Genomic DNA, 57046 nt, shown 5'->3' with positions numbered 1-57046 from the left:
GCGTCAGGCTGTCGTTGGCCCAGGTCATGCTGCCGTCGCAGTCTTCGAAGGCCAGTTCGCTGACCTTGCCCGAAGACAATTCCTTCACGTACAGGGTGTAGATCTCTTCGCCGTTGGTGTCCAGGCTGTAGGCTAGGCGCTTGTGGTCCGGGCTGATGCTGAAGGCGCCAAGGGAGAAAAAGCCGCCATTGGCCAGGACGTTGGGGTCCAGCAGCAGTTCTTCGGCGTGTTCATCGATCTGCTGGCTGTCATCGGCCGGGCGTGGGCAGCGGTAATGGCGTGCGTATTCGTCACCGGCGGTGGTGCGCGTGTAATACAGGTATGGCCCCCAGGGCGAGGGCAGTGACAGGTCGGTTTCGAGGATGCGCCCCTTAATCTCTTGAAACAGAGTTTCGCGCAGCTCTTTTTGATCTTCAAGCTGCGCCTCCTGCCAGGCGTTTTCGGCCTTGAGGTAGTCGAGCACCTCGCTGCTGTCGCGTTCCTGCAACCAGGCATACGGGTCCTGGCCTGGGGCGCTGCGGGCAATCGGGGCAGCAGTGATGTGGGTCGATGGAGGCATGGATCACTCTCTGTCTGGCAGTGGGCCGACGGCATTGCAGCCGTGGCACGGAAAAGCCGTTATCATACGGGCCTGTTTGCCTACCTTGCCATGGACACCATGACCGAGAACGACTATCTGACCGCTTGGGGCCTCTACGCCTTCGCCGCTTTGGGCTGCCTGTTGGTGTGGTTTCGCCTGACCCGCTGGATCTGGCGCTGGCTGCGCGAACCGCTGCGGTTGCTGATGGCGGTGCTGCTGTTGAGCCCGACCATTGTCGATCCGGTCAAGGAGCAGTTTGCCCCTGCCGTGGCCATCACCGCCCTGGATCTGCTGCTCAAAGTGGGTAATAACGCCTGGCGGGCGATTTCCGATTTGCTCATGTACGCGATGATCGCCTTTGGCCTGTACCTGGTCTTTGTGCTGATTCGCTGGCCCATCGAGCGTGCTGCCAAGGCCCGTCGCGAAGAGAAGGCCGCCGCTGCGGCAGCGGTCGCGGCCGAGCCTGAGGACGACGAGCCCTATGGCCGTCCGCCGGCCCCTGTCGAAGGCATGCGGGTCGAACCGCGCCTTTAACGTTGTCTGCCCTGCATCGAGAGTCCTGGCATGTGTGAATTATTGGGCATGAGTGCCAACGTACCGACCGATATCGTGTTCAGCTTCACCGGGCTGATGCAGCGTGGTGGGCGCACCGGTCCGCATCGCGATGGCTGGGGCATTGCCTTCTACGAGGGCCGTGGCCTGCGGCTGTTCCAGGACCCGGCCGCCAGCAGTGAGTCGGAAGTCGCGCTGCTGGTGCAGCGTTATCCGATCAAGAGTGAAGTGGTGATTGGCCATATCCGCCAGGCCAACGTGGGCAAGGTGAGCCTGTCCAATACCCATCCGTTCGTGCGTGAGCTGTGGGGGCGCAACTGGTGTTTCGCGCATAACGGCCAATTGGCAGACTTCACGCCCCAGGCCACGTTCTACCGACCGGTGGGGGATACCGACAGCGAAGCGGCATTCTGCGACCTGCTCAACCGTATCCGCGAGGCGTTTCCCGAGCCGGTGGATATCGAACAGGTGCTGCCTGACCTGATCGCCGCCTGTGCCGAATACCGCAGCAAGGGTGTGTTCAACTGCCTGCTCAGTGATGGTGATTGGCTGTTTTGCTACTGCTCGACCAAACTGGCACAGATTACCCGTCGTGCGCCTTTTGGCCCCGCGCGCCTGAAAGATGTCGACGTGATCGTCGATTTTCAGGCTGAAACGACTCCCAACGATGTGGTGACGGTGATTGCCACCGAACCCTTGACCGAAAACGAGACCTGGACCCGCTACGAGCCCGGCCAGTGGAGCCTGTGGCGGCGCGGCGAATGCGTCAGCCAGGGCACAACCGAATAAGGACGTCGACTATGTTGCTCAGCTATCTGCGACTGGTGTTGTTTGCCATCGGCTTGTTGGTCGGGGTGCAAGTCCCGGGGTTCATCAACGACTACGCCAAGCGCGTCGAAGCCCATTTGATCGAAGCCCAGACCGGCCTGCGCGGTTTTGAAAGCACCGCTCAGCAGTTCTTCAATGGCGACTTACAGGCCCTGGTGGCGCATTACCGTGTCAGCGAGGATCCGGTGTTCCGCAGCGATGCCAACAGCCTCGGCAGCTTGCTCGATCGCCAGGTGGCATTGGACAAGCAGTTCCAGGCCATGCAGGGGCCGTGGTACATCCGCGCCTTGCAGGTGGCGGTGGCCGCCGACCCGGATATCCGCAAGGAGACCTGGAATGGCTACAGCTACCAGATCCTCCTGACCCCCGAAGCCATGGGCTGGGGCCTGGGCGGGGCGATGCTGTTGTCGTTCGGCCTGGAATGCCTGTTCCGCCTGATCGACTGGGTGGTGCTGGGCGGCAAGCGTTTGCGCCAGAGCCGGCCGATTGAAGAGCGGGACCTCAAGGGCCTTTAAGTACGCCGAAAATCCAACTGTGGAGCTGGGCTTGTGTAGGAGCTGGCTTGCCAGCGATAGCGGTATTTCAGTCGCCGGATACATTGACTGATCCACCGCTATCGCGAGCAAGCCCGCTCCCACAGGTTTAATCGGGTTTCTTCAGTGAGAGTGGTTGACTGAGCACCATGCGCTCTTCACCCACTTCCTCGGCATATCGCGCCACGACGCTCTGGCACAACGCAACCATCTCCTCCACCAACTCCACTCCCACCCGCCACGACACCACCACCTGCAGGTTCGGCAAACGCTGCGCCATGGGAAGCACTATCAACTCGCCGCGCGCCAATTCCTCGCTGACCAGCACCGGTGGCAACGCGCCAATACCGAAACCATCGCGCAGCAAGCGAGTGATGGCCGACACCGAGTTCACACAGTTCATGCGCGGTGCCGCTACGCCATGGGCCTGCATCAGGCTCAATACGTCCTGGTGTGGATGAGAGTTTTTCGAGTAGGTGATGATCCGTTCCTGGGCCAGCTCGGCGAGGGAGGCGTAGTCACGGTTATAGATCGAATGGCTGGCGACGATCCAGCCCATGGGGTGGCTGGCCAGATCCAGGCTGCGCACTGATTCCTGGCGCAGCAGGTCGGTTTGCAGGATCAGGTCGAGAAAGCCTTTTTGCAACTGATCGCAGAGGTTCAGCGCGGTATCGGCCACCAGTTCGATTTCCACCAGCGGAAAATGGTCCATCAACTCGGTCACCAGCGGGCTGAGCCAGGTGTGGATCACGGTGTCCATCGCGCCGATACGGATCCGTCCGACCTTACTGCTGGTGGTTTCCAGCGACTGCTTGAGCCCCTGCATGGTGACCATCATCTGCTCGGCATAATCGAGCACCTTCACCCCGTCCGGGGTCAGGCTCACACCTCGTGAGTCACGCAGGAACAGCTTCACCCCCAGCTCGCTTTCCAGCACCGCAATGCGGCTGGAGATCGAGGCCTGGGTGGTGAACAGCTTCTCTGCCGTCAGCCGGAAGCTCTTGAGCCGGGCCACCCAGACGAAGGTTTCGAGGAACTTCAAATTCATGGGATCAACTTTTTCTTATGCATGGATCGGTTTTTATTAGTTGGACGCAACAGGGGCTGCGCGCCAAAAATCGGGCTGTCTCACGATAAGCGTCGTCGGGGCTCAGGACAACATCATTGCGGGATCTTGGTAAAAGATCCCACACTACAAAAAAATAAAGCCTACAGGAGTCCTCACCGTGAGCCGCCTGCTACTGAATTGCGACATCGGCGAAAGCTTTGGCGCCTGGACCATGGGTCTGGATGCCGAAGTCATGCCATTCATTGATTGCGCCAATATTGCCTGCGGTTTCCATGCTGGCGATCCGAGCATCATGCGCAAGACTGTCGCCCTGGCACTGCAGCATGGCGTGCAAATCGGTGCGCACCCGGCCTATCAGGACCTGGCAGGCTTTGGCCGCCGCTCCATGGCGTATGCGCCCCAGGAACTCCAGGACCTGCTGCATTACCAGATCGGTGCCCTCGACGGTATTTGCCGGGCCCAGGGCGGTCGTGTCAGCTACGTCAAACCCCATGGCGCGATGTACAACGACATGATGGCCAAGCCTGCGCAATTGCGCGCGGTGATCCAGGCCGTGGCAGCGTACGACGCCAGCCTGCCGTTGATGCTGATGGCCACCCGTGACAATCGTGCTGCCCAGGCCCTGGGTGATGAGTACGGCGTGACCCTGTGGTTCGAAGCCTTTGCCGACCGTGCCTACGACAATGCCGGGCATCTGGTCTCGCGCCAGTTGCCGGGAGCTGTGCATCACGATGCGCAGGTCATCCTCCAGCAAGCCCTGACCATTGCCCGTGGCGAAACCCTGGTCGCCAGCGATGGCAGCCCGCTGCTGTTGCAGGCCAACACCCTTTGCGTGCATGGCGATAACGCCAGCTCGGTGGCGGCGGTGCAGCGTATTCGCCAGGCGTTGAGGCCACAATGAAGCCACGGATTGAAGTAGTGGCCATCGATTGTTTGATGGTGCGCCTGTTTGAGGTGATCGCTGAAGACAACATGCCCTGGATGCTCGCCGCTACGCGTCGGTTGCGTGAAGGGTTTGGCGCAGCGCTGGTGGATTTGGTGCCGTCCTACACGACCCTGATGGTGCATTACGACCTGCTGGCGTTGAGTCCGACACAGGCCCGTGAATTGATCGATCAGGCTCTGACGGACTTGCAGCCACAGGCCCAGGGTAGTGGGCAGTGTCATGTATTGCCGGTGTGGTACGACCTGAGCGTCGGCCCTGAACTGGCCTTGCTCGCACGGCGTAGCGGGCTTGAGGTCAACGAGGTGATCCGCCGCCACAGCCAGCATCAATACCAGGTCTTCGCCCTCGGGTTTGCCCCGGGTTTTGCCTTTATGGGGCTGGTGGAAGAACAGCTTGCCGCGCCACGTCTAGGCACCCCGCGCAAACGGGTGGCGCCAGGCAGTGTCGGCATCGCCGAGCGGCAGACCGCAGCCTATCCGGTGGAATCCCCTGGCGGCTGGAACCTGATTGGCCGCACCCCGGCCAAATTGTTCGACCGTGAGCGCGATGGCTACAGCTTGGTGCAGCCGGGCGACAGCGTGCGTTTCGAAGCCATTGGACGTGCTGAATTTATCAACCTGGGTGGCGATGACACGCCCTTGGAGGCCCAGGCATGAGCCGCTTGTTGATCGAGGCCAGCACCGCGTTATGCCTGTTGCAGGATGCCGGGCGCTTTGGTGTGCGGCATCTGGGCGTGACCCAGGGTGGCGCGCTGGATTGGGTGTCGATGTCCTGGGCCAATTGGCTGCTGGGCAATCCATTGGATGTGCCGGTGGTGGAAATCACCTTGGGCGGTTTTACCGTACTGGCCGAGGACTATTGCGTGCTGGCCCTGGCCGGTGCTGACCTGGGGGCGTACATCGATGAGCGTGCCATCAGCCCTGGGCGTAGTTTCATTCTGCAAAAAGGCCAGCGTTTGCGTTTCACCCAACCCCACAGTGGAGCGCGGGCTTACCTGGCGGCGCCAGGTGGTTTTGATGCACCCAAGGTGCTGGGCAGTTGTGCCAGCGTCGCACGTGAAGCCTTGGGCGGGCTGGATGGTTTTGGCCGCGCCCTGGCTGAAGGCGCATCCCTGGTGTATTCCGGCACGGGCACTCATTTACGGGAGTTGCCTGTTGAGCGGTTGCCCCCAGCGGCGTCCCTGGAGGTGATCCTTGGCGCGCAGATCGGCCAGTTCAGTGGCCAGAGTCTGTTCGATGTGTTCAATACCGAATGGACCCTGGACAGCCGTGCCGACCGCATGGGTATGCGCTTGCTGGGCACGCCGTTGCAGCATCAGGGGCCGTCGTTGATCTCTGAAGGCATTCCCTTGGGTGCGATTCAGGTGCCGCCCGATGGGCAGCCGATTGTCTTGCTCAATGACCGGCAGACGATTGGTGGCTACCCGCGATTGGGCGCGTTGACACCGTTGTCATTGGCGCGCCTGGCGCAGTGCTTGCCGGGGGAGAAGGTGCGGTTGGCGCCGGTGATGCAAGAGACGGCGCACCGTGAGCATCTGAGCTATTTGCAGCGATTTACGAACCGCTAAAGGCATTGCAGGTAAGCCAGTTCCCACATTTAAACTGCGCTCACACAGTAAAGTATGTGAATGCATTCCATGTGGGAGCTGGCTTGCCTGCGATAGCGTCAGTGAATTCACCGCCTATTTAGAGAGAAAACGCATCCCCTCTTCAAGCCCCCGCAAGGTCAGCGGATACATCTGGTCCTCGATCAAATCGCGCACGATATTGGTCGACGAGGTATAGCCCCAGGTATCTTTCGGGTACGGGTTAATCCAGATCAGCTTCTTGTACTTCTCCATGAACCGCTGCATCCATACATACCCCGGCTCCTCGTTCCAGTGCTCCACGCTGCCCCCGGCCTGGGTGATTTCGTAGGGGGCCATGGCCGCGTCGCCGATGAAGATCACCTTGTAGTCGGCGCCGTACTTGTGCAGCAAATCCTGGGTCGAGGTGCGCTCGGAGGTGCGGCGCATGTTGTTCTTCCACACCGACTCATAAACAAAGTTGTGGAAGTAGAAGTACTCCAGGTGCTTGAACTCGGTCTTGCAGGCCGAGAACAGTTCCTCGCAGATCTTCACATGGGCATCCATCGAGCCGCCGATGTCGAACAGCAACAGCAACTTGACCGTGTTGCGCCGTTCCGGACGCATCTGGATATTCAGCAGGCCGGCATCGCGGGCGGTGTGGTCGATGGTGCCGTCGATATCCAGCTCTTCGGCCGCACCCTGACGCGCGAATTTGCGCAAGCGGCGCAGCGCGACCTTGATATTGCGTGTGCCCAGCTCCACCGAATCATCGAGGTTCTTGTACTCGCGCTGGTCCCAGACCTTGACCGCCTTGCCCTGGCGCTGGCCGGCATCGCCCACGCGGATGCCCTCGGGGTTGAAACCGCCGGAACCGAACGGGCTGGTGCCGCCGGTGCCGATCCACTTGTTGCCGCCGGCGTGGCGTTCCTTTTGTTCTTCCAGGCGTTTCTTGAACTCTTCGATCAGCTTGTCCAGGCCGCCCAGGGACTGGATCTGCGCGCGTTCTTCAGCGCTCAGCGAGCGTTCGAACTCCTTGCGCAGCCAGTCTTCGGGAATCAGGGCCTGCAAGTGATCGTCGAGTTTTTCCAGGCCATTGAAGTAGGCGCCGAAGGCTCGGTCGAACTTGTCGAAATGACGCTCGTCCTTCACCAGGATCGCCCGGGACAAGTAGTAAAACTCGTCCATGTCGGCGAAGGTCACCCGCTGTTTCAGGGCGTTGATCAGGTCCAGCAGTTCACGCACCGAAACCGGTACCTTGGCTGCACGCATTTCATTGAACAGGTTGAGCAACATGGCAGAAGCCCTTATCGAGTGCCGCGACGGCTCATGAACGCCAGGCGTTCAAGCAGTTGCACATCCTGCTCGTTTTTCACCAGGGCGCCGGCCAGTGGCGGGATGGCCTTGGTCGGATCACGCTCGCGCAGCACTGCTTCGCCGATATTGTCGGCCATCAGCAGCTTGAGCCAGTCCACCAGTTCGGAGGTGGAGGGTTTTTTCTTCAGGCCCGGCACCTTGCGCACGTCGAAGAACACGTCCAGCGCTTCGCTGACCAGGTCTTTCTTGATGTCCGGGTAATGCACGTCGACGATTTTCTGCAGGGTGGTGCGGTCGGGGAAGGCGATGTAGTGGAAGAAGCAGCGACGCAGGAACGCATCCGGCAGCTCTTTCTCGTTGTTGGAGGTAATGATGATGATCGGGCGTTTCTTGGCCTTGATGGTCTCGTCGATTTCGTAGACGTAGAACTCCATCTTGTCGAGTTCTTGCAACAGGTCGTTGGGGAACTCGATATCGGCCTTGTCGATCTCGTCGATCAGCAGGATCACCCGCTCCTCGGACTCGAAAGCCTCCCACAGCTTGCCCTTCTTCAGGTAGTTGCGCACGTCATGGACCTTGTCCACGCCCAACTGCGAGTCGCGCAGGCGGCTGACCGCATCGTATTCATACAGGCCTTGATGTGCCTTGGTGGTGGACTTGATGTGCCAGGTGATCAAGCGTGCGCCGAACGATTCGGCCAGTTGCTCGGCGAGCATGGTCTTGCCGGTGCCCGGCTCGCCCTTGACCAGCAGCGGGCGCTCCAGCGTGATGGCGGCGTTGACGGCCAGTTTCAGGTCATCGGTGGCAACGTAGGCCTGGGTGCCTTCGAACTTCATCTATCAATCCTCGAACGTGACGCCGGTAGTCAGCATGGCTGCGACTATACCGCGCAGCCCCGGCGACTGTGAACGCAGACGGGTTATTCAGTCTCTGAATGACCAGTCACGCCAGGGTTAATCGGCATTGGTTTTTCTTCCCGGTGTATAGGCGGTTGACTGCGCAGGAGCCGGCAACGTTCCTCGACTGGACGCCTTGGAGTACGAGGCATACCCTTGTTGCCTTCTTGAACACCGCCTAAAGGACCCCGCCATGAGCCGCATTTTTGCAGACAACGCGCACTCCATCGGTAACACGCCCCTGGTTCAGATCAACCGTATCGCGCCGCGTGGCGTGACCATCCTGGCCAAGATCGAAGGGCGTAACCCTGGGTATTCGGTGAAGTGCCGGATTGGCGCGAACATGATCTGGGACGCGGAAAGCAGCGGCCGACTCAAGCCGGGCATGACCATCGTCGAGCCGACTTCGGGCAACACCGGGATTGGCCTGGCCTTTGTTGCCGCTGCCCGTGGCTACAAGTTGCTGCTGACCATGCCGGCGTCCATGAGCATCGAACGGCGCAAGGTGCTCAAGGCACTGGGGGCCGAACTGGTGCTGACCGAGCCGGCCAAGGGCATGAAAGGCGCCATCGAGAAAGCCGGCGAAATCCTTGCCAGCGACCCGGCGACCTACTTTATGCCGGCCCAGTTCGACAACCCGGCCAACCCGGCCATCCATGAAAAAACCACCGGCCCGGAAATCTGGAATGACACCGATGGCGCTGTGGATGTGCTGGTAGCAGGTGTCGGCACGGGGGGGACCATCACAGGTGTTTCGCGCTATATCAAGAACACGGCGGGCAAGCCGATCCTCTCGGTGGCGGTGGAGCCGATCAGCTCGCCGGTGATTACCCAGGCGCTGGCCGGTGAGGAAATCAAGCCCAGCCCCCACAAAATCCAGGGCATTGGCGCGGGTTTTGTGCCGAAGAACCTCGATCTGTCGATGGTCGACCGGGTGGAGTTGGTCAGTGACGATGAATCCAAGGCCATGGCCCTGCGGTTGATGCAGGAAGAAGGCATCCTGTGCGGGATTTCCTGTGGTGCGGCGATGGCAGTAGCGGTGCGCCTGGCCGAGACACCGGAAATGCAGGGCAAGACCATCGTGGTGATCCTGCCGGACTCCGGCGAGCGTTACCTGTCGAGCATGCTCTTCAGCGATCTGTTCACCGATCAGGAAACCCAGGCCTGACCCTGTAGGAGCGAGCTTGCTCGCGAAGACCCTGAAGGCGCCGCGTCTAATCAGAAGGCACGCGTACCGTTTTCATTCTTCGCCTGAATGCCCCTTGCAAACACGCTCGCTCCTACAGAAAACGGGTTGATCCAAATCAGCCCGTTTTTAAGCCCCTTATGCATAATTGATTACTCGCCGCGCCCCCCTTAAAACGGATTGTTGTCTATCGCGGGTTTTTCCTCCGGCCTGGAATGTTTATCATGGCCGGCTGCTATGTCTGGTTTCCCGCTGCCGGGAGGCTATTTCCAGGAGTTGCTGCATGACCTTTTCTTTGGCCGCCAAGCTGTCGGTGCTGCTGCTGTTTATCGGCAGTACGCTTTACGTGCATCTGCGCGGCAAGGCGCGTTTGCCGGTGCTGCGCCAGTTCGTCAACCATTCGGCGCTGTTCGCCCCGTATAACGCCTTGATGTACATCTTCTCGGGCGTGCCGTCCAAGCCTTACCTGGACCGCAGCAAGTTCCCGGAACTGGATGTGCTCAAGGACAACTGGGAAGTGATCCGCGACGAGGCCATGCATCTGTTTGACGAAGGCTATATCCGCGCCGCCGAGAAGAACAACGACGCCGGTTTTGGCTCGTTCTTCAAGAAGGGCTGGAAGCGCTTCTACCTCAAGTGGTACGACAAACCGCTGCCATCGGCTGAGTTGCTGTGCCCGAAAACCGTGGCCCTGGTCAGCAGTATCCCCAACGTCAAGGGCGCTATGTTTGCGCTGTTGCCGGGTGGCAGCCACCTTAACCCGCATCGCGACCCGTTTGCCGGGTCCCTGCGTTATCACCTGGGGTTGTCGACACCCAACTCCGACGACTGCCGCATTTTCGTCGATGGCCAGATCTATGCCTGGCGCGATGGTGAAGATGTGATGTTCGACGAAACCTACGTGCACTGGGTGAAGAACGAAACCGAGAAAACCCGGGTGATTCTGTTCTGTGACATCGAGCGGCCTTTGAGCAACCGGTTGATGACTCGTATCAACCGTTGGGTCAGTGCCCAGTTGGGCCGCGCAACCGCACCACAGAACCTGGATGACGAGCGTGTGGGCGGGATCAACCAGGCCTATGCCTGGAGCAAGGGCTTCAGCGATCGTTTCAGTGGTGTGGTCAAGCAGTGGAAGCGCAAGCACCCCAAAGCCTATCGCGTCATGCGGCCGGTGCTGGCAGTGGTGGTGTTGGTGGCGCTGGGTTATTGGTTGTTTGGCTGATACTGGCATCCGAAATAAAAAAACGCTCTTTATCAGAGCGTTTTTTTATGTGCCGGATTACATGCGTCCTGCCAGCACGCCTTGCGGCTCGTCAACGCCCTCAAGTAGCGCCTGGATAATGCGCGGGTCAACTTCAGCAGGTCGCCCGTTGTTCCGGTCAGGGGCACGGTGTGCTTTTTTGCTCTTGCCTGATTTGGTTTTGATGAGACCTTTCATGGTGTCTCCAAAGTGATCATTAATTGAGCGATTTGCATGATGCTAGGTTCAGGTTATGTCCTTTGCAAGCCTGCCCGACGCATCGAATGCAAAACCGAGCTTTTCGTAGGTAGGGACCGCTCCCTGCATCGGTTCCTGTATTTCAATGGTCTTGCTGCCGACTATCTGCGCGTAGTGTTCAACGGCCATTAACGCGAGAGGGGCGATGTACCCGCGTAATGAATGTGTGCCTCCTGGCGTTGCTTCCAGTCGTACAACTCGCATCCGCATACGGCTGTGGTTCGGGTTAGCGAAACACAACCCGCAGAGTTCAAGATCCAACCAGATCGCTAAGTCGAAATACATCAGCTCTTTCGCTTTCCACTGTACGACGTCATCCCATGAAAAGTGGCTGGATTCCCAAGTGTGATAAGCGTTCAGTGCTGCCGTATCGATGGCTTCGAGCCTGACTCCCTGTAGGTCGATGCCTGTGTGCTTGGTTTGCCTTGTGGATGGCGGCAGCCGGGCAAGTGTTGCGTTGGCAATGTTCCTAGTTTTGGATCTGTTTAGTTGATACCTGAGAAAGGTGTGTGGTCGTGGCATCGATGCTCTTGAGTAATAATGGGTGGGTTTTTCGAGCCTAGGCACTGATCAGCCGCCTGTCCTTACTGGCCTTTTGGCAAAGCCATTGCAAAGCGTGTCACCGGCTGGTTATAGTCGACGCCAGGTGTTTCACGACACCTTTAAATCCCTTCAAAAAAGATCAGCCCATGCCTGCTTCCCAACGCATAGCGGTAGTCGATTCAGCGGTCAACGCTGCGGTCGTGCCGTGTGGGAGCCAGCAGCCTGCGCAGATCAGTCATTACCCCCCACCTGTCAGTAGCACGCCGGTGTACGCAGTCGTATCACCGCCGGGTGTTGGCATTTCGGGCTGATCAGCAGATCGCTGTTGCCCGTTGCCCGCCTGTACCGAACCTACTGAATTTCAGCCTTGGCTGAGTTGGCTTTTTGCCTGACTACAGGTGTTCATCATGTCTGTTCTTTCGAAACAATCCGTGGCCGCGGCGGCCTCGACGAGCCTGTTTGTCCTGCTGTGGAGCAGCGGGGCGATTTTTTCCAAGCTGGGCCTGGCCCATGCGTCACCCTTTGCTTTCCTGCTGATCCGCTTTGCCATTGCCCTGGCGGGTCTGGTGGTGCTGGTGCCGGTCCTCAGGCTCAAGTTGCCACGCCCGGGTAAACCGCTGTGGTATGCGGCGGCCACCGGGTTGGTGTTGTTGGGCGCCTATCAGATTTTTTATCTGTTGGCCCTGGACCTGAAGGTCACCCCCGGCGTGATGGCAACCATCATGGGCGTGCAACCGATCCTCACCGTGGTGCTGATGGAGCGCCAGCGCTCGTGGCGCCGGATGTTCGGCCTGGCGCTGGGGTTGGCGGGCCTGATCATGGTGGTGTACCAGGGCATCGGTCTGGCCGGCATGTCCCTGGCCGGGATGCTTTTCGGCTTGCTGGCGCTGGCGAGCATGACCCTGGGCTCGATCATGCAAAAGCGCATCACCGATAACCCACTGGGCACCTTGCCGGTGCAATACCTGGCGGGTTTGTTGTTGTGTGCGGTGTTTGTGCCGTTCCAGCCTTTTCATTTCGAGCACAACAGCGGCTTCTACCTGCCGGTGCTGTGGATGGGGCTGGTGGTGTCACTGTTGGCGACGCTGTTGCTGTACCGCCTGATTGCACGGGGCAACCTGGTGAATGTCACCAGTTTGTTCTACCTGGTGCCGGCCGTCACCGCTGTGATGGATTACCTGATCTTTGGTAATCGGCTGGCGTTGCTGAGTGTGATGGGGATGGGGTTGATCATCATCGGTCTGGTGTTCGTCTTCCGTAAAGCCTGATACCCCGCGTAGGAGCCGGCAAGCCGGCTCCTACGCGGTTTTGATCAGTTTCCCAGGGCGTAGCACCAGCCACAGCGCCCCCGCGATCAACAGCCCGCCATACAGATGGGCCATGGACAACGGCTCATCCAGCAGCAACGCCCCCCACAACACCCCAAACGGCGGAATCATGAAGGTGACGGTCATCGACTTGACCGGCCCGATGGCCGTCAGCAGGCGGAAGTACAGGATGTAGGCAAATGCCGTACACAGCAGCCCCAAACCGAGCAGCGACAACCACACATTCCAGCCGCCCCAACTGGCGGGCGGATGACTGAGGGCGCTCCAGCCAAACCACGGTAATAGAAACAAGGTGGCGCCGAGCATGCTGCCCAATGCCGAAAGACGGCTGTCCAGGCCACCCTGTTGATCCAGCCAGCGCCGCGCCAGGAAACCGGCGAAGCCATAGCAGGTGGTTGCCAGTAGGCAGGCGAGGGCGCCCATCAGCAGTTCCAGGTCAAAGGCCACCGGCCCGGCCCGCGTGAGGATGCCCACGCCGAACAGGCCCAGGCCTACCCCGGCAATCTTCGACAGCGTCAGCCGCTCATGGAAAAACAGCCCGCCAATCAATACGCCCATCAACGGCGTCGTCGCGTTGAAAATCGCTGAATAACCTGCGGGTAATACCTGGGCCGCCACCGAATACATGGTCGCGGGAATCCCCGAGTTGATCACCCCCAGCAGCAGGACCGTCTTGAATTTGCCCTGGAAGTCCCAGCGCACCCGCAGCATGGCCAGGATCACCAGCAAGCCGGCGGCGGCAATTGACACGCGGAAGAATGCTGTAGGGATCGTGCCGATCTCGGGGGCGATAATGCGCATGAACAGAAAACTCGCGCCCCAGATGGCGGCCAGTACCAGCAGGTACAGGGTGTCGACAGGTCTCACAGACAGCTCCTTTTTAATCAGGGCGAGAGTGTTGCCCAGGGACCTGTCCGACACAATCTTTTACTTGTTCCTACAGAGTAAAGCGCGTCACCAGGCCATAGAGGTCTGCCGCCAGACGCGACAATTGTTTGAGTCGCCCTTATCCGTGGCACATCGTCCTGCAAAAATTGTACTTCTCCTGTTTGCGCACACTGGCTAATCTCAGGTCTTCCGAATGCCCGCAGAGGTCTCCGACATGCCGCAGCAAACGCCTGCCATCGACACCGCGCAGTCCATCGCACAGATGATCCTTGATGGCTTCGACGATTACCGCGAGCACTTTCGCCAGATCACCGACGGCGCTCGCGAGCGTTTTGAAAAGGCCCAGTGGCAAGAGGCGCAAACCGCCTCGGCGGCGCGGATCAACCTGTATGAAGAGAAGGTCGGTGAAGTCACCACGCGCCTGCGGGCAACCTTTGACGAGGAGGCGCTGCTGGATATCCAGTCCTGGCCCCTGGTCAAGAGCGCCTATATCAGCCTGATCGACCTGCGGTTTGACGATGAACTGTCCGAGACCTGGTACAACTCGATTTTTTGCGGGCTGTTCAGTCATGACCTGATCAGCGACGGCTGCATGTTCATCCACACCACCCGCCCCAGCCTGCGCCGGGCCCGCGCCGCGCAAACCCGCACCTACAAGCCCCAGGGCCAACTGGCGGGCATGCTGGAGCAGATTTTCAGCGACTACCGCTTCAGCGAGCCCTACGCCGACCTGCCCGCTGACCTGCAGCGCCTCGAAGCGCAGTTGCGCGAGAACTTGCCGGATTGGGTGTGCAAGGACCCGGACCTCAACGTCGAACTGTTTTCCTCGGTGCTCTATCGCAACAAGGGCGCGTACCTCGTGGGCCGCCTCTACACCCGCGATGAACAATGGCCGCTGGTCATCCCACTGCTGCACCGCGAAGGCCAGGGCATTCGCATCGACGCGTTGATCACCGACGAAGCCGATGTGTCGATCATCTTCTCGTTCACCCGTTCCTATTTCATGGTGGATGTGCCGGTGCCAGCGGAGTTCATCGGCTTTCTCAAGCGCATCCTGCCGGGCAAGCACATCGCCGAGCTGTACACCTCCATTGGCTTCTACAAGCACGGCAAGTCGGAGTTCTATCGTGCGCTGATCAACCACCTGGCCAGCACCGACGACCAGTTCATCATGGCGCCGGGCGTGCGCGGGATGGTCATGAGCGTGTTCACCCTGCCCGGGTTCAACACCGTGTTCAAGATCATCAAGGACCGTTTCTCGCCGTCGAAAAACGTCAACCGTGCCACGGTGATCGAGAAGTACCGCCTGGTCAAAAGTGTCGACCGGGTCGGGCGCATGGCCGACACCCAGGAGTTCGCCGACTTCCGTTTCCCCTTGAGCAAGTTCGAGCCCGAATGTCTGGCCGAGTTGCTGGAAGTGGCCGCTGGCACGGTCGAGGTGGAAGGCGACACAGTATTGATTCGCCACTGCTGGACCGAACGGCGCATGACCCCGCTCAACCTCTACCTGGAGAACGCCAACGAAGCCCAGGTACGCGAAGCCCTGGAAGACTACGGCCTGGCGATCAAGCAACTGGCGGCGGCCAATATCTTTCCCGGCGACATGCTGCTGAAAAACTTTGGCGTCACCCGCCATGGTCGCGTGGTGTTCTACGACTATGACGAGATCTGCTTTCTGACCGAGGCCAACTTCCGCCATATCCCGGCCCCGCGCACCCCGGAGGATGAAATGGCCTCCGAGCCCTGGTACTCCATCGGCCCGCTGGACGTGTTCCCCGAAGAATTCCCACCGTTCCTGTTCGCCGATGCCGGGCAGCGACGCTTGTTTGATGAGTTGCACGGCGAGTTGTACAACGCCGACTACTGGAAAGGCCTGCAAGAGGCGATTCGGGCGGGGAAGGTGATTGATGTATTCCCGTATCGCAGGAAGGAGCAGCTATAAGCGGCAAGCTTCAAGCGGCAAGTAAACGCGCAACGGCTCTTACTTGCCGCTTGAAGCTTGCCGCTAGCCACTGCTTTTCTGCCACAATTGCCGGCCGTGCATTAATAGACGACCTCCAAAGTACCTGATGACTGACCAAGCGCCCGCTATCGACCAACTCCTGAAAAACCTCGATCACGCCATGCTCGCTGACCGCCACCGCTTGCGTCGGCAGTTGCTTGAGCTGCGCAAGAAGCCCGATGAGGAGAAGCTGGCGCAATGGGTGGTGCGTATGCAGGCGTCCTGTGCCCAGGTGACGGCGCGTGGTGCCAGCGTGCCGCAGATTCGCTATGACGACAGCCTGCCCATCGCCGCCAAGCGCGACGAAATCAAGGCGGCACTGCAAAAGCATCAGGTGCTGATCATTGCGGGCGAGACCGGCTCGGGTAAAACCACGCAGTTGCCGAAGATCTGCCTGGAAATCGGTCGCGGCCAGTACGGCTTGATCGGCCATACCCAGCCCCGGCGTATTGCGGCACGCAGTGTGGCGAGCCGGGTTGCCGAAGAACTGGCGACGCCTTTGGGCGCGCTGGTCGGCTATCAGGTGCGGTTCGAGGACCAGAGCGATTCCAACACCCTGATCAAGCTGATGACCGACGGCATCCTGCTGGCCGAGACCCAGAATGATCGCTACCTCGAACGCTACGACACGATCATCGTCGACGAGGCCCACGAACGCAGCCTGAACATCGACTTTTTGCTGGGTTACCTGAAAACCCTGCTGCCACGTCGTCCGGACCTGAAAGTCATCATCACGTCGGCCACCATCGACCTGGAGCGCTTTTCCAAGCACTTCGACGATGCGCCGATTGTCGAGGTCTCGGGGCGTACGTTCCCGGTGGAAACCTGGTACCGCCCGCTAACCCTGGAGCAGGACGAGGAAGGTAACCGCGTCGAAGACGACTTGACCGTGGACCAGGCGATCCTCGCCACCCTCGATGAAATCGCCGCTTTTGAACGCAGCGAGCGCAAGAGCCCGGGCGATGTGCTGGTGTTCCTGCCTGGTGAGCGCGAGATTCGCGATGCCGCCGATATGCTGCGCAAGGCCCAGCTCAAGCACACGGAAATCCTGCCGTTGTACGCGCGCCTGTCGCCGGCCGAACAGCAGCGCATTTTCCAGTCCCATCCGGGGCGGCGCGTGGTGCTGGCGACCAACGTTGCCGAGACCTCGCTGACGGTGCCGGGCATCCGCTACGTGATCGATAGCGGTACCGCACGCATCAGCCGCTACAGCTACCGCGCCAAGGTCCAGCGCCTGCCGATCGAGGCGATTTCCCAGGCCAGCGCCAACCAGCGTAAAGGCCGTTGCGGCCGGGTCGAGCCGGGCATTTGCGTGCGCCTGTACAGTGAAGAAGATTTTATCGGGCGCCCGGAATTTACCGACCCGGAGATCCTGCGCACCAACCTGGCGGCGGTCATCCTGCAGATGCTGCACCTGCGCCTGGGCGAAATCACCGACTTCCCGTTTATCGAGCCACCGGATGGCAAGGCCATCAGCGATGGCTTCAACTTGCTGCAAGAACTTTCGGCGGTTGATCGCAACAGCCAGCTGACGCCCCTGGGTCGGCAACTGGCGCGTCTGCCAGTGGACCCGCGCATGGGCCGCATGTTGCTGGAGGCGGCCAAGCTCGGCAGTTTGCAGGAAGTGTTGATCGTCGCCAGTGCCATGTCGATCCAGGACCCGCGCGAGCGTCCGCCGGAGCGCCAGCAGGCCGCCGACCAGGCCCACGCGCAATGGAAGGATCCGGACTCGGACTTCGCCGGGCTGGTCAACCTGTGGCGCGGCTTTGAAGAGCAGCGCCAGGAGTTGACCGCCAGCCCGTTGCGCAACTGGTGTCGCAAGAACTTCCTCAACTACCTGCGCCTGCGCGAGTGGCGCGATTCCCATCGCCAGTTGAGCCTGATCTGTCGCGACATGCAGCTGACGGTCAACAAGGAACCGGCGGATTTCCCGAAACTGCACAAGGCGGTGCTGTCCGGCCTGCTCAGCCAGATCGGCCAGAAAACCGAAGACGGCGACTATCTCGGTGCTCGTCAGCGGCGCTTCTGGATCCACCCCTCATCGGGGATCGGCAAGAAGCGCCCGCAGTGGCTGATGACTGCCGAGCTGGTGGAAACCACCAAGTTGTATGCGCGCATGGTGGCCAAGATCGATGCCGACTGGATCGAACCGCTGGCCGGGCATTTGATCAAGAAAAACCACTTCGAACCCCATTGGGAAAAGAAGCGCGGCCAGGTCGTGGCCTTTGAACAGATCACTCTGTTTGGCCTGATTGTGGTGGGGCGCCGGCCAGTGCATTACGGGCCGGTGGACCCGGTGGTGTCGCGCGAGCTGTTTATTCGTGAAGGCCTGGTGCGTGGCGAGATCCAGTCCCGGGCCAAGTGCCTGGTGGCCAATCAGCAGTTGCTGGAGCAATTGGACGAACTGGAAGCCAAGGCCCGGCGCCGCGATATCCTGGCCGACGAAGAAACCCTGTACGCCTTCTATGACGCACGCCTGCCGGCGGAGATCCACCAGACGGCGACGTTTGACAGTTGGTACAAAATCACCAGCCAGAAAGACCCGCAACTGCTGATCATGCGCGAAGAAGACGTGCTGGCCCGTGAGGCCAGTGAAGTCACCGCTGCGCATTATCCGGATACATTGCACCTGGGTGACCTGGCCCTGGCCTTGAGTTATCACTTTGAACCCAACCACCCCCGCGACGGCGTGACCTTGCGCGTGCCGGCGCCGCTGTTGCCGGCTTTGCCCGCTGAGCGCCTGGAATGGCTGGTGCCCGGGCTGATCGAGGCCAAGTGCATTGCCCTGGTGCGCAACCTGCCCAAGGCCCTGCGCAAGAACTTCGTGCCGGTGCCGGATTTCGTCAAGGCTGCGCTGCAACGTATCGAATTTGCCCAGGGCTCGCTGCCCCAGGCGCTGGGGCGCGAACTGCTGCGCATGACCGGGGCGCGGGTCAGCGATGAAGCCTGGAGCGAAGCCGCGCAGCAGGTGGAAAACCACCTGAAGATGAACCTTGAAGTGGTTGACGCCCAGGGCAAGTTCCTCGGTGAGGGCCGCGACCTGGCAGCGCTGACCGCACGTTTTGTCGAAGCCAGCCAGGCCGCCCTGGCGGTGCCACAGACTGCCAAAAGCCAGCAGCCGGTGGAGGCCAAGGTCTTCGCCGCCGTGGCCGAGACCACCCAGCAGAAGATTGCCGGGTTGTCGATGACGGTGTATCCGGCATTGGTGGAGGAAAACGGTACGGTCAAGGAAGGACGTTTCTCTACTGCTGCCGAAGCCGAGTTCCAGCATCGACGAGCCTTGCAGCGTTTGTTGATGCAGCAATTGGCCGAGCCGGCAAAATTCCTGCGCGGCAAACTGCCGGGTCTGACCGAGCTGGGGCTGATGTATCGCGAGCTGGGACGTATCGACGCCCTGGTGGAAGACATCCTGCTGGCCAGTCTCGACACCTGTGTGCTGGAGGGCGAGGCCAGCCTGCCCAGGGATGGCGCGGGCCTGGCAGCCCTGGCCGAGCGCAAACGCGGCAGTTGGACCGAACATGCCGAACGCCTGGCGCGCTTGACCCTGGAAGTATTGAAGCTGTGGCATGGCCTGCAAAAGCGTTTCAAGGGCAAGATCGACCTGGCCCAGGCCGTGGCACTCAACGATATCAAGCAGCAACTGAGCAATCTGGTGTACCCGGGCTTTGTGCGCGAAACCCCGGCGCAGTGGTTCAAGGAACTGCCGCGCTATCTCAAGGCCATCGAGCTGCGCCTGGAGAAACTGCCCAGCCAGGTGCAGAAGGACCGGGTCTGGAGCGGCGAGTTGAGTGGCCTGTGGAGCCAGTACCAGACACGCCTGAACAAACACACCCAGGAAGGCAAGCGCGACCCGCAGCTGGAACTCTACCGCTGGTGGCTGGAGGAGTACCGGGTGTCGTTGTTTGCCCAGCAGTTGGGCACCAAGGTACCGATTTCCGACAAGCGCTTGAGCAAACAGTGGAGCCAGGTCGAGCCTTGACCTGCAATACCGGGGGCAGGTGCGCGCGTGACAGGCGCCAAACCCCCCGGTTTATGGCAAACTTCGCCGCTATAAATGCCAGGATCGTCTAGATTGGCTGTATCAGCCTCGACGCGCCGGGAAAAGCGTTTCCCCGTTTGATGTCCGCGCGGCGGACTAGAACGACTTACGGTTTGGTACGACGGTACCAATCCCTTCTGCCTGAACAGATTTAGAGGAACGACCGTGCATAACGTCGTCATCAGCGGCACAGGCCTGTATACCCCGGCCAACAGCATCTCCAACGAAGAGCTGGTGCAGTCTTTCAATGCTTACGTTCAACAGTTCAATGCCGACAACGCCGTGGCCATCGAGCAGGGTGACGTTCAGGCGTTGACCGAATCCAGCGCCGCCTTTATCGAAAAGGCTTCGGGTATCAAGAGCCGCTTTGTCATGGACAAGGAAGGCATCCTGGACCCCAAGCGCATGACCCCACGCTTGCCCGAGCGCTCCAATGACGAGTGGTCGATCCTCTGCCAGATGGCCGTGGGCGCCGCCGAGCAAGCCTTGCAGCGTGCCGGCAAGACGGCCGCCGATATCGACGGGGTGATCGTTGCCTGCTCCAACCTGCAACGGGCCTATCCGGCCATCGCCATCGAAGTCCAGGAAGCCCTGGGCATCCAGGGGTTCGGTTTTGACATGAACGTGGCCTGTTCTTCGGCCACTTTCGGCATCCAGAACGCCTGCAACAGCATCCAACTGGGCCAGGCCCGGGCGATCCTGATGGTCAACCCGGAGATTTGCACCGGCCACCTGAACTTCCGTGACCGTGACAGCCATTTCATCTTTGGCGATGCGGCCACGGCAGTGATTCTGGAGCGCGCCGACCTGGCCACGTCCGAGTATCAGTTCGACATCGTCAGCACCAAGTTGCTGACCAAATTCTCCAATACCATCCGCAATAATTTCGGCTTTCTCAACCGCGCGGCGGAAGAGGGGATTGGCGCACCAGACAAGCTTTTCGTGCAAGAAGGCCGCAAAGTCTTCCGTGATGTCTGCCCGATGGTTGCCGAGCTGATCGGCCAGCACCTGGTTGAAAACCAGTTGAGCATCACGGACGTGAAGCGCTTCTGGCTGCACCAGGCCAACCTGAGCATGAACCACCTGATCGTCAAGAAATTGCTGGGCCGTGAGGCCGAGATCGAAGAGGCACCGGTGATCCTCGACACCTACGCCAACACCAGTTCGGCGGGTTCGGTGATCGCGTTCCACACCTATCAGGACGACCTGCCCAAGGGCGCGCTGGCGGTACTCAGCTCGTTTGGCGCCGGGTATTCGATTGGTAGCGTGATCCTGCGCAAGCGCTAGGAACTAGCGCCTACAGGCAATTGCGGTCATATCCTGCACAATGAGGTTCTGAATGGCAGCAGCCGACGACGCGCACCTGCTTGAACGCCTGCTCAAGGGCGAACAGCGGGCCTACAAGGAATTGGTCACCACCTATCAGAGTGCGATGCGTGCGGTGGCCTACGCTATCGTTGGCCAGCGCCATGCCGACGAAGTGGTCCAGGACGCCTGGCTCTCAGTGGTGCGCAGCCTTGCCAGGTTTGAGGGGCGCTCCAGCCTCAAGACCTGGCTGCTGACCATCACCGCCAATTCGGCCAAGGGGCGCTACAAGCAGAACCGGCGAGAGGTGTTGCTGGACGACCTGCCGTCGCCCCACGGGACCATTGGTGATGAGCGCTTTGCTGCCGGTGACGGTCATTGGCTGGTCGCGCCGTTCGCCTGGCATGAAGACACGCCCGAAGCACTGTTGACCGAAAACGAGCTGCGCGAGTGCCTGGAGCACACGTTGCTGAGTCTTTCCGAGCTGCAAAGCAGCGTGCTGCTGTTACGCGAGCGTCAGGGACTGGAGTTGGAGGAAATTTGTAATCTTCTGGAGATCTCGCTCTCCAATGTGCGAGTACTGCTGCATCGGGCGCGGCTTAAAGTCTTCGCTACGGTGGAGCATTTCGAGGAAACCGGCGAATGTTGACCTGCAAAGAACAAGTGGCGCGCTCCAGCGATTTTCTCGATGGGCAACTGACCTTTCGTGAGCGCCTGCTTATGCGCCATCACTTGTTGTTCTGTGCCAATTGCCGGCGTTTCATCCGCCAGATGCGTCTGATGCAGGCTACGTTGCGCATCTTGCCTGAGCCAGAAGTGAGCGATGCCCAAGCGTTGGCCGAACGCCTGGCCGCGGAGCTTAAACGCAACTCCTGATCCCTGAACTGTCCGTAGCACCCCAAGCCTGCGATGTCCCCGTCGCGGGCTTTTTTGCGTCCCTGAAACGCTTTTGGGTGGAAAACATTGCAGGTTTGTAAGTTTTTTTCACCTTTTTTTCACCTGGCATTTTTCGTACTTTTCCAGCTCAAGCCCGCGCCGGCCATGGCGTTGCGCTTATGTCTCCTGGTTGTAAGAAAGTTCCCCTGTAATAAAATATTTATCTTCTGGCAACTTGTCTGAAATATCCCCTCGCCAAGATCCCCTCCCAACACCAGCGGGCCAGAACCCGTGTGTTTTCCAACGCTAAAGACCACCAATTAGGGGAATTCTTCGATGATCCGTAAGCACTTCGCCGGTTTCGCGGCCAGCGCCCTGGCCCTGGCCGTTACCGCCCAGGCTTTCGCTGGTACTGTCACTACTGACGGCGCCGATATCGTTGTCAAAACCAAGGGCGGCCTTGAGGTTGCTACGACCGACCAGAACTTCAGCTTCAAGCTGGGTGGTCGCTTGCAAGCCGATTACGGCACATTTGACGGCTTCTACACCAAGAACGGTGACTCGGGCGACGCCGCTTATTTCCGTCGCGCCTTCCTGGAACTGGGTGGCACCGTCTACAAGGATTTCAAATACCAGCTCAACTACGACTTCTCCCACAACTCGGGTAACTCCGACGACGGTTACTTCGACGAAGCGTCCATGTCCTACGTGGGCTTCAAGCCGGTAACCATCCGCGTCGGTCGTTTTGACCCGGATTTCGGCCTGGAAAAAGCCACCAGCTCCAAGTGGATCACCGCCATGGAGCGTAACTCGGCCTACGAGGTTGCAGACTGGGTCAACACCCACGAAAACGGCATGGGCATCCAGGTCAGCGGCACTGCGGCTGATCTGTTCTACGGCTCCGCCAGCCTGGCCTCCAAGGACATCAACGACGAAGACGGCAAGGGCGTGAAGCAATTCAACGGCCGTATCGTGCTGGCACCGATGAACAAAGGCGGCAACGTCCTGCACTTCGGCTTGAACGTAGCGGCGCGTGACTTGAACGACGCGGCCTTCGACTCCCGCATCCGCCCGCGTCTTGGCGCTCGTGGCGTGGCTACCACCGGTGGTAACGATGCCGGTACCAACGGCAACCGCGCTACCTTCGGCGGCGGTGTGGGCCTTAACGCCAGCAACCTGACAGCAGTGGGCGCCTACGACACCGATACCGTGTTCGGTGGTGAATTTGCCTTCGCCAGCGGTCCATTCTCGGTACAGGCTGAAGCCCTGAGCCGCAAGATGAAAGCTGACAGCAACGCCTACCAGGACGTGAAAACCAGCGGCTTCTACGGCCAACTGGCGTACACCCTGACCGGCGAATCCCGTGCCTACAAGCTCGATGGCGGCAAGTTCGACGCGATCAAGCCCGAGAACAAGCAATACGGCGCCTGGGAAGTGTTCTACCGCTACGACAACATCAAGGTTGATGACAAGAACATCGTCGTCAGCAGCGCTACCCGCGAAACCGGCGACGCCAAGGCCAACGTGAACACCCTGGGTGTGAACTGGTACGCCAACGAAGCAGTCAAGCTGTCCCTGAACTACAGCAAGGTCAGCACCGACAAGATCACCAACGCCAATGGCGATGACAGCGGTGATTCGATCGTCGGCCGTGTGCAGTACGTGTTCTAAGCAACGGTAATACCGCACCAACGCGCTCTTTCTTCATCCGTTAAAGCGCGATCCTCTTTTTCACCCCGCCGATTGGCGGGGTTTTTTTTTGCTCCCCGCGCAGGCAGCGGGTTCTGTCAGAATGGCCCGAATATCGTGAGCGAGCGTTTACCGTCGGGGAATGGCATGCCGTTGAAACGTTTGAATAGCCTGTCCGAGATAGCGCCTGATGAGTGGAACGCGTTGGTCCCCGAGGATCAGCCGTTTCTGCGCCATGGGTTCCTCAGTGCACTGGAGGACAGTGCCAGCCTTGGCCGGCACTCTGGCTGGCAGCCGGAACACTTGCTGCATTACGAGGGTGAACGGCTGGTCGCGGCGCTGCCCAGCTACCGCAAATGGCACTCCTATGGCGAATACGTGTTCGACCATGGCTGGGCGGATGCTTGTGAACGCGCGGGTATCGATTATTACCCCAAGCTGCTGACTGCAGTGCCCTTCAGCCCGGTCAGCGGGCCGCGCCTGTTGGTGGCCAGTGGCGCGGACGGCTTTGAGCTGCTCAAGAGCCTGCCCGGCTACCTGGAGATCGAAGGGCTTTCCAGCGCCCATATCAACTTCACTGACGCCATGGCCGATGCCGCGCTGGGCCAGCAACCCGGTTGGCTTGCGCGCCTGGGTTGCCAGTTTCATTGGCAGAACCGGGGCTATCGCGATTTCCAGGACTTCCTCGATGCCTTGAGTTCGCGCAAGCGCAAACAGATGCGCAAGGAGCGCGAGCAAGTGGCGGGGCAGGGGATCGAGTTCGAGTGGCTGCAAGGCCATGAGTTGAGCGAGGCTCAGTGGGATTTTGTCTACGCCTGTTACGCCAACACCTATGCCGTGCGTCGGCAGTCGCCGTACCTGAGCCGGGCGTTTTTCAGCCTGTTGGCCGAACGCATGCCGCAGGCGATCCGGGTGGTGCTGGCCAAGCAAGGGACGCGGCCGGTGGCCATGGCGTTCAGCCTGGTCGGTGGCGATAGCCTATATGGGCGCTATTGGGGTTGCCTGGGCGAGTTCGACCGATTGCATTTCGAAACCTGTTTCTATCAAGGCATGGATTACGCGATTGCCAATGGGCTGCAACGTTTCGATGCCGGTGCCCAGGGCGAGCATAAGTTGATTCGTGGGTTTGAACCGGTGATTACCCGTTCCTGGCATTACTTGCGCCATCCTGGCTTGAAAACCGCCGTGGCAGACTTCCTGGAGCGCGAGCGCGTGGGGATTCTGGCGTATGCCGAAGAAGCGCGTGCGGCGTTGCCGTATCGGCAGGAATAACGCTCAGGGAATTCAACCTGTTCCCCTGTAGGAGCGAGCTTGCTCGCGAAGAACCTGAGGGCGCCGCGTTTATCCAGAATGAACGCGGTGTACTTGAGTTCTTCGCGAGCAAGCTCGCTCCTACAGGGGGGGTCAATACTGTTGGATCAGGCGTTTTCTTCCTTACCCAACCAGCGATAGGTGATGCCACCGATCACCGCGCCAAGGATCGGCGCCAGCCAGAACAGCCACAGTTGCTGGATTGCCCAACCGCCGACAATCAGCGCAGGCCCCGTGCTGCGGGCCGGGTTGACCGAGGTGTTGGTGACCGGGATGGAGATCAGGTGGATCAGCGTCAGCCCCAGGCCAATGGCGATGGGTGCCAGGCCCGCCGGTGCACGACGGTCAGTGGCGCCGAGGATGATCAGCACGAACATTGCGGTCATCACCAGTTCAGTGACAAACCCAGCCGCCATCGAATACCCACCCGGCGAATGTTCACCATAGCCATTGGACGCCAGCCCAGAAGCCAGTTCAAAACCCGGTTTGCCACTGGCAATGAAGTACAGCAGGGCCGCTGCGACCATGCCACCAATGACTTGCGAGACGATATACGCTGGCATCTCTTTGGCCGGAAACCGGCCGCCGACCACCAGGCCCACGGTGACTGCCGGGTTGAGGTGACAGCCACTGATATGGCCAATGGCAAACGCCATGGTCAACACGGTAAGCCCGAATGCCAGCGATACACCCAGCAGGCCGATTCCGACATCGGGAAACGCTGCGGCCAGAACCGCACTCCCGCAGCCACCCAACACCAGCCAAAACGTACCTAACCCTTCTGTAACGGAACGTTTGAACAGAGACATGAATGCGTCCTTCTAAATCAACTGATCGGTGATGCTTCCTTGCTGTCTGATGTCAGGGTCCTCCTGGACCCTGATTGCAGTACAGCAGGATTGTGATGTAACACCAGTGAGACGGAGAAAACTGTCAGATTTGTTCGGAATTGGTGGTGTTGCCTGTAGCCTCAAATCAGTCGATGCCGACGAACCCTCCGGTCTGGTGTTGCCACAATCGCGAGTAGAGCCCGCCGTGTGCCAGCAACTGGGCATGGCTGCCACTCTCGGCGATCTGGCCTTTTTCCAGGACTACCAACCTGTCCATTCGCGCAATCGTGGACAGGCGGTGGGCGATGGCAATCACCGTCTTGCCTTGCATCAGGGTTTCCAAGCTCTCCTGGATCGCCGCTTCCACTTCCGAGTCCAGGGCCGAGGTGGCCTCGTCCATGATCAGGATCGGAGCGTCCTTGAGCAGGACCCGGGCGATGGCGATGCGCTGGCGTTGCCCGCCGGACAGTTTCACCCCGCGCTCGCCGACATGGGCATCCAGGCCGGTACGGCCCTCGGCGTCCGACAACAGCGGGATAAATTCATCGGCGCGCGCCTTGCGTATGGCGTCCCAGAGTTCCTGATCGGTGGCGTCGGGCTTGCCATACAGCAGGTTGTCGCGGATCGAACGGTGCAGCAGCGAGGTGTCCTGGGTAATCATGCCGATGCGTTCGCGCAGGCTTTCCTGGGCCACTTCGGCAATGTTCTGGCCGTCGATCAGGATGCGTCCGCCTTGCAGGTCATAGAGGCGCAGCAGCAGGTTGACCAGGGTTGACTTGCCGGCACCGGACGGGCCGATCAGGCCGATTTTTTCCCCCGGTTTGATCACCAGGTTCAGGCCGCCGATGATGCCGCTGCTTTTGCCATAGTGGAAATCCACCTGTTCAAAGCGCACTTCGCCGTGGGGCACGCTCAGGCGCGGGGCGTTTTCGCGGTCGGTCACTGCCAGCGGCTGGGCGATGGTTTTCAGGCCGTCCTGGACCATGCCGATATTCTCGAAAATACCGTTGACCACCCACATGATCCAGCCGGACATGTTGACGATGCGGATCACCAGGCCAGTGGCCAGGGCAATGGCGCCCACCGAGATCAGCGACTGGGTCCACAGCCACAGGGCCAGGCCGGTGGTGGTGACGATCAACAGGCCGTTCATGCTGGTGATGACCACGTCCATGCTGGTGACCACACGGCTGGCCAACTGGGTTTTTTCGGTTTGTTCGATGATCGCTTCCTTGGCGTACTCCTGCTCGGACTGGGTGTGGGCGAACAGCTTCAAGGTGGTGATGTTGGTGTAGCCATCGACGATGCGGCCCATCAGCTTGGAGCGCGCTTCGGAGGAAATCACCGAGCGCTCCTTGACCCGTGGCACGAAGTAGCGCAACGCCAGGCTGTAGGCGACGATCCAGGTGACCAGCGGGATCATCAGGCGCCAGTCGGCCTCGGCAAACAGCACCAGTGAGCTGATGGCGTAGATTGCCACGTGCCAGATGGCATCCACGGCGGCCACTGCCGAGTCGCGCAATGAGTTGCCGGTCTGCATGATGCGCTGGGCAATGCGCCCGGCAAAATCGTTCTGGAAGAAGTTCAGGCTCTGCTTGAGCACATAGCTATGGTTCTGCCAGCGGATCAGGCTGGTCATGCCAGGGCTGATGGTCTGGTGGACGAGCAGGTCGTGCAAGGCACCGAAGATCGGGCGCAGCAGCAGGGCCACCACGGCCATCCAGATCAGTTCGGTGGCGTGGATCTGGAAGAAATTGGCCGGCGGCGTGCCCTGGGCCAGGTCGATGATGCGGCTCAGGTAGCTGAACAGCGCCACTTCGATCAGCGCGCCGATCAGGCCCACCACCAGCAGTGCGGCGAAGCACGGCCACACCTGGCGCAGGTAATAGAGGTAGAAGGGCAGGACTTTATCGGGAGGGGCCGCGCTGGGAGCGTCGCGGAAAATATCGATCAGTTGTTCAAAGCGACGATAGAGCATTGGGTCTGACGCCCGCCGGGCGGGCTCTCCTTGTTAAATACGCGCGCGGCCTTGTGGGCAGCGCGCGAGACTCCCTGTCGATCAGTCGATGATTTTGGCCGACTTGATAAGCACAGGGTCGATGGGCACGTTTTGCATGCCTTGCTTGGTGGTGGTCTGCGAGTTGACGATCTGGTCTACCACGTCCATGCCGCTGACGACCTTGGCGAAGACTGCATAGCCAGCATCGCGGCCCGGATCAAGGAAGGCATTGTCGGCCACGTTGATGAAGAACTGGCTGGTCGCCGAGTTGGGGTTGGAGGTACGGGCCATCGACAGGCTGCCGCGTACGTTATGCAGGCCGTTGCTGGCTTCGTTGCGGATCGGGTCCTTGGTGTCTTTCTGGACCATCTGCGGGGTAAAACCACCGCCCTGGACCATGAAGCCTGGAATCACACGGTGGAAGATGGTGTTGGTGTAGAAACCACTCTTCACGTACTCCAGGAAGTTCTTGCTGGAGATTGGCGCCTTGACCGGGTCCAGCTCGATTTCGATTTTGCCAAAGCTGGTGTCCAGCACGACATGCGGAGCCTTGGCGTCAGCCGCCATCAGGTTGGCAGCAAACAGCACAGAACCGGCAAAGAGGGCGATTTTTTTCAGCATGGGTCAGTGATCCTGAGTAGTGGTTGGAACGGTCTTGAGAAAGTCGAGCAGGGTTGTATTGAACGTTTCGGGCTGGTCCAGCGGTGTGGCGTGGCGCGAATCCTCGATCACCACCAACCGCGCATCAGGCAGCAGTCTTACATAGATTTCTTTCTGCGCCACTGGGGTGTAGTCGTGGTCGGCGCTGATGACCAGGGTTGGACAGGTGATTCGCGAAAGTCGTTCCTGCACGCCCCAGCCCACAATCGCATCGAAGCTTTCGAGGTAAGCACGTTTGTCGTTTTTTGCCCAGCGTTCAGCCATCTTGCGCCGCAGGTCGGCCTGGCCGGGTTTGGGAAACAGCCGGTCGCCGAGCGCCTTGCCGATGGTGTTCAAACTGAGCAGGCGTGCCAGGCTCCAACGCTTGGCCCATTGCCAATAGTCGTCGGCACTGCGCACCTTGACCTCGGGCGCGCTGTTGACGATGCACAGGCTCTTGAGCATCTGCGGTTGGTCGACCGCCAGTTGAAAGGCAATCATCCCGCCCATCGACAGGCCGACCACATGGGCGGCGGGCAGTTGCAGGTGTTCGATCAGCGCCACCAGGTCGGCGGTAAAGCCGGCGATGCTGTAGCGCTCGCGGGGCTTGTCGGAGCGGCCGTGACCGCGCACATCCATCACAACCAGGCGGTAATACCGGGACAATACCGGTATTTGCAGTTCCCAATCCTGGCAACTGGAGCCCAGGCCGTGGATCAGGATCAGCGGCTCGCCGTGGCCATATTCCTCGTAATGCAGGGTGCAACCTTCATGTTCGAAATAGGCCATGGGTGAACTCTGTGTCAGGCTTGCCGAGGGGCGGCAAAGGGTGCGTCCAGCGGTGCGGTATCAAAGGTGCGCAGCAGTTCGACGAGAATCTGCGTCGCCGGGCCCAGGGGCTTGTCCTTGTTCGAATACAGATAGAACGTCGGGTGCCGGCTGCCACCTTGCTCCAGGGGCAGTTGCTTGAGCACGCCTTCCTTGAGCTCGCGCTCGATCAGGTGGCGGGGCAGCCAGGCAAACCCCAGGCCGCTGCCGACAAAGGTGGCGGCGGTGGCCAGGCTGCCCACGGTCCAGCGCTGTTCGGCACCGAGCCAGCCAACGTCGCGCGGTTGCTGGCGGCCGGAGTCGCGGATCACCACTTGCATCTGGCTTTCCAGGTCCTGGAAGCTCAACTCGCGATTAAGCCGGTGCAGCGGGTGCTCGGGGTGGGCCACGGCGACAAATTCGACATCGCTCATTTCCGTACCCAGGTAACCGGGAATGCTGAAGCCGCTGATTGCCAGGTCCGCCACACCTTCAATCAGCAGTTCCTCGACCCCGGACAACACTTCTTCGCGCAGGCGCACGCGGCAGCCACGGCTTTGCGGCATAAAGGCGGTGAGGGCGCGCACCAGGCGGGCGTTGGGGTAGGCGGCATCGACCACCAGACGCACCTCGGCTTCCCAACCTTGTTCCATATGATGGGCCAGGTCTTCCAGTTGGCTGGCGTTCTTCACCAGTTGCCGGGAGCGGCGCAGCAGCACTTCGCCGGCTTCGGTGAGGACCGCCTTGCGTCCGTCGATACGCAGCAGGGGCACGCCCAGTTGGTCTTGCATGCGGGCCACGGTGTAGCTCACCGAGGATTGCGAGCGGTGCAGTACTTCGGCCGCCTGGGCGAAGCCGCCATGGTCGACCACGGCTTGCAACGTACGCCATTGATCAAGGGTCACGCGGGGCGCTTTCAAGATGGGCTCCTCTTGTCCTAAGCTGGCGGTCCTTATTGGAGACTGCCGAATGAGAAAATTCTGTTGTGTGGTGCTGGCACTGTTGCCGTTGAGCGCGTTTGCCTACCCGATCGATGTCTCGAAATCGATCAAGGGGGTCAGCGTCGATTACAACGCGTCCGACGTTGATAGCGAGATCAGCTCCATCGAATTAAGTAACTACGGCACCAACGACGCCGCGTGTACGGTAGCGTTTACCAACGGCCCGGAGCCGGCGCGTGTGCGCAAGGTGACGGTCCCTGCTGGCAAAAGCACCAACACCACGGTCAAGTTCAGCCGCGCGATTATCAAGATGCGCATCAAGCTGACCTGCGAACCCAAATAAACCAGGCGCGGGGGCACGGCTATCGTGATAGCTCCGCTTATAAACAACTTTATAGATGGGTTATAGCAGTTTTTTACGCTTTTTTATCGAACTGGCTCTGTTTAACCTCCACTTCATCGACTTACAGCAATTACCGATGGAGCCTACATAGTCATGTCCAACGTTCTGATCATCGAAAGCAGCGCCCGCCAGCAGGATTCTATTTCCCGCCAACTGACCCAACAGTTCATCAGCCAATGGCAGGCTGCCCACCCGGCCGATCAGATCACTGTGCGCGACCTGGCCGTCAACCCGGTACCGCACCTGGACGCCAACCTGTTGGGCGGCTGGATGAAACCGGCCGAACAGCGCAGCTCGGATGAGCAGGCTTCATTGGCGCGCTCCAACGAGCTGACTGATGAGCTGCTGGCCGCCGACGTGCTGGTCATGGCCGCGCCGATGTACAACTTTGCCATTCCCAGCACCCTCAAGGCCTGGCTCGACCATGTCCTGCGTGCCGGTGTGACCTTCAAATACACCGCCACCGGCCCCCAGGGCTTGCTGACCGGCAAGCGCGCCTTTGTACTGACCGCCCGCGGTGGCATTCATACCGGCGCGAGCAGTGACCATCAGGAACCTTACCTGCGTCAGGTCATGGGTTTTGTCGGCATCCATGACGTCACCTTCATTCATGCCGAAGGGGTGAACCTGGGGGGCGACTTCCAGGAAAAAGGCTTGAACCATGCCAAGGCGCTGTTGGCCCAGGTCGCCTGAGGCGTTAATCGCCAGATAATCGCGGGGTGTTTTTATAACCCCACGCAACCCTTCAAGTACGCGTATCGAACCTCCCTTTGCACTTGTTGCTCCTGAGTGCTCCTGCCCGACTGCCGCTTTAGCGAGGTCGGGTTTTTTTTGCCCTGAGTTTCGCCTGGCCGTGAAAAACGCTAATGTCGCGCCCATTCAAAGATGAGGCGAACATGGGCTATTTACTGATTGTCACGCTGATCCAGGCGTTTTCCTTCAGCTTGATCGGCGAATACCTGGCCGGTCATGTCGACAGCTACTTCGCCGTGCTGGTACGCGTGCTGCTGGCCGGGCTGGTGTTTATCCCGCTGACCCGTTGGCGCTCGGTGGAGCCTGCGTTCATGCGCGGCATGCTGCTGATCGGCGCGTTGCAGTTCGGTGTGACGTATGTGTGCCTGTATTTGAGCTTCCGTGTGTTGACGGTGCCGGAGGTGTTGCTGTTCACCATTCTCACGCCGCTGCATGTGACGTTGATCGAAGACGCACTGAACCGACGTTTCAATCCATGGGCATTGGTGGCTGCCCTGGTGGCGGTAGCGGGGGCGGCGGTGATCCGGTTTGACCAGATCAATCCGGACTTCTTCATGGGTTTCTTGCTGCTGCAACTGGCCAACTTCACCTACGCCGCAGGGCAAGTGTTGTACCGGCGCCTGGTGGCACGCCATCCAAGCGACCTGCCGCACTATCGGCGGTTTGGTTACTTCTACCTGGGGGCATTGGCGGTGGTGTTGCCGGCGTTCCTGTTGTTCGGCAAGGCCAACTTCTTGCCTGAGGCACCGTTGCAGTGGGGCGTATTGCTGTTTCTTGGCCTGGTCAGTACGGCGTTGGGCCTGTACTGGTGGAACAAGGGGGCGTGCATGGTCAATGGCGGCACCCTGGCGGTAATGAACAACCTGCATGTGCCGGTGGGGTTGCTGCTGAACCTGCTGATCTGGAACCAGCATGAGCCGTTGGGGCGGTTGTTCCTGGGCGGGGCGGTGATTGTGGCGGCGGTGTGGATCAGCCGGTTGGGTGCTCGCCCGGCTGTGGGGCTTGCAAACCGGTGATGAACGTTGTGGGAGCGAGCAAGCCCGCTCCCACAAGGGTGCAGCTTAGAGCGCGGCTTTCTCCGGTACCGGCAAATGACTGGCGCCCAGCACCGCCGGCAACACCCCGGCCCGCAGGTCATTGCCACTCGGTTGCTGGTACAGGCTCAAGCCAAACTCCGGCAATACCGCCAGCAGGTAGTCAAAAATGTCCCCCTGGATCCGCTCGTAATCGCCCCACGCCGTGGTGCGGGTAAAGCAGTAGATTTCCAGCGGCACACCCTGGGAGGTGGTCTGCATCTGGCGCACCATGCACGTCATGTTCGGCTGGATATCCGGATGGCTCTTGAGGTACGCCAGGGCATAGGCGCGGAAAGTCCCCAGGTTGGTCATCCGCCGGCGGTTGGCCGACAGTTGTGCGCTGTGGCCCTGGGCTTCGTTCCAGGCTTTCAATTCCGCCTGTTTGCGGCTGATGTAGTCGGTCAGCAGGTGGACCTGGGTCATCCGCACTTCTTCAGCGTCGTTCAGGAAGCGCACGCCCGCGGCGTCGATAAACAGGCTGCGCTTGATCCGCCGCCCACCCGAGGCCTGCATGCCGCGCCAGTTCTTGAACGATTCGGACATCAGGCGCCAGGTGGGGATCGAGACGATGGTCTTGTCGAAATTCTGCACCTTGACCGTGTGCAGGGTGATGTCCACCACATCGCCATCGGCGCCGACCTGGGGCATTTCGATCCAGTCGCCGACCCGCAGCATGTCGTTGCTGGTCAACTGCACGCTGGCGACAAACGACAACAGCGTGTCCTTGTAGACCAACAGGATCACCGCCGACATCGCACCCAGGCCTGACAGCAGCAACAACGGCGAGCGGTCGATCAGGGTGGCGACGATGATGATCGCGCCAAACACGAACAGCACCATCTTTGCCAACTGCACATAACCCTTGATCGAGCGCGTGCGGGCATGCTCGGTGCGGGCGTAGATATCCAGCAGGGCGTTGAGCAGGGCGCTCATGGCCAGGACCTGGAACAGGATGGTGAACGCCAGCGCCACATTGCCGATGAACAGCGCGGCGTTTTTGCTCAGTTCCGGCACCAGGTGCAGGCCGAACTGGATCACCAGGGACGGCGTCATCTGTGCCAGGCGATGGAAGACTTTGTTGTGCCGCAGGTCATTGAGCCAGTGCAGCGCCGGCTGGCGCCCGAGCAGTTTGACGGTGTGCAGGATGAGGTAGCGTGCCACCCGTCCGACGATCAGGGCCACGACCAGCAGCACCAGCAGGGCGATGCTTGAATGCAGCAGCGGATGTTGGTCCAGGGCACCCCAGAGGTCTTGGACGTTGAGCCAGAGCTGTTTGATATCCATGGTTTAACGCGATTCTTCTGTAAGACATGACGGGTCGATTAGAGCATTTAAGTGCTGCAAAGTTGTGCAGGCAGACAAATCACCTGACAAAAAACCATCTGATTGGCCCACTTCGCGTAAAGAAACTCGGCCTGGGCGCCCGAAACCGTTACCCTATGCAGCTGATTTTTTGTATTTCTTCGAGGTAGCACCCGTGTTTTCCCAATTCGCCCTGCACGAACGCCTGCTCAAAGCCGTGGCCGAGCTTAAATTTGTCGAGCCTACGCCTGTGCAAGCAGCGGCCATCCCGCTCGCGCTCCAAGGGCGTGACCTGCGGGTGACGGCTCAAACCGGGAGTGGCAAGACCGCCGCTTTCGTCCTGCCGGTCTTGAACCGCTTGATCGGCCCGGCCAAGGTACGCGTCAGCATCAAGACCCTGATCCTGCTGCCGACCCGCGAACTGGCCCAGCAGACCTTGAAGGAAGTGGAGCGCTTCTCGCAGTTCACCTTCATCAAGTCCGGCATCATTACCGGCGGCGAAGACTTCAAGGTCCAGGCCGCGATGCTGCGCAAGGTACCGGATATCCTGATCGGCACTCCTGGGCGGATGATCGAGCAACTGAACGCCGGCAACCTGGACCTCAAGGAAGTCGAAGTGCTGGTGCTGGACGAAGCCGACCGCATGCTCGACATGGGCTTTGCCGACGACGTGCAGCGCCTGGTCGCCGAATGCGTCAATCGCCAGCAGACCATGCTGTTCTCCGCCACCACTGGTGGTTCGACCCTGCGCGACATGGTCGCCAAGGTCCTGAACAACCCTGAGCACTTGCAGGTCAACAACGTCAGCGACCTGAACGCGACCACGCGCCAGCAGATCGTCACCGCCGACCACAACGTGCACAAAGAGCAGATCCTCAACTGGCTGTTGGCCAACGAGACCTATCAGAAGGCTATCGTGTTCACCAACACCCGCGCTGCGGCCGACCGTATCTACGGGCGTCTGGTGGCCCAGGAATACAAGGCGTTCGTGCTGCACGGCGAAAAAGACCAGAAAGACCGCAAACTGGCCATCGACCGCCTCAAGGCCGGTGGCGTGAAGATCCTGGTCGCTACCGATGTTGCCGCACGCGGCCTGGACGTTGATGGCCTGGACCTGGTGATCAACTTCGACATGCCGCGCAGCGGCGACGAATACGTGCACCGTATCGGCCGTACCGGGCGTGCCGGCAACGATGGCCTGGCCATCTCGCTGATCTGCCATGGCGACTGGAACCTGATGTCGAGCATCGAGCGCTACCTCAAGCAGTCGTTCGAGCGCCGCACCATCAAGGAAGTCAAAGGCACCTACACCGGGCCGAAGAAGGTCAAGGCGTCGGGCAAGGCTGTCGGCGTTAAGAAGAAAAAGGTCGACGCCAAGGGCGACAAGAAAAAAACCGGCGCCAAGTCGCCGACCAAGCGCAAGATCGCCAACCGGCCGAAGACCGACAACCTGTCGTTGGTCAGCAAGGACGGCATGGCTCCGCTCAAGCGCCGCAAGCCAGAAGCCCCCGCTGCCGAGTAATCCTTGGCGCACTGAAAAACCGGACATTGTCCGGTTTTTTTATGCCTTCAGTTTTTTGCCTTGGCGGCGGCTTCCTTGAGTTCCTTGAGCCGGGCGTTGATCAATTGGCACTTGTCGGGGACCTTGGCACTTTCGGTGTCCAGGTCCATTTTTTGCAGCTCGTCATTGATCTCCTTGGCCTTGGTCGGGTTTTGCTGGGTGAGCGTCGCGACCTCCTGGGCCAGTTGTTCGCGTTTGGCCGTGGCCTCTTCCAGGGTGCAGGCCCAGGCGGGCAGGGCGCTGCACAGGGCAGCGGCAACAGTCAGTTGCATCAGGGTTTTCATGGTTTGGACCTCCATGGCGGTGATACCCGGTTGAGGCTGCGGGCCAGCAGAAAGTTCAGTCCAATCGCGCCCCGAGCAGGCTGAAGCTGTCAAATCTGTAATCTATCGCTAAGCCAACTGACAGGCGCCGATCCCTACTCTGCGGTGATTCAATTGACGGGAATGGAATCGGCATGCACTCCAACACTTCTCGACGAACCTTCGTCAAAGGCTTGGCAGCGGTCGGCTTGCTGGGTGGGGCAGGGCTGTGGCGCCCGCCCGTGTGGGCCCTGGCCAGCCCAGGCCAGCCGGGCGTATTGGCAGGCAGCGAGTTTGAGCTGTTTATCGGCCAGACCCCGGTCAATATCACCGGCAACGTGCGCACCGCGCTGACCATCAATGGCAGTTTGCCGGGCCCGCTGCTGCGCTGGCGTGAAGGCGATACCGTGACCCTGCGCGTGCGTAATCGCCTGGCAGAGCCGACGTCGATCCACTGGCATGGGATTATCCTGCCGGCCAACATGGATGGTGTGCCGGGCCTCAGTTTCAAGGGGATCGAGCCGGGCGGGGTGTATGTCTATCAATTCAAGCTCAACCAGCATGGGACCTACTGGTATCACAGCCACTCGGGGTTCCAGGAGCAGCAAGGGGTCTACGGCCCGTTGGTGATCGATCCCAGGGAGCCCGAACCCTTCACGTACCAGCGTGACTACGTGGTGATGCTGACGGACTGGACCGATGAAGACCCCGCCAGCCTGATGAAAACCCTGAAGAAACAATCCGATTACTACAACTTCCATAAGCCCACCGTGGGCGACTTCATCAAGGATGTGGCCGAGAAGGGCTGGTCGGCCACCGCCGCCGACCGTCTGATGTGGGCGCAAATGAAGATGAATCCCACGGACTTGGCGGATGTCAGCGGCGCGACCTACACCTTCTTGATGAACGGCCAGCCACCTGCGCAAAACTGGACCGGGCTGTTCCGCACCGGCGAGAAGATCCGCCTGCGCTTTATCAACGGCTCGGCCATGACCTACTTCGATGTGCGTATTCCGGGCCTGAAGATGACGGTGGTGGCGGCCGACGGCCAGCCGGTGAAACCGGTCAGCGTGGACGAGTTCCGCATCGCCGTGGCTGAGACCTACGACGTGATCGTCGAGCCGAGCGAAGCCGCCTACACCCTGTTCGCCCAATCCATGGACCGCACCGGCTACGCACGCGGCACCCTCAGCCGTGAGCCGGGCTTGCTGGCGCCGGTCCCTGCGCTGGACCCTCGCCTCTGGCTGACCATGGACGACATGGGGATGGGCGGGATGGACCACGGTGCCATGGATCATGGGACCATGGCTGATATGCCGGCCATGGATCACAGTCAGATGACCGGTATGGACGGTGGGGCTATGCAAGGTATGTCCGGCGGGGCGATGGAGGGCATGGACCACGGCGCCATGGCGGGGATGTCGATGGCGATGCCAATGCAAAGCCATCCGGCCAGCGAAAACAACAACCCGCTGGTAGACATGCAGGCGATGAGCACCTCACCCAAGCTCGACGACCCGGGCATCGGCTTGCGCAACAACGGGCGCAAGGTCCTGGCCTATGCCGATTTGCGCAGCACCTTTGAAGACCCCGACGGCCGCGAGCCCAGTCGCACCATCGAGTTGCACCTCACGGGGCATATGGAGAAGTTTGCCTGGTCCTTTGACGGGGTGAAGTTCTCCGATGCCGAGCCGCTGAGGCTGACTTATGGCGAGCGGGTGCGGGTGGTGCTGGTCAACGACACCATGATGACCCACCCGATTCACCTGCATGGCATGTGGAGTGACCTGGAAGACGAAAACGGCCAGTTCATGGTGCGCAAACACACCATCGACATGCCGCCGGGATCGCGCCGCAGCTACCGGGTAACGGCCGATGCCCTAGGGCGTTGGGCCTATCACTGCCATCTGCTGTACCACATGGAAATGGGCATGTTCCGTGAAGTCCGGGTGCAAGAATGAGGAACCGAGCATGAGCCATCTATTTCGTCCCGTAGCGCTGCTGATCGCAACATTTGCCCCCGTAGCGCTGGTCAGCGCCGAAACCATGGACCACAGCCAGATGCAGGGCATGACGCCAGCCAAACCGGTGGCGACCAGCCAGAGTCGTACGCCGATTCCACCGTTGACCGACGCTGATCGCGCCGCGGTCTACAACGCCCCGGGCGGGCATATGGTGCATGACAGTGGCATCAACTCATTGTTTGTGATCAATCAACTGGAATGGCAAGGCTCTGACGATGGCCGCGCCGTGGGTTGGGATGCCAAGGGCTGGATTGGCGGTGATATCGACCGCTTGTGGCTGCGCACCGAAGGTGAGCGCGCCAAGGGCAAGACTGAAAAAGCCGAGATCCAGGCCCTATGGGGGCATGCCATCAGCCCCTGGTGGGACGTAGTGGCCGGTCTGCGCCAGGACTTCAAGCCCGGTGACAGCGAGAGTTGGGCGGCGTTCGGCTTGCAAGGCATGGCCCTGTACAACTTTGATGCCGAGGCCACGCTGTTTGTCGGTGAAGGTGGGCAGACCGCTGCGCGCCTTGAAGGGGACTACGATATTTTGCTGACCAATCGGCTGGTGCTGCAGCCTACCGCCGAAGTTAATTTCTACGGGAAAAACGATCCCGGACGCGGGATTGGTTCAGGCCTTTCGGAAACCGAGGTCGGGGTCCGGTTGCGCTACGAAATTCGTCGCGAGTTTGCGCCTTATGTCGGTGTGACCTGGAATCGTGCCTACGGCCAGACGGCCGAGTACGCCAGGGACGAGGGCGAGGACCGCAGCGAGGTGCGCTGGGTACTGGGTGTACGCCTGTGGTTTTGATGGATGCTGATTAAACAACTCTACCTATAACCTGCCGCCATGAGCGGCCAGGAGCCTTGCATGTCTGTGTTTAAAACTACGTTGGTGGCGGTTGCGCTGTGTTCTGGATTATTGCTCAGTGGACCTTCTTGGGCCCATCCGAAGTTGCTGTCTTCACTGCCAGCGGCCGGGGCAAGCGGGCCGGCGCCCGAGACCATCGAGTTGCACTTTTCGGAAAACCTGATGACCCAGTTTTCCGGGGCCAAGCTGATCATGACCGCGATGCCCGGTATGGCCCATTCGCCCATGCCAATCAAAGCCAGTGTGTCGGGCAGCAGCGACCCCAAGGTGATGCTGATCAAGCCTGCGGCGCCGTTGCCGGCCGGGACTTACCGGGTGGACTGGCGCGCGGTGTCGTCTGACACCCACCCCATTACCGGCGATGTGGTGTTCAGCGTCCAGCCATGAGTGATTCAGTGGGCGTCGCCTTGCGGTTTGCGCTGTATCTGGACTTGATGCTGCTGTTCGGCTTGGGCTTGTTTGGTCTGTATGGTCTGAAGGCATCGGAGCGGATATCCGGTGCTGTGTTGAATTTCAAGGGCTGGCTGGTCGGTGCCGCGCTTCTTGGCGTGTTGCTTTCGATGGCTTCGTTGCTGGTTATGACTCAGGCCATGAGTGGCGAGCAAGAGTGGCAGGCGCTTGGGCCGCATCTGCAGATGATGCTGTGGCAGACCGAGTTGGGCTTGACCTGGATGCTGCGTATCGGCGCGATGTTGGTGGCCGTTCTGGCTGTCTTGACCAGTGCAAGATGGCCCAGTGCCGGTCTGTGGCTGGCGACCTGGGCCGCGGGTGTCGCCCTGGCGACACTGGCCTGGGCCGGTCATGGTGCGATGGATGACGGAGCGCTGCGGGCCTGGCACCTGATCGCGGACAGTGCACATCTGTTGGCGGCCGGCGCGTGGGTCGGGGCATTGGCGGCGTTTGGGTTGTTGTTGATGCCAGGCAGTGTGCAGGACATTCAGCGTGCAAGGATCCTGGCCAGGGCACTGACCGGCTTTGAGGTGATCGGCGCGGCGCTGGTGACGGTGTTGATACTGACCGGCGTGGTGAATTACCTGTTTATTGTCGGGCCGAACCTGGATGGCATCACGAGTGGCACCTACGGCATTTTACTCAGCCTGAAACTGGCGCTGTTTGGCGTGATGCTGGGGATGGCGGCACTCAACCGCTTCCATCTGAGCCCGTTCATGCAACGGGCGGTGGATGCTGGCGAGTACACGGTGGCCTGTCGTGCCCTGCGGCGCAGCTTGAGCCTGGAGTTTGGCGCGGTGTTGCTGATCCTCGGACTGGTCGCGTGGCTGGGGACATTGGGCCCGATGTCGCCGGACTAGGCTTGGCTGCCCTTGAGACACTTGAGTGACTGGAAGTCGCTGCGCACCTTGTCGATTTTCTGCACCAGTTTCTGGCGCTGCTGCACTGTGCTTTCGGCCATCAAGTCCACCAGCAGGCTGCGGGCCGCGGCTTCGGTCTGGGCATAGGCCTGGCGATAGTCGGCGGTCCACAGGCTTTCACGGTCCACCAGCAGTTGCTCCATCCTCTGCGGGAAGTCGCTGTTTGCCCGTTGATCGAGCGCCGCGATGAACTGCGCCTGCCACTGGGCGCGGTTGCCGATCCATTGTTGGTTCTGTGCACCCAGGGCGGTGGACCAGTTGCGCACACGTTCTTGCTGACTGGCGCTCAACGGGCCCAACCAGCCATCCAGGCGTTTGCTCATGCGCTCGCTGCGGTCCTTGATCTGTTGCGCCAGGGGCGGCTTGAGGTATTCGTCCTGGCGTTTACGCAGATCCTTGGCCAGTGCCAGGTCCATCTCGTGCACCTGTTGTTCATCCAGCCCGCGCAGCAACTCGATGGCTGATGGCGTGATTTGCCGGGCAACGTCGGCAATCGCTTGTTTGGCTTCAAGGGTGCGGGCTTGCAGTGTGGCGTCTGTCACTTGATGGTTGGCGACCATCTGTTGCAGGCGGTCGAGCCAGCCCAGGTAACCCGGCAATTGAGTGGTGCAATGCCAGGCCAGGTGTTCCTTGAGGGTATCGTTGAACCAGCTCTTCTGCCCTGGGTTCATGTCCAGGTAGTCGTTGAGGGTCCAGGGGATGATCACGTCGAGGTTGCGATAGGCCAGGTCGACACGGCTACAGCCAGCCAGAGCGGCGCTCAAGGTCAGCAAGACTACCAGCAGTTTTAACCGACGCAGCATGGGCGTGTCCTTGTGCGGGCCAGGGGTGTTCATCTGAACCCGCCAGTGGCGCGACAGTTCAGCCCATCAATAAAACGACCGCTCGGCCTTCAAGGTCAACAGGCCATCACATTGCGAATTGTGTCCGGAGTAGGCCGAGCAGTCGCTGCCGCTGAGGTTGGAGTCGCTGTAGATCAGGTCCAGGTCGATGCCCATCCACGGCCGGGAGAATTTCACCGACCAGTCGCTGAAACTGCGAATCGAGCCACCATCCACTGCCGCTGGGGTGCCCAATTGATGGGTGGTGTACTTCATGCTAACGCCAATACCAAACGGCTGGGTGCCGCCGAGGTCGGCAAACAGGGTGCTGTCGCGGCGGTCGGGGTCGTTGCCCAGTGAAACGCCAAACCGATTGCCCAGCACATTCAGGCCGCCGTAGAACTCCTGGCTGTCGAGGGGGCTCAGCTTGGGGTAGCTGTAGTGAATCATCCCCAGTTCATAGCCCAGGGTCTGGTCGAACGGGCGCTTGAAGCCCATATAGGAGTCGACTTCGAGGTTGTTTGCAGGCGACAGGCCCATGCTCGGCGAGAACTGGCCGAAATACAGGCCGCTGGCGTGGCTCAGGTCGAGGCCGCCGTGGAACGAGTTGCTGCCCGGTGACGTGGGTTTGACTAGGCCCTGGGCCATGCTGCGGCTGGGCGTGGTACCCAGTTTCAGGTCGAAGTCACCCAACTCACGCTGGAACACCTGCGCTTCGGCAAGGGGGCTGGCGAGCAGGGCGCTGACCAGGAAAATGCAGGGTTTGAGCATGCGTCACTCCATGAAAAGCGAGGAGCAGTAACAGAAGGAATCGGGCAAACGCCCGTGCTAGACGTGTGCAAGCATACCGGCGAAAGTCAGGGGTTGAGGCCCGTTCGTCGATTGGCATGATTTGAGTGTGTGTCGGGGGGATGTTGCTTGCTCTAGTCCTAGCGCCTTGATAGGCAAGGCGCTTAGGGACCAGGTAGGCGGCTTGGCGCGCTTACTTTTTACCCAGGGTGATCTGCTTGGACGGGCCGAAGGTCTGGCCGCTCACGCCCTTGGCGATCTGCTGGATTTCGCCGCCAGACTTGAGGAACGCGGCGATTTGGTTGTTGATCGATTCGCTGGTTTCAACGGCGGGAGCTGGCTTTGCTTTGCTGTTGGATGCTTTTACGCGCATGGCGGCCACTAACCTGTAGAAAATTAACTTGGCCAGCTATCGTACATGAAATGCTTGACAATTGCTTGGTAAATATCTCCCAGGAATAAGCTGCGTTATTATAAATACCCTAAGTTGGTGTTTGGCTGAGGGCCCTAACTCGCTGTTTTAAATAGAAACCCCGGGTGAAAAATAGCACCTGGCCAGCGGTGCCGACCTGTGGGTTGACCTGACGAGCGGAGCGATTGGCCAAAATTCTTGGTAGGCCCGCGATTTTTCAGGGGTGCGCGCGCCTGGACATGGGACCGCGGCCTTCAACTCGGGTAGAATGCCGCCCACGCAATGAGGGTATTGGAAATGGCTTTAGTCGGGCGCTACAACAGTTTGCAAGTGGTTAAACACACTAACTTTGGTTTGTATCTGGACGGTGAGCAAGAGGGCGAAATCCTCTTGCCTAATCGTTATATTCCCAAAGATATTCCCAGTGAAGATGAAGACTGGCTTAACGTTTTTATTTATCTGGACAGCGATGACAAACTTATCGCGACCACCGAAAAACCGAAAGTGCAGGTGGGCGAGTTTGCCAGCCTGAAAGTGGTAGAAGTCAACAGCATCGGGGTGTTCCTCGACTGGGGCCTGCCCAAGGACCTGTTGCTGCCGTACTCCGAGGAAAAGCGCCAACTGACCGCCGGTGAATACTGCGTGGTACACGTTTACCTCGACAAGCACACCAAGCGCATCACCGCCACTGCGCGCCTTGACCGTTACCTGGACAAGACCCCGGCCAACTACACCGTGGGCCAGGAAGTCGACTTGCTGGTTGCCGAAGCCACTGATATGGGCTTCAAGGCAATCATCAACAACAAGCACTGGGGCCTGATCCACAAGAACGAAGTGTTCAAGTTCCTGCGTCCGGGCAAGGAAGAGAAGGGCTTCATCAAGGAAATCCGCGCCGATGGCAATATCAGCCTGAGCCTGCAACCGGTCGGCGAGCAAGCGGCGTCCAGCCTGAACTCGAAGATCCTCGCCAAGTTGCGTGAAAACAACGGCAGCTTGCCGGTCAGCGACAAGAGCGACCCGACCGTGATCAGCAACCTGTTTGGCGTCAGCAAGGGCAACTTCAAGAAGGCCATTGGTGCGTTGTATAAGCAGGGCCAGATCGTGATTCATGCCGATCGCATTGAACTGAGCTGATCAGTGGCTGGCCGGTTTGGCGCAATGGATCATTGCGCCAAACCGGCGGCAACAGCAGCGCTCCCGCCACTATCAAGCCACTTCCCTAGCGCAAAACACGCGGTCAGCAGGCCCGTGTTGGGTTGCGCACCGTGAGGCGCGACTACCCGCAAGCGTGCATCACCAACTGCATGCACACGCCAGGAGCGGCAGCCGGCAAAGCACTACACCCAATGCCAAGCCCATGCCACCACCTCGCTGATGTGGCGCAAGGGCATGCTCGGGGCTAATCTCAATGCATGGATTGACCTGCAGCAAGAGGGCAAGACGCGGCAGGCACAAGAGCCCCGCGCGATTGCCTGACCGGCCCGTCAGGATTTGTATCAATTCAGTAATGGTTCGTTGCGGTTTCAAGCAAGCATTGCGTGGGACTTAGTACTACTATCTGTAGGAAGCAGCCACAGAATTCCAGCTGCTCAGCACTACCCTCAAAGGGGGCACCATGAAAGAAAAACTGCAAAACTGGCTGCACGACCTCGGCGTCGCACTTGGCTTGATCGAGCCACCGCTGCAACCGGTGCCTATCCGCACCGATGACGAACAGCGCCGTCCGCGTCGCAGGTAAGGCCTGAAAAGCGCTCAGACATTGGTGTTTGGGCGCGATCACTCGTCACACTGTCCCTGGATCACAGTAGATTGGGGCGTGCGTGCTTGTATGCGATAGCCCTGTACCGGTCGAAGACCTGGTTCCTAAATTAAGTTGCGTTCGTTTTGTCTGACTCTGGAAGTACTCTGGTCGGACGTTTCCTTTTGTCTGTTTCCTCGACCTTTTCTGTATTTGCACGCTTTATATTCCTGCCCTCTTCAAGGAAGGAGGACAGGGCTATGTCGTTTGTTAACAGTGGTGGGATGCTGGTTTCCGACAAAGTGGTACTGCGTCGGTTTTACGCGATTGAGCATGGGGATTTGCACGGTGTGGGAATGACGACGATCAACGCGTGGCCTATAGGCGCATTACTCGCTCTTACGGGATGTACGAATCTGCACACGCCCGACCTTGAAAGCATTGTTATCTCCAGCTTCCAATCCCAAGAGCCCGAGAGCTGCCGGCCTTCTGACGTGCCCCTCGATCCAAACCGTGTGCAGGCGTTTTTCCAACGGGCGTCGCAGATTGATAGCCGCACCCTGCATGACCGTTACGAGTGGGCACCTTGCTATCTGGAGGGCAACCTGAAGTACAACGGGCATATCTGTACATGGCAGGTAAGGGCGGGAGCTACTGGACTCATCCAATGTCCGGCGTCAGAGCAGTATTTTGCCTGTGACGAGTGCGACGACCTTTTTGAAAAAACTGGGCAGTAAACAAAAAAACGGATGCGACAACCGACGTCGCACCCGCTGAAGAAAGCCTTGCTCAGGCTGCGTCGGCCGCCGTGGCCTCTGGTCGACGCGACAGCACACTCACCAGCACGAAACTCACCACGCTCACACCCAGGCTGTAGTAGATCGGTGTGTTTGCCTCCAAGCCATCCTTGATCATGAACACCAGCGCCGTGGTGACGCCCAGTGCCATGGCGCTGATTGCGCCCGAGGTGGTGGCACGTTTCCAGTAGATTGCCCCGATCAATGGGATCAGCATGCCGCCTACCAGCAGGTTGTAGGCCAGGGTTAGTGCGCTGATCACATCGGTGACCACCAGGGCGATACCCAACACGGCGATGCCGGTGAGCAGGGTGAACAGGCGGTTGATGTTCAGGCTCGACTGTTTGCCGCCGCGCAGGCGTGGCAGCAGGTCTTCGGTCAGTACGGTGGATGCTGCGAGCAGGCCGGCACTGGCGGTGGACATCATGGCAGCCAGCGCCGCAGCGATCACCAGGCCGCGGATGCCATCGGGCAACGACAGTTTGACGATGGCGGCGAAGGCGTTGTTGACGTTGCCCAGGTCTGGGATCAGCACGTGGGCCGCCATGCCGATCAATGCGCAGGCCAGGCCGTAGAGGATGCAGTAGAAACCGGCGAAAGTGCCCGCATACCTGGCGACCTTTTCGTCACGGGCGGTAAACACCCGCTGCCAGATGTCCTGGCCGATCAGGATGCCGAAGAAATAGATCATGAAGTAGGTGAGGATGGTGTCCCAGCCGATACTGGTGAAGCTGAAGCTGGCCGCCGGTAGCTTGGCCACCAGCTCATCCCAGCCGCCCACGCGGTACAGGCAGATCGGCAGCAGGATAAACATCAGGCCGACGGTCTTGATCACGAATTGCACGATATCGGTCAAGGTCAGCGACCACATGCCGCCAATGGTCGAGTAGATCACCACCACCACACCGCCCAGCAGTATTGCTGCCCAGAATGGCAGGTCAAACATCACTTGCATCACGGTGCCGATCCCCAGGATCGAGGTCACCGCCAGCATCAGCGCATAGGCCAGCATGATCAGTCCGCTGGCCTGGCGGGCCATGGGGTTGTAGCGCTGCTCCAGGACTTGGGTCACGGTGAAGATCTTCAGCTTGAGCAAGGGTTTGGCAAGGAACAGGTTCAGCGCAATGATCCCCGCACCCAGTGCTGCGCAGAGCCAGAAGCCGGAAATACCGTGGACATAACCCAGGCGCACGCTGCCCACGGTGGATGCGCCACCGAGCACCGTCGCGGCCATGGTGCCCATGTACAGCGTCGGCCCCAGGTTGCGACCGGCGACCAGGTAGTCTTCATGGGTCTTGGCCCGGCGCATGCCGTAATAGCCGAGCACGAGCATGCCGGCGGCGTAGATGAGTACGACGAATAGATCCAGAGCCATAGTGGCGAGTCTCCCATTATTATTTTTATAGGTGTCCGGGCGGCGGGAAGCGCCGCCGGTTTATCGGTCTTACATCAACGGTGCGTGACGCCAGGCAGCACGCAGAGCATTTCGTACAGCAGGTTGGCGCCCAGCAACGAGGTGTTGCCGGTGGTGTCGTAGGGCGGCGAAACTTCCACCAGATCACAACCAATCAGGTCCAGGCCCTGGCAGCCACGGATGATCTCGATCGCCTGGATAGTGGTCAGCCCGCCGATTTCCGGGGTGCCGGTGCCGGGTGCCCAGGCCGGGTCGATGCCGTCGATGTCGAAACTCAGGTACACCGGGCCGCCGCCGACCTTTTCCCGAACTTCGGCCATCAAGGGCGCAAGGGACTGGTGCCAGCACTCTTCGGCCTGGACCACACGGAACCCCTGTTTGCGGCTCCAGTTGAAGTCTTCGGCGGTATAGCCCTGGGCGCGCAGGCCGATCTGCACCACGCGGTCGCAATCGAGCAGGCCCTCTTCGACGGCCCGGCGGAAGGTGGTGCCGTGGGCGATTTTCTCGCCGAACATATGGTCATTGACGTCGGCGTGGGCATCGATATGCACCAGCCCGACCTTGCCGTGCTTCTTGTGGATCGCCCGCAGGATCGGCAGGGTGATGGTGTGGTCGCCACCCAGGGTCAGCGGGATCACGTCGTGCTTGAGGATCTCATCGTAGGATTCTTCGATGATGCGCACGGCGTCCAGCAGGTTGAAGGTGTTGATCGCCACATCACCGATGTCGGCAACCGACAGCGAGTCGAACGGCGCAGCGCCGGTGGCCATGTTGTAGGGGCGGATCATCACCGACTCGGCACGGATCTCGCGGGGCCCGAAACGGGTACCGGCACGCAGCGAGGTGCCGATGTCCAGGGGCACGCCGACAAAGGCGGCGTCCAGGCCGGCAGCGGTTTGCAGGTGGGGCAGGCGCATCATGGTGGCGATGCCGGCAAAGCGCGGCATTTCGTTGCCGCCCAGTGGTTGGTGAAAGATCTTGTCCACGGGAGTGCCTCATCGTTGTTGTGTTTATCAGAGGCTGATTCTGCGAAATGCCGGGCAAGGGAAGAATCGCTGTGGGGAAATACTTAGTTCAGATTTTTATGAACTAATGCCTGAGGTAGACTCCACCGGATTGCCGAACCCGTTCCCTGTAGGAGCGAGCTTGCTCGCGAAAAACCAGAGAGCGCCGCATGCATTCTGAATGCACGCGCCATCGTTAACGTTTTTCGCGAGCAAGCTCGCTCCTACAAGGGGGGCTATGTCAGCCGATTTTTTTGCCTGGAGGTTCCATGGCCAGCGCTTTACCCGACCTGAAACTGCTGCGTATCTTCGTCAGCGTCGTACGCCACCAGGGGTTTGCCTCTGCCCAGCACGAACTCAACCTGTCGACGTCGGCCATCAGCACCTATATGAGCCAGTTGGAAGGCGCGTTGGGCCTGGTGCTGTGCCATCGCGGGCGTGGCGGTTTCAGCCTGACCAGCAAGGGTGAGTTGTTTCATCAGGAAACCCTGCGCCTGCTGGGCGAACTGGAGGGCTTCGAGCAATATGCGGCGGCGCTCAAGGGCGAGTTGCGCGGCACGCTCAAGCTGGGTGTGCTCGACTCCACCGTCAGCGACAAGGCCCTGCCATTCGCCGAAGTCATCGGTGCCTACAGCCTTGAGCACCCGGCGGTGCATTTGCACTTGTCGGTGATGAGCCCCTACGAGTTGCAATTGGGAGTGCAGGACAACCGCCTGGACCTGGCCATCGGCGCTTTTTCCAACCGTATGAGTGGCTTGGTCTACATGCCGCTGTACCGCGAACAGCACTGGCTCTACTGCAGCTCGCGGCATCCGCTGTTCAGCGAGCGGCGTATCCCGGAGCAGGTGATTACCCAGCAACGCATGGTCGGGCGTGGTTACTGGAGCCAGGCGGAACTGGCGCGCCATGGCTTCAAACACAGCGCTGCCACGGTGGAAAGCATGGAGGCGCAGTTGATCCTGGTGCTGTCCGGCGCCTATGTCGGCTATTTACCCGAACACTACGCCCAGGCCTGGGCCGACAAGGGCGATTTGCGAGTGCTGCTGCCGGCGACTTTTGGCTACCAGGCGCCGTTTTCGATGATCATGCGCCGTGGGCGCAGCCGCGAGCCGTTGATCCAGACCTTCCGCGACTTACTCAAAGCACAGCTCAATCAGGCCTGACCATGTCCAGACCCCAATGCCCCCGCTGCCTGCGGCCGACCACCCATTGCCTCTGTGCGTTGATCCCGAGCCTGGACAGCCGTACCCGGGTGTTGCTGCTGCAGCATCCCAGCGAGGTCAACCACGCGCTCAACACTGCGCGCCTTGCCGCGTTGGGGTTGCTCAATGCGCAACTGGTGGTGGGCGAAGTGTTCGAGGATTTGCCGGCCTTGCTCAACCCGCCGGGGTATCAGGCGCGGCTGCTGTTTCCCGCCGAGGATGCGCAACCGTTGCAGGCGTATAGCCCATCCGACCTGCCGTTGCTGCTGGTGGTGCCCGACGGCACCTGGCGCAAGGCGCGCAAGTTGCTGCACCTCAACCCGCTGCTGGCGGCGTTGCCCCGGGTGACGCTGGCGGCGGGCGCCGTGTCCCGTTATCGGTTGCGCAAGGCGCCGGGGCCGGGAGCGTTGTCGACGGTGGAGGCGATCGTGCAGGCGTTGCAAGTGCTGGAGGCGCCGCAGTCATTCGAGCCGTTGTTGCGGCCGTTCGAGGCGTTGATCGAGGGGCAGATTGCGGCGATGGGGGAGGAGGTTTTCCAGCGCAATCATGGGGGTGATTAGCAGGCTCACCGAGGTGAGGCCATCGCAGGCAAGCCAGCTCCCACATTGACCGCGCATGTCTTGAACGACGCGGTCAATGGACTGCCCCCCAAAAGTCACCTCAACGCTCACGCATCGCCTCCGTCCGCGCCTTCAACACCGGCTTGAGCAAGTAATCCAGCACGCTTTTCTCCCCGGTAATAATGTCCACCGTCGCCACCATTCCGGGAATGATCAGCAGCGGTTTGTTATCCCCGCCCAAATGGTTCTTATCGGTGCGCACCTGGATCAGATAGAAGCTGTTGCCCTTGTCGTCGGTAATCGTATCGGCGCCGATCAGTTCCAGTTTCGCCGCCAGCCCGCCGTAGATGGTGTAGTCATAGGCACTGAATTTGACCATCGCCTTCTGCCCCGGATGCAAAAACGCCACGTCCTGGGGCCGCACTTTGGCCTCGATCAGCAGGTTGTCTTCCAGTGGCACGATTTCCACCATGTCGCTGCCCGGCTGGACCACGCCGCCGATGGTGTTGACCTTCAGTTGCTTGATCACCCCATGTACCGGCGAGACCACGGTGGTGCGGCTCACGCGGTCGTCAATGGCGATGCTGGTGGCGGTGATTTTCGACAGATCAGTGCGTTTTTCATTGAGTTCCTTGGCCGCTTCAGAGCGAAAGCTCTGCACCGACTCGTCGATCTTGCTCTTGATCTCATTGATCGCCGACTCCGCGCGGGGAATCGCCAGGGTCGTGGCGTTCAGCGAGCCACGGATCTCCACGGCGCTGCGTTTGAGGCGCAGGATTTCCACCGGTGATACCGCGCCGGTGCCCACCAGCGGCGCCGACATGTTCATCTCTTGTTGCAACAGCGCCAGGCTGGAGCTGAATTGGCCCTGCTTGGAACGAAACTCCGCCAGTTCCTGGGTTTTCTGCCGCAACTGTTCGGTCAGGGTCCGCTGCTCGCTGCTCAGGCGCCGCTGGCGTTGTTCAAACAGCGAGCGTTCGTCCTCGGCCACTTGCGGGGCCTTGGCGATCACTTCATCGGACAATTTGAACGGCCGCCCCTCGGCCTCGGCGGACAGGCGTTCAACCTGGGCGGTGAGGGCATAGCGGTCGACTTCGCTTTCGCCCTTGTTCGAGCGAAAGCGCGTGTCGTCCAGTTGCAGCAGCTTGTCGCCCTTGTCCACCATCTGCCCTTCGCGCACGTAGATCTGGGTGACGATGCCGCCCTCCAGGTTCTGGATCACCTGCACTTTGCTTGACGGGATGGCCTTGCCTTCGCCCATGGTCACTTCATCGAGTACGGCAAAGTTGGCCCACAGCAGGGCGCAGATGATCAGACCGGCGGTAAGCCACACGATAATCCGTGAACGGCGCGGCGAATCCTGCAGCGAAGCGCCCGCCAGTTCGGGCATGAATTCGCTGTCGGCGGTTTTGCCAAAACTCTTGAAGTAGCCCGGTGACGAGGGAGTGGCTGACATGGTGGGGCTCCTAGACCGCGGCCGAGCCGACACGGCCCTTGCGCAATGCATCGATCACACTTTCCTTGGGGCCGTCGGCCACGATGCGGCCGTTGTCCAGCACGATCAAGCGGTCGACCAGGCTGAGCATCGAGGTGCGGTGCGTGACCAGGAGCAACGTCTTGCCCTTGACCCACACTTCCAGGCGCTGGCGCAGGGTTTCTTCGCTGCTGTTGTCCATGGCGCTGGTGGGCTCGTCCAGCAGCAGGATCGGCGGATCGAGCAGCAGCGCGCGCGCCAGCAGCACGGCCTGGCGTTGGCCGCCCGACAACAACTGCCCGCGCTCGCCCACCGGCCGGTCGAAGCCTTGGGGGTGCTGGCGGGCCAGTTCGCTGACGCCGGTCAGCTCCGCCACTTCCAGCATCCGCGCATCGCTGACATAGCGGGCGCCGAGGGTCAGGTTATCGCGCAGGCTACCGGCCAGCAGCGGCAGATCATGGGCGACATAGCCCACTTGCTGGCGCAGGTCGGCCACATCCAGTTGCCGCAGGTCGAGGCCATCGAGCAGCAGTTGGCCTTCTTGCGGCGTATAAAAGCCCATCACCAGCCGGCCCAGGGTACTTTTGCCCGAGCCGCTGCGGCCGATAATCCCCACGCGTTCGCCGGCCTTGAGCTGGAAACTGACCTGGCTCAGGGCCGGGGCGTTCTGCCCGGCGTAGCGGAAGGTCACCTGGCTGACTTCCAGGGCACCTGTCAGTTGCGTGCGTTCCAGCGGGCGCTGTTGCGGGTCGCGCTCCTGGGGCAGGGCCATCAGCGCGTCGGTACTGCGCATGGTCAATTGCGCCTGCTGGTAGCGTGTGATCAACCCGGCGATCTGCCCCAGCGGCGCCAATACCCGGCTGCCGAGCATGTAGGTGGCCACCAGCGCACCGACGCTGAGGCTGCCGGCAATAATGCTGTAGACCCCGGCGACAATGGTCGCCATCCCGGAAAACTGTTGGATGAACAGGGTGCCGTTGGTGGCCAGCGCCGAGAGGTTGCGCGCATGGCTGTCGAGGCGGGTGAGGGCGCCATGGGTACTTTCCCATTGGTGCTGGCGCTCGCTTTCAGCGCTGCAGGCCTTGAGGGTTTCCAGGCCGCCGAGGGTTTCGATCAACAGTGCCTGGCGTTCGGCGCCCAGGCTCAGGCTTTTTTGCACGGTATCGCGCAGGCGGGCCTGGATCAGCATCGCAAAACCGATGGTCAGCGGGAACGCGCACAAAGGGATGATCACCAGCCAACCACCGAGCAGGCCGATCACCACCAGCATCAGCACGGCGAAGGGCAGGTCGATCAGGCTGGTGAGGGTCACGGCGGTGAGGAATTCGCGCAGGCCCTGGAAGTCATGGATGCTCTGGGCAAAACCACCGATGGTGGCCGGGCGCGCCTTCATCGACATGCCGGTGATGCGTTCGAACAGGGTTGCCGACAGAATCACGTCGGTTTTCTTGCCGGCGGTGTCCAGCAAGTGGGCGCGGACCACCCGCAGCACCAGCTCGAACCCCGTGCCGATCAGCAGGCCGATCACCAGCACCCACAAGGTCGACGTGGCCTGGTTCGGCACCACGCGGTCGTAGGTCTGCATGACGAACAGCGGCACCATCAGGCCCAGCAGGTTGATCAATAAGCTGGCGAGAATCGCATCGCTGTATAACCAGCGCGACAGCTTCAAGGTGTCGCGAAACCACGCCTCGACCCGCGGCACCAGCGGCGCGCGCAGGTCTTCGATCTCATGCCGAGGCCGTGCGAACAATGCCTGGCCGCTGTAGGCCGCGTCGAGTTCTGCGCGGCTGACCCATTGCTCGCCGCCCTCGGCTTCGCTGGGCAGGATCAGCGCCTGGCCATCCTCGCTCCAACGCCGCAGGACCGCACAACGCCCCTCCTTGAGCAGCAGCAGCACGGGCAGGTTCAGTGCCGAAATCGCCCCCAGTTCCCGACGCAAAACCCGCGCCTGCAAGCTGGCCCGGGCCGCTGCACGTGGCAGCAAGTCCAGGCTCATGCGTTGCTCTGCCAGGGGCAGCCCGGCGCTCAGGCTGGCGCGGCTGACAGTGCAACCGTGCAGCTTGCACAGGATCAGCAGGCCGTCGAGCAACGGGTCATCAAAGCTCTGGCGCGGGTCGACACCCGGGTTCAGCGGTTCCATCTGGCTCACGGCGGTCTGCTCCACGTCGTTGGCTACTTCAGGTCAGGCAAGTGGGCTTCGCTTCTGACTTCCGACTGGGCAATGGCTTCGGCCGGTACGACCACGCGCTCCTTGTTCAGCAACTCGCCCATGTTGGCCAGCACGCGGTACATGGAGAACTCTTCGGTGTAGCGCACTTCGGTGTAGCGCCGGTTGGCGTTGTACAACTCGTTTTCACTGTCCAGCAGGTCCAGCAGGGTGCGCTGGCCCAGGCCGAACTGGTCCTGATAGGCCGCACGCACGCGCTGGGTGGTTTCGGCGTATTCGCGGGCGGTGGGGGTCTGGATGCGCGCGTTGTCCATGGCATGCCAGGCCAGGTTGAGGTTTTCATTGAGCATGCGCAGGGCGTTGTTGCGGATGTCCATGGCCTGGTTGATCTTGTGCGAGTCCGACGCCAGGCGGGCCTTGTCGCTGCCGCCGCGGAACAGGTTGTAGTTCATCACCACGCCCACCCGCCATTCGTTGTCGTGGCCCAGGTCGCCCTGCACATTGTTATTGGCGCCCACTGCCGCCTCGGCGTCGAAACGTGGATAGAACGGTGATTTGGCCACTTCGTACTGGCTCTCGGCGGCCATCACATCGGATTGGGCGGACTTCAGGTAGGGGTTGTTCTCCAGCATGCTGCGCCGGGCGCCGAGTTGGTCGGCGGGCAACTCGCCCTTGATCGAGGCCGGGCTTTCCAGTTCGTCCGGCATGCGCCCGACCACGCTATAGAAGTTCGATTCGGCGTCTTGCAGGTCGACCATGGCCGTTTGGTAGTTGTTGTCCGCCAGGGCCCGACGGGCGGTGGACTGGTCGCGGTCGGCGGTGCTGCCGATGCCGCGTTCGGTACGCAGGCCGATCTGGTCGGTGACCCGCAGGTGGGCCTGCAGATTGTTCTTGGCCAGGGTCAGCAGGTCGCGGCGCTTGAGCACTTCCAGGTACACCTCGACGGTGCGCAGGGCCAGGCTTTCGGCAGTGCCACGGGTGTAATAGGCACGGGAGTTGACCACGGCCCCCGTGCGCTGCACTTCATTGGATGTGTTGAAACCGTCGAACAGCATCTGGCGCAGGCGCAGTTCCGACTGGGTGTAGTTGTCGGTCTCGGTGTGGTGATTGCCGCCACGGGCGCGGGTGGTGCTGTTGTCGCTGTAGCCACGGCCGTAGGCGGCGTTGAGGTCGAGGCTGGGGTAGAAGCCACCCTTGGCGACTTTTACATCTTCGTCGGCTGACAACCGGCTGTTACGGCTGGCGTTCAGTTCCGGGTGAGTGTCCAGCGTGCTTTGGATGGCTTGGGTCAGCGACATCGCTTGGGCATTGGTGCAGGCCATGGCGATCAGAATCGCGCTGCAGAGGGGGGGCAAGACGCGCATGGGTACATCTCCTGTGGATCAATGTTGCTGGTCTGTCGCCATTTATTTGACGAATTTATAGGGCCAAACCGTCTCAGGCTTGTAACAACAGAGCTAAGAACATTTGCGAGAGGACCTAAGAAGGATTTCTCATAATGTTTATGTCCAAAAAAACTTATGCGTTCTGCGCGAAGCAAGACATTGTTCAAAGCACAAGCCTTGAGTTATGTGCGCTTTGGCGCGTTTTCAGGCTTAAGGAAAGTTCAATCGCAAGTGCAAGCGGATGATGGGGTAGAGGAAAAAAGGGAATTTTCTGGTGACGGTTTTTTGTCACTTTGTCCCTGGGAAGGTTCTCTGCAAACGGCTTGAAGCGCGGGTTGGCGGCTGATTTGAATCAGTTTTGTGCCACTTTCGGGCGAGGCCCAGACCACCGGATCTGTTGCGCTTGTGCACGTAACCGAGGTTTCGACTACTGGGGTCGGACAGGGAGATAAGCACATGGCCAAGTTAATCGGTGTTGTCAGCAAGGTGGTTGGGGAAGTCTTTGCCGTGGCGGGAGATGGCAGTCGCCGTAGCCTGATCGAAGGCGACCGACTGTTTGCTGGCGAGCAACTGCAGACCGGCGCGGCGGGTGCGGTGGCGGTGCAACTGACCAACGGCCATGAGCTGACCCTGGGGCGCGACAGCAGCCTGGGCCTTTCCCCGCAATTGCTGGCCGGCCAGGCGCCGCAGGTGCATGGGTCTGAAGACCTTGCGCCCAGCCAGGCGCAGTTGACCGATGTGCAGCAACTGCAAAAAGCCATTGCTGCCGGTGCCGACCCGACCCAGACCGGTGAAGCCACGGCCGCCGGCCAGACCGGCAGCACCGCGGCCGGTGAATTGGGCGGTGGGCACTCCTTTGTGTTGTTGACCGAAGTTGCCGGGCGCGTGGAGCCGGTCATCGGGTTCCCGACTGCAGGCTTTGGCGCGATTCCAGAGTTTCCGTTGTTCCAGGTCGCCGGGCAGCCGGATACCGGCAATAGTCCGCCGGTAGTGGTGCCTCCCGATAACCCGGTGAGCCTGGATGGGCTGGCGGTCGAGGGCGGCGAGTTGACGCTCAACGAGGCCAATCTTGCCCAAGGCTCGGCCAGCAATCCGGCAGCGCTGGTGCAAAGCGGCACCTTCAACGTCTCGGCGCCCGATGGCCTGCAGAGCCTGACGGTGGGCGGCATCAGCGTGGTCAGCGGCGGGGTGGCCAGCAGTTTCCCGCAAAGCATCACCACCGGGTTGGGCAATACCTTGAGTATTACCGGGTATAACGCGGCCACCGGGGTGATCAGCTACAGCTACACATTGACGGGCAATGAGGCCCATCCGTCGGGAGCTGGAACCAACAGTCTCGGCGAAAACTTTGCGGTGGTTGCCATCGATAGCGACAACGACACCGCCACGGGTTCGCTGGATATCACGGTTATCGACGATGTCCCCAAGGCGCGGGATGACAGCCATGAAGGCAGCGCATCGGAAAGCCTGTTGACCCTTGTCGGCAATGTCCTGGACAACGATACCCAGGGCGCCGACCGCGTCGCCAGCGGCCCGATTGTCGGCGGTAGCTTCACGGGTCAATACGGGACTCTGGTCCTGGCTGCCGATGGCAGTTACACCTACACACTGAACACCGGCGATCCTGACTTTGTAGCGCTGCTGGGCGGCGGCAATGGCACCGAAACCTTCACCTACACCCTGACCGACGCCGACGGCGACACCAGCACCGCCAACCTGGTGCTGCAAGTGCATAACAACGATGACCCCGTGGTGATCGGTGGCATCAGTGTCAATGTCGCCGACCTGACGCTTTATGAAAAAAACCTGGTGGACGGCAGCAGTCCCGATGCTGGCGCACTGACCCGTACCGGCAGCCTGACGGTGTCGGCGGTGGATGGTTTACAGAACTTGTCAGTGGGCGGGATCAGCGTGGTATCCGGCGGTGTCACCGCCGGCTTCCCGCAATCGATCGCCACCGGACTGGGCAATACCCTGACCATCACCGGGTTTGATGCGGGCACCGGGGTGATCAGCTACAGCTACACCCTGACGGGCACTGAGGCGCATCCGCTGGCCGCTGGGGCCAATGAGCTGAGCGAAAGCTTCAGCGTGATCGCCAATGACACCAACAACAGCACGGCCACTGGCACGCTGCATATCAGCGTGGTGGACGATGTGCCGACGGCGGCCGATGACAGTAATGCGCAAGTGGCCTCTGAGAGCCAACTGATCCTGACCGGCAGCGTGCTGGGCAATGATGTGCAAGGTGCTGACCGCATCCCTACTGGCCCGGTGACACCCGCGACCATCATCGGCACCTACGGCACCCTGAATTTGCTGGCTGATGGCAGCTACACCTACACCCTGGACAAGACCGATACACAATTCCTGGCCCTGAACGGTGGTGGCAATGGGACTGAAACCTTCACCTATACGTTGACGGATGCCGACGGTGATACCAGCCCGGCCAATCTCGTCTTGCAGGTGCATAACAACGACGATCCGGTGGTGTTGACCGGTCTTGAGGTAAATGGCGGCGAAGTCACCGTCTACGAGAAAAACCTGCCGTTGGGCAGTGCCAATGATGGCTCTGCATTGACCCAGTCCGGGACCTTCACCGTGACGGCGTTGGATGGTTTGAAAAACCTTACCGTGGGCGGTATCAGCATCGTCACGAATGGTGCGGTTTCGGCCTTCCCGCAATCCGAACCCACCGGTTTTGGTAATACGCTGACCATCACCAACTACGACGCCATCACTGGCGTGATCAGCTACAGCTACACCCTCAACGGCACCGATAGCCACCCAACTGGGGCTGATGCCAACAGCATCAACGAGTCGTTTACGGTCGTGGCGACCGACAGCAACAACAGCAGCGCCACTGGCTCGCTGGATGTCAACGTGGTCGACGATGTTCCGACGGCGACCGATGACAGTAATGCGCAAGTGGCCTCTGAGAGCCAACTGATCCTGACCGGCAGCGTGCTGGGCAACGATGTGCAGGGCGCTGACCGCATCCCTACAGGTCCGGTGACGCCCGCAACCATCATCGGCACCTACGGCACCTTGAACTTGCTGGCCGATGGCAGCTACACCTACACCCTGGACAAGACCGATACGCAATTCCTTGCCCTGAATGGCGGAGGCAACGGGACTGAAACCTTCACCTACACGTTGACGGACGCCGACGGTGATACCAGCCCGGCCAATCTCGTCTTGCAGGTGCATAACAACGACGATCCGGTGGTGTTGACCGGTCTTGAGGTAAATGGCGGCGAAGTCACCGTCTATGAGAAAAACCTGCCGCTGGGCAGCGCCATTGATGGCTCTGCGTTGACCCAATCCGGGACCTTCACCGTGACGGCGCTGGATGGTTTGAAAAACCTTACCGTGGGCGGTATCAGCATCGTCACGAATGGTGCGGTTTCGACTTTCCCGCAATCCGAACCCACCGGTTTTGGCAACACCCTGACCATCACCAACTACAACGC

The 57046-nt window shown here is 60.4% G+C and carries 52 protein-coding genes and 2 pseudogenes (1 of these 54 cut by a window edge); 31 read left to right on the top strand and 23 right to left on the bottom strand.

Annotation, left to right across the window (positions count from 1 at the left end; genetic code table 11):
* Positions 1–559, bottom strand: partial view of a S9 family peptidase gene (locus H097_RS26340; RefSeq protein WP_032863498.1) — the beginning only. Its footprint begins 1496 nt before the window's first position; the window shows 559 of its 2055 coding nt (coding positions 1–559); its start codon is at positions 557–559; its stop codon lies off the left edge, out of view.
* 90 nt (positions 560–649) lie between these two features.
* Here H097_RS26340 and H097_RS26335 point away from each other — a divergent pair, with 90 nt between their 5' ends.
* The 3 genes from H097_RS26335 to H097_RS26325 are packed head-to-tail and all read left to right on the top strand — an operon-like array spanning position 650 to position 2475.
* Positions 650–1114 (top strand): MFS transporter, encoded by a 465-nt coding sequence (locus H097_RS26335; protein ID WP_229752397.1) that lies wholly within the window; start codon positions 650–652, stop codon positions 1112–1114.
* 30 nt (positions 1115–1144) lie between these two features.
* A complete protein-coding gene (locus tag H097_RS26330; protein ID WP_032863497.1) occupies positions 1145–1921 on the top strand; it encodes a class II glutamine amidotransferase in 777 nt (258 codons plus the stop codon).
* Between the two features lie 11 nt (positions 1922–1932).
* Positions 1933–2475 (top strand): DUF2937 family protein, encoded by a 543-nt coding sequence (locus H097_RS26325; protein ID WP_032863496.1) that lies wholly within the window; start codon positions 1933–1935, stop codon positions 2473–2475.
* A 127-nt stretch (positions 2476–2602) separates the two neighbouring features.
* Here the strand turns inward: H097_RS26325 and H097_RS26320 are convergent, their stop codons facing one another.
* A complete protein-coding gene (locus H097_RS26320) occupies positions 2603–3541 on the bottom strand; it encodes a LysR family transcriptional regulator (protein WP_032863495.1) in 939 nt (312 codons plus the stop codon).
* A gap of 178 nt (positions 3542–3719) precedes the next feature.
* Between H097_RS26320 and H097_RS26315 the strand changes: the two genes are divergently transcribed.
* From H097_RS26315 to H097_RS26305, 3 genes are read left to right on the top strand one after another with little or no spacing between them, the layout of a single operon-like run.
* A complete protein-coding gene (locus H097_RS26315; RefSeq protein ID WP_032863494.1) occupies positions 3720–4463 on the top strand; it encodes a 5-oxoprolinase subunit PxpA in 744 nt (247 codons plus the stop codon).
* On the top strand, positions 4460–5164 hold the full coding sequence (locus H097_RS26310; RefSeq protein WP_032863493.1) for an allophanate hydrolase subunit 1: 705 nt from the start codon (positions 4460–4462) through the stop codon (positions 5162–5164). Before H097_RS26315 ends, H097_RS26310 begins: the two co-directional genes overlap by 4 nt.
* Positions 5161–6075 (top strand): biotin-dependent carboxyltransferase family protein, encoded by a 915-nt coding sequence (locus tag H097_RS26305; protein ID WP_032863492.1) that lies wholly within the window; start codon positions 5161–5163, stop codon positions 6073–6075. Before H097_RS26310 ends, H097_RS26305 begins: the two co-directional genes overlap by 4 nt.
* Positions 6076–6189: 114 nt before the next feature.
* On the opposite strand, the gene H097_RS26300 is transcribed toward H097_RS26305, so the two are convergent.
* On the bottom strand, positions 6190–7368 hold the full coding sequence (locus tag H097_RS26300) for a VWA domain-containing protein (protein WP_032863491.1): 1179 nt from the start codon (positions 7366–7368) through the stop codon (positions 6190–6192).
* Positions 7369–7379: 11 nt separating this feature from the next.
* Entirely contained in the window at positions 7380–8225 is an 846-nt protein-coding gene (locus H097_RS26295; RefSeq protein WP_029292347.1) for a MoxR family ATPase, read from the bottom strand.
* A 253-nt stretch (positions 8226–8478) separates the two neighbouring features.
* Here H097_RS26295 and cysK point away from each other — a divergent pair, with 253 nt between their 5' ends.
* Both cysK and H097_RS26285 read left to right on the top strand, forming a co-directional pair.
* Entirely contained in the window at positions 8479–9453 is a 975-nt protein-coding gene (cysK, locus tag H097_RS26290) for a cysteine synthase A (RefSeq protein ID WP_032863490.1), read from the top strand.
* Positions 9454–9754: 301 nt separating this feature from the next.
* Complete coding sequence (locus H097_RS26285; RefSeq protein ID WP_032863489.1) at positions 9755–10693, top strand: aspartyl/asparaginyl beta-hydroxylase domain-containing protein; 939 nt, start codon at positions 9755–9757, stop codon at positions 10691–10693.
* Positions 10694–10750: 57 nt separating this feature from the next.
* On the opposite strand, the gene H097_RS28285 is transcribed toward H097_RS26285, so the two are convergent.
* Both H097_RS28285 and H097_RS26280 read right to left on the bottom strand, forming a co-directional pair.
* Positions 10751–10909 carry a hypothetical protein gene (locus H097_RS28285; protein WP_156356829.1) on the bottom strand — a complete coding sequence of 53 codons (159 nt, stop codon included), beginning with the start codon at positions 10907–10909 and terminating at the stop codon, positions 10751–10753.
* Positions 10910–10957: 48 nt separating this feature from the next.
* Positions 10958–11491, bottom strand: coding sequence for a hypothetical protein (locus H097_RS26280; protein WP_032863488.1), 534 nt, complete (start codon positions 11489–11491; stop codon positions 10958–10960).
* 428 nt (positions 11492–11919) lie between these two features.
* Between H097_RS26280 and H097_RS26275 the strand changes: the two genes are divergently transcribed.
* Positions 11920–12780, top strand: a complete 861-nt coding sequence (locus H097_RS26275) for a DMT family transporter (protein WP_032863487.1) — start codon at positions 11920–11922, stop codon at positions 12778–12780.
* 30 nt (positions 12781–12810) lie between these two features.
* Here H097_RS26275 and H097_RS26270 read toward each other — a convergent pair whose 3' ends face one another.
* Positions 12811–13707: a DMT family transporter gene (locus H097_RS26270; protein WP_032863486.1), complete on the bottom strand. Its 897-nt coding sequence runs from the start codon at positions 13705–13707 to the stop codon at positions 12811–12813.
* Positions 13708–13942: 235 nt separating this feature from the next.
* Here H097_RS26270 and aceK point away from each other — a divergent pair, with 235 nt between their 5' ends.
* From aceK to H097_RS26235, 7 genes are all read left to right on the top strand, one after another.
* Positions 13943–15670, top strand: a complete 1728-nt coding sequence (gene aceK / locus H097_RS26265) for a bifunctional isocitrate dehydrogenase kinase/phosphatase (protein WP_032863538.1) — start codon at positions 13943–13945, stop codon at positions 15668–15670.
* 127 nt (positions 15671–15797) lie between these two features.
* Positions 15798–19709 carry an ATP-dependent RNA helicase HrpA gene (gene hrpA, locus H097_RS26260; RefSeq protein ID WP_032863485.1) on the top strand — a complete coding sequence of 1304 codons (3912 nt, stop codon included), beginning with the start codon at positions 15798–15800 and terminating at the stop codon, positions 19707–19709.
* Positions 19710–19934: 225 nt separating this feature from the next.
* Positions 19935–21056 (top strand): beta-ketoacyl-ACP synthase III, encoded by a 1122-nt coding sequence (locus H097_RS26255; protein WP_032863484.1) that lies wholly within the window; start codon positions 19935–19937, stop codon positions 21054–21056.
* A gap of 52 nt (positions 21057–21108) precedes the next feature.
* Positions 21109–21723: an RNA polymerase sigma factor gene (locus tag H097_RS26250; protein ID WP_032863483.1), complete on the top strand. Its 615-nt coding sequence runs from the start codon at positions 21109–21111 to the stop codon at positions 21721–21723.
* The gene (locus H097_RS26245) at positions 21717–21950 is read left to right on the top strand and encodes a zf-HC2 domain-containing protein (RefSeq protein ID WP_032863482.1); all 234 of its coding nucleotides are present in this window, start codon (positions 21717–21719) and stop codon (positions 21948–21950) included. Before H097_RS26250 ends, H097_RS26245 begins: the two co-directional genes overlap by 7 nt.
* A 336-nt stretch (positions 21951–22286) precedes the next feature.
* Positions 22287–23621: an OprO/OprP family phosphate-selective porin gene (locus tag H097_RS26240; RefSeq protein WP_032863481.1), complete on the top strand. Its 1335-nt coding sequence runs from the start codon at positions 22287–22289 to the stop codon at positions 23619–23621.
* Positions 23622–23786: 165 nt separating this feature from the next.
* Complete coding sequence (locus H097_RS26235; protein ID WP_032863480.1) at positions 23787–24911, top strand: GNAT family N-acetyltransferase; 1125 nt, start codon at positions 23787–23789, stop codon at positions 24909–24911.
* Positions 24912–25057: 146 nt separating this feature from the next.
* Here H097_RS26235 and aqpZ read toward each other — a convergent pair whose 3' ends face one another.
* The 5 genes from aqpZ to H097_RS26210 all read right to left on the bottom strand — a co-directional run bounded on the left by aqpZ (position 25058) and on the right by H097_RS26210 (position 30145).
* Positions 25058–25759 carry an aquaporin Z gene (gene aqpZ, locus H097_RS26230; protein ID WP_032863479.1) on the bottom strand — a complete coding sequence of 234 codons (702 nt, stop codon included), beginning with the start codon at positions 25757–25759 and terminating at the stop codon, positions 25058–25060.
* Positions 25760–25925: 166 nt separating this feature from the next.
* Positions 25926–27758 (bottom strand): ABC transporter ATP-binding protein, encoded by a 1833-nt coding sequence (locus H097_RS26225; protein WP_032863478.1) that lies wholly within the window; start codon positions 27756–27758, stop codon positions 25926–25928.
* An 81-nt stretch (positions 27759–27839) separates the two neighbouring features.
* Positions 27840–28400 (bottom strand): peptidylprolyl isomerase, encoded by a 561-nt coding sequence (locus tag H097_RS26220; RefSeq protein ID WP_032863477.1) that lies wholly within the window; start codon positions 28398–28400, stop codon positions 27840–27842.
* A 3-nt stretch (positions 28401–28403) separates the two neighbouring features.
* A complete protein-coding gene (locus H097_RS26215) occupies positions 28404–29207 on the bottom strand; it encodes an alpha/beta hydrolase (RefSeq protein ID WP_032863476.1) in 804 nt (267 codons plus the stop codon).
* Positions 29208–29221: 14 nt separating this feature from the next.
* A complete protein-coding gene (locus tag H097_RS26210; RefSeq protein ID WP_029292366.1) occupies positions 29222–30145 on the bottom strand; it encodes a LysR family transcriptional regulator in 924 nt (307 codons plus the stop codon).
* A gap of 49 nt (positions 30146–30194) precedes the next feature.
* On the opposite strand from H097_RS26210, the gene H097_RS26205 reads away from it, so the two are divergent.
* The 3 genes from H097_RS26205 (at position 30195) to H097_RS26195 (ending at position 32338) form a co-directional block, all read left to right on the top strand.
* On the top strand, positions 30195–30509 hold the full coding sequence (locus H097_RS26205) for a hypothetical protein (protein ID WP_032863475.1): 315 nt from the start codon (positions 30195–30197) through the stop codon (positions 30507–30509).
* Between the two features lie 153 nt (positions 30510–30662).
* Positions 30663–31262 carry an FMN-dependent NADH-azoreductase gene (locus H097_RS26200; RefSeq protein ID WP_032863474.1) on the top strand — a complete coding sequence of 200 codons (600 nt, stop codon included), beginning with the start codon at positions 30663–30665 and terminating at the stop codon, positions 31260–31262.
* A gap of 203 nt (positions 31263–31465) precedes the next feature.
* The gene (locus H097_RS26195) at positions 31466–32338 is read left to right on the top strand and encodes a carboxylate/amino acid/amine transporter (protein ID WP_032863537.1); all 873 of its coding nucleotides are present in this window, start codon (positions 31466–31468) and stop codon (positions 32336–32338) included.
* A 45-nt stretch (positions 32339–32383) separates the two neighbouring features.
* On the opposite strand, the gene H097_RS26190 is transcribed toward H097_RS26195, so the two are convergent.
* Positions 32384–33682 carry a mechanosensitive ion channel family protein gene (locus H097_RS26190; protein ID WP_032863473.1) on the bottom strand — a complete coding sequence of 433 codons (1299 nt, stop codon included), beginning with the start codon at positions 33680–33682 and terminating at the stop codon, positions 32384–32386.
* A gap of 193 nt (positions 33683–33875) precedes the next feature.
* On the opposite strand from H097_RS26190, the gene H097_RS26185 reads away from it, so the two are divergent.
* The gene (locus tag H097_RS26185; protein ID WP_032863472.1) at positions 33876–35222 is read left to right on the top strand and encodes a DEAD/DEAH box helicase; all 1347 of its coding nucleotides are present in this window, start codon (positions 33876–33878) and stop codon (positions 35220–35222) included.
* Positions 35223–35269: 47 nt separating this feature from the next.
* On the opposite strand, the gene H097_RS26180 is transcribed toward H097_RS26185, so the two are convergent.
* On the bottom strand, positions 35270–35545 hold the full coding sequence (locus H097_RS26180) for a hypothetical protein (RefSeq protein WP_032863471.1): 276 nt from the start codon (positions 35543–35545) through the stop codon (positions 35270–35272).
* Positions 35546–35718: 173 nt separating this feature from the next.
* On the opposite strand from H097_RS26180, the gene H097_RS26175 reads away from it, so the two are divergent.
* The 4 genes from H097_RS26175 to copD are packed head-to-tail and all read left to right on the top strand — an operon-like array spanning position 35719 to position 39747.
* A complete protein-coding gene (locus H097_RS26175; protein WP_032863470.1) occupies positions 35719–37524 on the top strand; it encodes a copper resistance system multicopper oxidase in 1806 nt (601 codons plus the stop codon).
* Positions 37525–37534: 10 nt separating this feature from the next.
* Positions 37535–38377, top strand: a complete 843-nt coding sequence (locus H097_RS26170; RefSeq protein ID WP_032863469.1) for a copper resistance protein B — start codon at positions 37535–37537, stop codon at positions 38375–38377.
* 60 nt (positions 38378–38437) lie between these two features.
* Positions 38438–38824, top strand: a complete 387-nt coding sequence (copC, locus tag H097_RS26165; protein ID WP_032863468.1) for a copper homeostasis periplasmic binding protein CopC — start codon at positions 38438–38440, stop codon at positions 38822–38824.
* The gene (gene copD, locus H097_RS26160; RefSeq protein ID WP_032863467.1) at positions 38821–39747 is read left to right on the top strand and encodes a copper homeostasis membrane protein CopD; all 927 of its coding nucleotides are present in this window, start codon (positions 38821–38823) and stop codon (positions 39745–39747) included. Before copC ends, copD begins: the two co-directional genes overlap by 4 nt.
* Here the strand turns inward: copD and H097_RS26155 are convergent.
* The 3 genes from H097_RS26155 to H097_RS26145 form a co-directional block, all read right to left on the bottom strand.
* The gene (locus tag H097_RS26155) at positions 39744–40610 is read right to left on the bottom strand and encodes a DUF6279 family lipoprotein (RefSeq protein WP_032863466.1); all 867 of its coding nucleotides are present in this window, start codon (positions 40608–40610) and stop codon (positions 39744–39746) included. The genes copD and H097_RS26155 overlap by 4 nt on opposite strands.
* A 66-nt stretch (positions 40611–40676) precedes the next feature.
* On the bottom strand, positions 40677–41399 hold the full coding sequence (locus tag H097_RS26150) for a TorF family putative porin (protein ID WP_032863465.1): 723 nt from the start codon (positions 41397–41399) through the stop codon (positions 40677–40679).
* A gap of 211 nt (positions 41400–41610) precedes the next feature.
* A complete protein-coding gene (locus H097_RS26145; protein WP_007946007.1) occupies positions 41611–41790 on the bottom strand; it encodes a hypothetical protein in 180 nt (59 codons plus the stop codon).
* A gap of 336 nt (positions 41791–42126) precedes the next feature.
* Between H097_RS26145 and H097_RS26140 the strand changes: the two genes are divergently transcribed.
* Positions 42127–42963, top strand: a complete 837-nt coding sequence (locus H097_RS26140) for a S1-like domain-containing RNA-binding protein (protein ID WP_029292380.1) — start codon at positions 42127–42129, stop codon at positions 42961–42963.
* 80 nt (positions 42964–43043) lie between these two features.
* Here H097_RS26140 and H097_RS28970 read toward each other — a convergent pair.
* Positions 43044–43197 (bottom strand): annotated as a pseudogene (locus H097_RS28970) (YbfB/YjiJ family MFS transporter); the annotation flags it as partial.
* On the opposite strand from H097_RS28970, the pseudogene H097_RS28275 reads away from it, so the two are divergent.
* From H097_RS28275 to H097_RS26135, 3 genes and pseudogenes are all read left to right on the top strand, one after another.
* Positions 43183–43305 (top strand): annotated as a pseudogene (locus H097_RS28275) (LysR family transcriptional regulator); the annotation flags it as partial. The pseudogenes H097_RS28970 and H097_RS28275 sit on opposite strands and share 15 nt — an antisense overlap.
* A 139-nt stretch (positions 43306–43444) precedes the next feature.
* Positions 43445–43567: a PA1414 family protein gene (locus tag H097_RS29055; RefSeq protein WP_003210728.1), complete on the top strand. Its 123-nt coding sequence runs from the start codon at positions 43445–43447 to the stop codon at positions 43565–43567.
* A 260-nt stretch (positions 43568–43827) separates the two neighbouring features.
* Positions 43828–44304 (top strand): hypothetical protein, encoded by a 477-nt coding sequence (locus tag H097_RS26135; RefSeq protein WP_206575988.1) that lies wholly within the window; start codon positions 43828–43830, stop codon positions 44302–44304.
* 52 nt (positions 44305–44356) lie between these two features.
* Here H097_RS26135 and H097_RS26130 read toward each other — a convergent pair whose 3' ends face one another.
* Positions 44357–45739, bottom strand: a complete 1383-nt coding sequence (locus H097_RS26130; RefSeq protein ID WP_032863464.1) for a sodium:solute symporter — start codon at positions 45737–45739, stop codon at positions 44357–44359.
* Between the two features lie 74 nt (positions 45740–45813).
* Positions 45814–46764: an agmatinase gene (gene speB, locus H097_RS26125; RefSeq protein ID WP_032863463.1), complete on the bottom strand. Its 951-nt coding sequence runs from the start codon at positions 46762–46764 to the stop codon at positions 45814–45816.
* A gap of 287 nt (positions 46765–47051) precedes the next feature.
* Between speB and H097_RS26120 the strand changes: the two genes are divergently transcribed.
* On the top strand, positions 47052–47945 hold the full coding sequence (locus H097_RS26120; RefSeq protein WP_032863462.1) for a LysR family transcriptional regulator: 894 nt from the start codon (positions 47052–47054) through the stop codon (positions 47943–47945).
* Between the two features lie 2 nt (positions 47946–47947).
* A complete protein-coding gene (locus H097_RS26115; protein ID WP_032863461.1) occupies positions 47948–48544 on the top strand; it encodes a DTW domain-containing protein in 597 nt (198 codons plus the stop codon).
* Between the two features lie 100 nt (positions 48545–48644).
* Here the strand turns inward: H097_RS26115 and H097_RS26110 are convergent, their stop codons facing one another.
* The 3 genes from H097_RS26110 to H097_RS26100 are packed head-to-tail and all read right to left on the bottom strand — an operon-like array spanning position 48645 to position 53552.
* Positions 48645–50000 (bottom strand): HlyD family type I secretion periplasmic adaptor subunit, encoded by a 1356-nt coding sequence (locus H097_RS26110; RefSeq protein WP_032863460.1) that lies wholly within the window; start codon positions 49998–50000, stop codon positions 48645–48647.
* A 10-nt stretch (positions 50001–50010) separates the two neighbouring features.
* The gene (locus H097_RS26105) at positions 50011–52170 is read right to left on the bottom strand and encodes a type I secretion system permease/ATPase (RefSeq protein ID WP_032863459.1); all 2160 of its coding nucleotides are present in this window, start codon (positions 52168–52170) and stop codon (positions 50011–50013) included.
* Between the two features lie 23 nt (positions 52171–52193).
* Positions 52194–53552 (bottom strand): TolC family outer membrane protein, encoded by a 1359-nt coding sequence (locus H097_RS26100; protein ID WP_032863458.1) that lies wholly within the window; start codon positions 53550–53552, stop codon positions 52194–52196.
* A 477-nt stretch (positions 53553–54029) separates the two neighbouring features.
* On the opposite strand from H097_RS26100, the gene H097_RS26095 reads away from it, so the two are divergent.
* A partial coding sequence (locus tag H097_RS26095) for a retention module-containing protein (RefSeq protein ID WP_032863457.1) occupies positions 54030–57046 on the top strand: 3017 nt, incomplete at its 3' end.

Source organism: Pseudomonas sp. FH4, assembly GCF_000510915.2.
Classification (GTDB): Bacteria; Pseudomonadota; Gammaproteobacteria; order Pseudomonadales; family Pseudomonadaceae; genus Aquipseudomonas; species Aquipseudomonas brenneri.
This window is presented reverse-complemented; position numbering and strand designations above follow the sequence as displayed.

What these genes read in the sequence shown, in the direction of transcription:
- H097_RS26335 (WP_229752397.1), top strand. Translation starts at nt 650, where the DNA reads ATGGACACCATGACCGAGAACGACTATCTGACCGCTTGGGGCCTCTAC.
- H097_RS26330 (WP_032863497.1), top strand. Translation starts at nt 1,145, where the DNA reads ATGTGTGAATTATTGGGCATGAGTGCCAACGTACCGACCGATATCGTG.
- H097_RS26325 (WP_032863496.1), top strand. Translation starts at nt 1,933, where the DNA reads ATGTTGCTCAGCTATCTGCGACTGGTGTTGTTTGCCATCGGCTTGTTG.
- H097_RS26320 (WP_032863495.1), bottom strand. Translation starts at nt 3,541, where the DNA reads ATGAATTTGAAGTTCCTCGAAACCTTCGTCTGGGTGGCCCGGCTCAAG.
- H097_RS26310 (WP_032863493.1), top strand. Translation starts at nt 4,460, where the DNA reads ATGAAGCCACGGATTGAAGTAGTGGCCATCGATTGTTTGATGGTGCGC.
- H097_RS26305 (WP_032863492.1), top strand. Translation starts at nt 5,161, where the DNA reads ATGAGCCGCTTGTTGATCGAGGCCAGCACCGCGTTATGCCTGTTGCAG.
- H097_RS26300 (WP_032863491.1), bottom strand. Translation starts at nt 7,368, where the DNA reads ATGTTGCTCAACCTGTTCAATGAAATGCGTGCAGCCAAGGTACCGGTT.
- H097_RS26295 (WP_029292347.1), bottom strand. Translation starts at nt 8,225, where the DNA reads ATGAAGTTCGAAGGCACCCAGGCCTACGTTGCCACCGATGACCTGAAA.
- cysK (WP_032863490.1), top strand. Translation starts at nt 8,479, where the DNA reads ATGAGCCGCATTTTTGCAGACAACGCGCACTCCATCGGTAACACGCCC.
- H097_RS26285 (WP_032863489.1), top strand. Translation starts at nt 9,755, where the DNA reads ATGACCTTTTCTTTGGCCGCCAAGCTGTCGGTGCTGCTGCTGTTTATC.
- H097_RS28285 (WP_156356829.1), bottom strand. Translation starts at nt 10,909, where the DNA reads ATGAAAGGTCTCATCAAAACCAAATCAGGCAAGAGCAAAAAAGCACAC.
- H097_RS26280 (WP_032863488.1), bottom strand. Translation starts at nt 11,491, where the DNA reads ATGCCACGACCACACACCTTTCTCAGGTATCAACTAAACAGATCCAAA.
- H097_RS26275 (WP_032863487.1), top strand. Translation starts at nt 11,920, where the DNA reads ATGTCTGTTCTTTCGAAACAATCCGTGGCCGCGGCGGCCTCGACGAGC.
- aceK (WP_032863538.1), top strand. Translation starts at nt 13,943, where the DNA reads ATGCCGCAGCAAACGCCTGCCATCGACACCGCGCAGTCCATCGCACAG.
- hrpA (WP_032863485.1), top strand. Translation starts at nt 15,798, where the DNA reads ATGACTGACCAAGCGCCCGCTATCGACCAACTCCTGAAAAACCTCGAT.
- H097_RS26250 (WP_032863483.1), top strand. Translation starts at nt 21,109, where the DNA reads ATGGCAGCAGCCGACGACGCGCACCTGCTTGAACGCCTGCTCAAGGGC.
- H097_RS26245 (WP_032863482.1), top strand. Translation starts at nt 21,717, where the DNA reads ATGTTGACCTGCAAAGAACAAGTGGCGCGCTCCAGCGATTTTCTCGAT.
- H097_RS26240 (WP_032863481.1), top strand. Translation starts at nt 22,287, where the DNA reads ATGATCCGTAAGCACTTCGCCGGTTTCGCGGCCAGCGCCCTGGCCCTG.
- H097_RS26235 (WP_032863480.1), top strand. Translation starts at nt 23,787, where the DNA reads ATGCCGTTGAAACGTTTGAATAGCCTGTCCGAGATAGCGCCTGATGAG.
- aqpZ (WP_032863479.1), bottom strand. Translation starts at nt 25,759, where the DNA reads ATGTCTCTGTTCAAACGTTCCGTTACAGAAGGGTTAGGTACGTTTTGG.
- H097_RS26225 (WP_032863478.1), bottom strand. Translation starts at nt 27,758, where the DNA reads ATGCTCTATCGTCGCTTTGAACAACTGATCGATATTTTCCGCGACGCT.
- H097_RS26220 (WP_032863477.1), bottom strand. Translation starts at nt 28,400, where the DNA reads ATGCTGAAAAAAATCGCCCTCTTTGCCGGTTCTGTGCTGTTTGCTGCC.
- H097_RS26215 (WP_032863476.1), bottom strand. Translation starts at nt 29,207, where the DNA reads ATGGCCTATTTCGAACATGAAGGTTGCACCCTGCATTACGAGGAATAT.
- H097_RS26205 (WP_032863475.1), top strand. Translation starts at nt 30,195, where the DNA reads ATGAGAAAATTCTGTTGTGTGGTGCTGGCACTGTTGCCGTTGAGCGCG.
- H097_RS26200 (WP_032863474.1), top strand. Translation starts at nt 30,663, where the DNA reads ATGTCCAACGTTCTGATCATCGAAAGCAGCGCCCGCCAGCAGGATTCT.
- H097_RS26195 (WP_032863537.1), top strand. Translation starts at nt 31,466, where the DNA reads ATGGGCTATTTACTGATTGTCACGCTGATCCAGGCGTTTTCCTTCAGC.
- H097_RS26190 (WP_032863473.1), bottom strand. Translation starts at nt 33,682, where the DNA reads ATGGATATCAAACAGCTCTGGCTCAACGTCCAAGACCTCTGGGGTGCC.
- H097_RS26180 (WP_032863471.1), bottom strand. Translation starts at nt 35,545, where the DNA reads ATGAAAACCCTGATGCAACTGACTGTTGCCGCTGCCCTGTGCAGCGCC.
- H097_RS26175 (WP_032863470.1), top strand. Translation starts at nt 35,719, where the DNA reads ATGCACTCCAACACTTCTCGACGAACCTTCGTCAAAGGCTTGGCAGCG.
- H097_RS26170 (WP_032863469.1), top strand. Translation starts at nt 37,535, where the DNA reads ATGAGCCATCTATTTCGTCCCGTAGCGCTGCTGATCGCAACATTTGCC.
- copC (WP_032863468.1), top strand. Translation starts at nt 38,438, where the DNA reads ATGTCTGTGTTTAAAACTACGTTGGTGGCGGTTGCGCTGTGTTCTGGA.
- copD (WP_032863467.1), top strand. Translation starts at nt 38,821, where the DNA reads ATGAGTGATTCAGTGGGCGTCGCCTTGCGGTTTGCGCTGTATCTGGAC.
- H097_RS26155 (WP_032863466.1), bottom strand. Translation starts at nt 40,610, where the DNA reads ATGCTGCGTCGGTTAAAACTGCTGGTAGTCTTGCTGACCTTGAGCGCC.
- H097_RS26150 (WP_032863465.1), bottom strand. Translation starts at nt 41,399, where the DNA reads ATGCTCAAACCCTGCATTTTCCTGGTCAGCGCCCTGCTCGCCAGCCCC.
- H097_RS26145 (WP_007946007.1), bottom strand. Translation starts at nt 41,790, where the DNA reads ATGCGCGTAAAAGCATCCAACAGCAAAGCAAAGCCAGCTCCCGCCGTT.
- H097_RS26140 (WP_029292380.1), top strand. Translation starts at nt 42,127, where the DNA reads ATGGCTTTAGTCGGGCGCTACAACAGTTTGCAAGTGGTTAAACACACT.
- H097_RS29055 (WP_003210728.1), top strand. Translation starts at nt 43,445, where the DNA reads ATGAAAGAAAAACTGCAAAACTGGCTGCACGACCTCGGCGTCGCACTT.
- H097_RS26135 (WP_206575988.1), top strand. Translation starts at nt 43,828, where the DNA reads ATGTCGTTTGTTAACAGTGGTGGGATGCTGGTTTCCGACAAAGTGGTA.
- H097_RS26130 (WP_032863464.1), bottom strand. Translation starts at nt 45,739, where the DNA reads ATGGCTCTGGATCTATTCGTCGTACTCATCTACGCCGCCGGCATGCTC.
- H097_RS26120 (WP_032863462.1), top strand. Translation starts at nt 47,052, where the DNA reads ATGGCCAGCGCTTTACCCGACCTGAAACTGCTGCGTATCTTCGTCAGC.
- H097_RS26115 (WP_032863461.1), top strand. Translation starts at nt 47,948, where the DNA reads ATGTCCAGACCCCAATGCCCCCGCTGCCTGCGGCCGACCACCCATTGC.
- H097_RS26110 (WP_032863460.1), bottom strand. Translation starts at nt 50,000, where the DNA reads ATGTCAGCCACTCCCTCGTCACCGGGCTACTTCAAGAGTTTTGGCAAA.
- H097_RS26100 (WP_032863458.1), bottom strand. Translation starts at nt 53,552, where the DNA reads ATGCGCGTCTTGCCCCCCCTCTGCAGCGCGATTCTGATCGCCATGGCC.